This is a genomic window from Microbispora sp. NPDC046933 (assembly GCF_040644635.1).
Taxonomy (GTDB): domain Bacteria; phylum Actinomycetota; class Actinomycetes; order Streptosporangiales; family Streptosporangiaceae; genus Microbispora.
The window spans coordinates 1-55,889 of the sequence record NZ_JBEYWW010000032.1 but is presented as its reverse complement, the minus strand read 5'-3'; the positions used below and the strand labels follow the sequence as shown (position 1 = coordinate 55,889).

General features: G+C 71.2%; 56 protein-coding genes and 1 pseudogene (1 of these 57 running past the window's edge). 31 read left to right on the top strand and 26 right to left on the bottom strand.

Features of this window, described 5'->3' with window-relative positions:
• A protein-coding gene (locus ABZ857_RS33725) for an alpha/beta fold hydrolase (protein ID WP_357051319.1) crosses the window boundary here: on the bottom strand, window positions 1-465 show its 5' portion. 450 nt of this gene lie to the left of the window's left edge; the window shows 465 of its 915 coding nt (coding positions 1-465); it begins with the start codon at window positions 463-465; its stop codon lies beyond the left edge, outside the window.
• A 393-nt stretch (window positions 466-858) separates the two neighbouring features.
• Between ABZ857_RS33725 and ABZ857_RS33720 the strand changes: the two genes are divergently transcribed.
• The 6 genes from ABZ857_RS33720 to ABZ857_RS33695 all read left to right on the top strand — a co-directional run bounded on the left by ABZ857_RS33720 (window position 859) and on the right by ABZ857_RS33695 (window position 6,852).
• Window positions 859-1,464: a hypothetical protein gene (locus ABZ857_RS33720; protein WP_357051316.1), complete on the top strand. Its 606-nt coding sequence runs from the start codon at window positions 859-861 to the stop codon at window positions 1,462-1,464.
• Between the two features lie 320 nt (window positions 1,465-1,784).
• On the top strand, window positions 1,785-2,411 hold the full coding sequence (locus ABZ857_RS33715; protein ID WP_357051313.1) for a hypothetical protein: 627 nt from the start codon (window positions 1,785-1,787) through the stop codon (window positions 2,409-2,411).
• A 608-nt stretch (window positions 2,412-3,019) separates the two neighbouring features.
• Window positions 3,020-3,490, top strand: a complete 471-nt coding sequence (locus ABZ857_RS33710) for a hypothetical protein (RefSeq protein WP_357051310.1) — start codon at window positions 3,020-3,022, stop codon at window positions 3,488-3,490.
• A 699-nt stretch (window positions 3,491-4,189) separates the two neighbouring features.
• Window positions 4,190-4,732 (top strand): hypothetical protein, encoded by a 543-nt coding sequence (locus ABZ857_RS33705; protein ID WP_357051308.1) that lies wholly within the window; start codon window positions 4,190-4,192, stop codon window positions 4,730-4,732.
• Window positions 4,733-5,383: 651 nt separating this feature from the next.
• A complete protein-coding gene (locus tag ABZ857_RS33700; protein WP_357051305.1) occupies window positions 5,384-5,932 on the top strand; it encodes a hypothetical protein in 549 nt (182 codons plus the stop codon).
• A 608-nt stretch (window positions 5,933-6,540) separates the two neighbouring features.
• On the top strand, window positions 6,541-6,852 hold the full coding sequence (locus tag ABZ857_RS33695) for a hypothetical protein (protein ID WP_357051302.1): 312 nt from the start codon (window positions 6,541-6,543) through the stop codon (window positions 6,850-6,852).
• A 209-nt stretch (window positions 6,853-7,061) separates the two neighbouring features.
• Here the strand turns inward: ABZ857_RS33695 and ABZ857_RS33690 are convergent, their stop codons facing one another.
• Entirely contained in the window at window positions 7,062-7,952 is an 891-nt protein-coding gene (locus tag ABZ857_RS33690; RefSeq protein WP_357051299.1) for a Ku protein, read from the bottom strand.
• Window positions 7,953-8,056: 104 nt separating this feature from the next.
• Here ABZ857_RS33690 and ligD (ABZ857_RS33685) point away from each other — a divergent pair, with 104 nt between their 5' ends.
• The 5 genes from ligD (ABZ857_RS33685) to ABZ857_RS33665 all read left to right on the top strand — a co-directional run bounded on the left by ligD (ABZ857_RS33685) (window position 8,057) and on the right by ABZ857_RS33665 (window position 11,150).
• On the top strand, window positions 8,057-8,986 hold the full coding sequence (gene ligD / locus ABZ857_RS33685) for a non-homologous end-joining DNA ligase (RefSeq protein ID WP_357051296.1): 930 nt from the start codon (window positions 8,057-8,059) through the stop codon (window positions 8,984-8,986).
• Entirely contained in the window at window positions 8,983-9,864 is an 882-nt protein-coding gene (gene ligD / locus ABZ857_RS33680; RefSeq protein WP_357051293.1) for a non-homologous end-joining DNA ligase, read from the top strand. Before ligD (ABZ857_RS33685) ends, ligD (ABZ857_RS33680) begins: the two co-directional genes overlap by 4 nt.
• A gap of 22 nt (window positions 9,865-9,886) precedes the next feature.
• Window positions 9,887-10,132 (top strand): hypothetical protein, encoded by a 246-nt coding sequence (locus ABZ857_RS33675; protein WP_239108895.1) that lies wholly within the window; start codon window positions 9,887-9,889, stop codon window positions 10,130-10,132.
• 72 nt (window positions 10,133-10,204) lie between these two features.
• Window positions 10,205-10,825, top strand: coding sequence for a TetR/AcrR family transcriptional regulator (locus ABZ857_RS33670; RefSeq protein ID WP_030507436.1), 621 nt, complete (start codon window positions 10,205-10,207; stop codon window positions 10,823-10,825).
• A gap of 94 nt (window positions 10,826-10,919) precedes the next feature.
• The gene (locus ABZ857_RS33665) at window positions 10,920-11,150 is read left to right on the top strand and encodes a DUF3107 domain-containing protein (protein WP_079315485.1); all 231 of its coding nucleotides are present in this window, start codon (window positions 10,920-10,922) and stop codon (window positions 11,148-11,150) included.
• Between the two features lie 485 nt (window positions 11,151-11,635).
• On the opposite strand, the gene ABZ857_RS33660 is transcribed toward ABZ857_RS33665, so the two are convergent.
• Window positions 11,636-12,295, bottom strand: a complete 660-nt coding sequence (locus ABZ857_RS33660) for a ferritin-like fold-containing protein (protein ID WP_357051289.1) — start codon at window positions 12,293-12,295, stop codon at window positions 11,636-11,638.
• Window positions 12,296-12,710: 415 nt separating this feature from the next.
• Between ABZ857_RS33660 and ABZ857_RS33655 the strand changes: the two are divergent.
• From ABZ857_RS33655 to ABZ857_RS33645, 3 genes and pseudogenes are all read left to right on the top strand, one after another.
• Window positions 12,711-13,955, top strand: a pseudogene (locus ABZ857_RS33655) (DEAD/DEAH box helicase); the annotation flags it as partial.
• A gap of 976 nt (window positions 13,956-14,931) precedes the next feature.
• The gene (locus ABZ857_RS33650; protein ID WP_357051286.1) at window positions 14,932-15,816 is read left to right on the top strand and encodes an alpha/beta hydrolase; all 885 of its coding nucleotides are present in this window, start codon (window positions 14,932-14,934) and stop codon (window positions 15,814-15,816) included.
• Window positions 15,817-15,826: 10 nt separating this feature from the next.
• Window positions 15,827-16,738 carry an oxygenase MpaB family protein gene (locus ABZ857_RS33645; RefSeq protein WP_357051282.1) on the top strand — a complete coding sequence of 304 codons (912 nt, stop codon included), beginning with the start codon at window positions 15,827-15,829 and terminating at the stop codon, window positions 16,736-16,738.
• Here ABZ857_RS33645 and ABZ857_RS33640 read toward each other — a convergent pair.
• From ABZ857_RS33640 to ABZ857_RS33630, 3 genes are read right to left on the bottom strand one after another with little or no spacing between them, the layout of a single operon-like run.
• A complete protein-coding gene (locus ABZ857_RS33640; protein ID WP_357051279.1) occupies window positions 16,689-17,648 on the bottom strand; it encodes a PD-(D/E)XK nuclease family protein in 960 nt (319 codons plus the stop codon). The two genes, ABZ857_RS33645 and ABZ857_RS33640, sit on opposite strands and share 50 nt — an antisense overlap.
• A 7-nt stretch (window positions 17,649-17,655) precedes the next feature.
• On the bottom strand, window positions 17,656-18,366 hold the full coding sequence (locus ABZ857_RS33635) for an MBL fold metallo-hydrolase (protein WP_357051276.1): 711 nt from the start codon (window positions 18,364-18,366) through the stop codon (window positions 17,656-17,658).
• Window positions 18,367-18,408: 42 nt separating this feature from the next.
• Window positions 18,409-19,053 carry a DUF6758 family protein gene (locus tag ABZ857_RS33630; protein WP_357051273.1) on the bottom strand — a complete coding sequence of 215 codons (645 nt, stop codon included), beginning with the start codon at window positions 19,051-19,053 and terminating at the stop codon, window positions 18,409-18,411.
• A gap of 72 nt (window positions 19,054-19,125) precedes the next feature.
• Between ABZ857_RS33630 and ABZ857_RS33625 the strand changes: the two genes are divergently transcribed.
• On the top strand, window positions 19,126-19,533 hold the full coding sequence (locus tag ABZ857_RS33625; protein ID WP_357051270.1) for an NUDIX domain-containing protein: 408 nt from the start codon (window positions 19,126-19,128) through the stop codon (window positions 19,531-19,533).
• Here the strand turns inward: ABZ857_RS33625 and ABZ857_RS33620 are convergent.
• The 3 genes from ABZ857_RS33620 to ABZ857_RS33610 all read right to left on the bottom strand — a co-directional run bounded on the left by ABZ857_RS33620 (window position 19,520) and on the right by ABZ857_RS33610 (window position 25,130).
• Window positions 19,520-22,876, bottom strand: a complete 3,357-nt coding sequence (locus tag ABZ857_RS33620) for a hypothetical protein (protein WP_357051267.1) — start codon at window positions 22,874-22,876, stop codon at window positions 19,520-19,522. The two genes, ABZ857_RS33625 and ABZ857_RS33620, sit on opposite strands and share 14 nt — an antisense overlap.
• 135 nt (window positions 22,877-23,011) lie before the next feature.
• The gene (locus ABZ857_RS33615; protein ID WP_357051264.1) at window positions 23,012-24,163 is read right to left on the bottom strand and encodes a type II CAAX endopeptidase family protein; all 1,152 of its coding nucleotides are present in this window, start codon (window positions 24,161-24,163) and stop codon (window positions 23,012-23,014) included.
• Between the two features lie 28 nt (window positions 24,164-24,191).
• Window positions 24,192-25,130, bottom strand: a complete 939-nt coding sequence (locus ABZ857_RS33610) for a CoA ester lyase (RefSeq protein ID WP_357051261.1) — start codon at window positions 25,128-25,130, stop codon at window positions 24,192-24,194.
• A gap of 35 nt (window positions 25,131-25,165) precedes the next feature.
• Here ABZ857_RS33610 and ABZ857_RS33605 point away from each other — a divergent pair, with 35 nt between their 5' ends.
• The gene (locus ABZ857_RS33605) at window positions 25,166-25,543 is read left to right on the top strand and encodes a hypothetical protein (RefSeq protein ID WP_357051258.1); all 378 of its coding nucleotides are present in this window, start codon (window positions 25,166-25,168) and stop codon (window positions 25,541-25,543) included.
• Between the two features lie 5 nt (window positions 25,544-25,548).
• On the opposite strand, the gene ABZ857_RS33600 is transcribed toward ABZ857_RS33605, so the two are convergent.
• Window positions 25,549-26,493 (bottom strand): DMT family transporter, encoded by a 945-nt coding sequence (locus ABZ857_RS33600; protein WP_357051433.1) that lies wholly within the window; start codon window positions 26,491-26,493, stop codon window positions 25,549-25,551.
• An 85-nt stretch (window positions 26,494-26,578) separates the two neighbouring features.
• Here ABZ857_RS33600 and ABZ857_RS33595 point away from each other — a divergent pair, with 85 nt between their 5' ends.
• Genes ABZ857_RS33595 through ABZ857_RS33585 form a run of 3 tightly spaced genes read left to right on the top strand, consistent with a single transcriptional unit; the run spans window position 26,579 to window position 29,432 of the window.
• Window positions 26,579-27,784, top strand: a complete 1,206-nt coding sequence (locus ABZ857_RS33595; protein ID WP_357051255.1) for a CBS domain-containing protein — start codon at window positions 26,579-26,581, stop codon at window positions 27,782-27,784.
• On the top strand, window positions 27,781-28,275 hold the full coding sequence (locus tag ABZ857_RS33590) for a DUF1003 domain-containing protein (protein ID WP_357051252.1): 495 nt from the start codon (window positions 27,781-27,783) through the stop codon (window positions 28,273-28,275). The genes ABZ857_RS33595 and ABZ857_RS33590 overlap by 4 nt, the downstream gene beginning before the upstream one ends.
• A gap of 17 nt (window positions 28,276-28,292) precedes the next feature.
• Window positions 28,293-29,432, top strand: coding sequence for a P-loop NTPase (locus tag ABZ857_RS33585; RefSeq protein ID WP_357051249.1), 1,140 nt, complete (start codon window positions 28,293-28,295; stop codon window positions 29,430-29,432).
• A gap of 6 nt (window positions 29,433-29,438) precedes the next feature.
• Here the strand turns inward: ABZ857_RS33585 and ABZ857_RS33580 are convergent, their stop codons facing one another.
• The 4 genes from ABZ857_RS33580 to sigE form a co-directional block, all read right to left on the bottom strand.
• A complete protein-coding gene (locus ABZ857_RS33580; RefSeq protein ID WP_357051246.1) occupies window positions 29,439-29,783 on the bottom strand; it encodes a sec-independent translocase in 345 nt (114 codons plus the stop codon).
• Between the two features lie 133 nt (window positions 29,784-29,916).
• Entirely contained in the window at window positions 29,917-31,272 is a 1,356-nt protein-coding gene (locus ABZ857_RS33575) for a trypsin-like peptidase domain-containing protein (RefSeq protein ID WP_357051243.1), read from the bottom strand.
• 106 nt (window positions 31,273-31,378) lie between these two features.
• A complete protein-coding gene (locus ABZ857_RS33570) occupies window positions 31,379-31,942 on the bottom strand; it encodes a zf-HC2 domain-containing protein (protein WP_357051240.1) in 564 nt (187 codons plus the stop codon).
• Window positions 31,939-32,547, bottom strand: a complete 609-nt coding sequence (sigE, locus tag ABZ857_RS33565; protein ID WP_079319394.1) for an RNA polymerase sigma factor SigE — start codon at window positions 32,545-32,547, stop codon at window positions 31,939-31,941. Before sigE ends, ABZ857_RS33570 begins: the two co-directional genes overlap by 4 nt.
• 185 nt (window positions 32,548-32,732) lie before the next feature.
• Between sigE and ABZ857_RS33560 the strand changes: the two genes are divergently transcribed.
• Window positions 32,733-33,362, top strand: coding sequence for an O-methyltransferase (locus tag ABZ857_RS33560; RefSeq protein ID WP_357051237.1), 630 nt, complete (start codon window positions 32,733-32,735; stop codon window positions 33,360-33,362).
• Between the two features lie 33 nt (window positions 33,363-33,395).
• Here the strand turns inward: ABZ857_RS33560 and ABZ857_RS33555 are convergent, their stop codons facing one another.
• From ABZ857_RS33555 to ABZ857_RS33545, 3 genes are all read right to left on the bottom strand, one after another.
• A complete protein-coding gene (locus ABZ857_RS33555) occupies window positions 33,396-33,794 on the bottom strand; it encodes a hypothetical protein (RefSeq protein WP_357051234.1) in 399 nt (132 codons plus the stop codon).
• A gap of 101 nt (window positions 33,795-33,895) precedes the next feature.
• The gene (locus ABZ857_RS33550) at window positions 33,896-35,332 is read right to left on the bottom strand and encodes a leucyl aminopeptidase (RefSeq protein WP_357051232.1); all 1,437 of its coding nucleotides are present in this window, start codon (window positions 35,330-35,332) and stop codon (window positions 33,896-33,898) included.
• A 79-nt stretch (window positions 35,333-35,411) separates the two neighbouring features.
• Window positions 35,412-35,579, bottom strand: coding sequence for a DUF3117 domain-containing protein (locus tag ABZ857_RS33545; RefSeq protein ID WP_076433904.1), 168 nt, complete (start codon window positions 35,577-35,579; stop codon window positions 35,412-35,414).
• Between the two features lie 180 nt (window positions 35,580-35,759).
• Here ABZ857_RS33545 and ABZ857_RS33540 point away from each other — a divergent pair, with 180 nt between their 5' ends.
• Both ABZ857_RS33540 and ABZ857_RS33535 read left to right on the top strand, forming a co-directional pair.
• A complete protein-coding gene (locus tag ABZ857_RS33540) occupies window positions 35,760-36,533 on the top strand; it encodes a PaaX family transcriptional regulator C-terminal domain-containing protein (RefSeq protein WP_357051229.1) in 774 nt (257 codons plus the stop codon).
• Entirely contained in the window at window positions 36,520-37,314 is a 795-nt protein-coding gene (locus tag ABZ857_RS33535) for an enoyl-CoA hydratase-related protein (RefSeq protein WP_357051227.1), read from the top strand. The genes ABZ857_RS33540 and ABZ857_RS33535 overlap by 14 nt, the downstream gene beginning before the upstream one ends.
• On the opposite strand, the gene ABZ857_RS33530 is transcribed toward ABZ857_RS33535, so the two are convergent.
• A complete protein-coding gene (locus ABZ857_RS33530) occupies window positions 37,295-37,900 on the bottom strand; it encodes a DNA-3-methyladenine glycosylase I (protein ID WP_357051225.1) in 606 nt (201 codons plus the stop codon). The genes ABZ857_RS33535 and ABZ857_RS33530 overlap by 20 nt on opposite strands.
• A 4-nt stretch (window positions 37,901-37,904) precedes the next feature.
• The gene (locus ABZ857_RS33525) at window positions 37,905-38,351 is read right to left on the bottom strand and encodes a hypothetical protein (RefSeq protein ID WP_357051222.1); all 447 of its coding nucleotides are present in this window, start codon (window positions 38,349-38,351) and stop codon (window positions 37,905-37,907) included.
• 43 nt (window positions 38,352-38,394) lie between these two features.
• On the opposite strand from ABZ857_RS33525, the gene ABZ857_RS33520 reads away from it, so the two are divergent.
• Entirely contained in the window at window positions 38,395-38,667 is a 273-nt protein-coding gene (locus ABZ857_RS33520; protein WP_357051219.1) for a hypothetical protein, read from the top strand.
• Between the two features lie 8 nt (window positions 38,668-38,675).
• On the opposite strand, the gene ABZ857_RS33515 is transcribed toward ABZ857_RS33520, so the two are convergent.
• The 7 genes from ABZ857_RS33515 to fdxA all read right to left on the bottom strand — a co-directional run bounded on the left by ABZ857_RS33515 (window position 38,676) and on the right by fdxA (window position 44,246).
• Entirely contained in the window at window positions 38,676-39,254 is a 579-nt protein-coding gene (locus ABZ857_RS33515) for a TIGR00730 family Rossman fold protein (RefSeq protein WP_357051216.1), read from the bottom strand.
• Window positions 39,255-39,263: 9 nt separating this feature from the next.
• Window positions 39,264-40,010 carry a TIGR00730 family Rossman fold protein gene (locus tag ABZ857_RS33510; protein ID WP_357051213.1) on the bottom strand — a complete coding sequence of 249 codons (747 nt, stop codon included), beginning with the start codon at window positions 40,008-40,010 and terminating at the stop codon, window positions 39,264-39,266.
• A 239-nt stretch (window positions 40,011-40,249) separates the two neighbouring features.
• On the bottom strand, window positions 40,250-41,305 hold the full coding sequence (dapE, locus tag ABZ857_RS33505; RefSeq protein WP_357051210.1) for a succinyl-diaminopimelate desuccinylase: 1,056 nt from the start codon (window positions 41,303-41,305) through the stop codon (window positions 40,250-40,252).
• Window positions 41,306-41,329: 24 nt separating this feature from the next.
• Complete coding sequence (locus ABZ857_RS33500; RefSeq protein ID WP_357051207.1) at window positions 41,330-42,130, bottom strand: hypothetical protein; 801 nt, start codon at window positions 42,128-42,130, stop codon at window positions 41,330-41,332.
• Between the two features lie 21 nt (window positions 42,131-42,151).
• Window positions 42,152-42,784, bottom strand: coding sequence for a DUF4178 domain-containing protein (locus tag ABZ857_RS33495; RefSeq protein ID WP_357051204.1), 633 nt, complete (start codon window positions 42,782-42,784; stop codon window positions 42,152-42,154).
• 11 nt (window positions 42,785-42,795) lie between these two features.
• The gene (gene dapC / locus ABZ857_RS33490) at window positions 42,796-43,875 is read right to left on the bottom strand and encodes a succinyldiaminopimelate transaminase (protein WP_357051201.1); all 1,080 of its coding nucleotides are present in this window, start codon (window positions 43,873-43,875) and stop codon (window positions 42,796-42,798) included.
• Between the two features lie 44 nt (window positions 43,876-43,919).
• Window positions 43,920-44,246 (bottom strand): ferredoxin, encoded by a 327-nt coding sequence (gene fdxA / locus ABZ857_RS33485; protein ID WP_357051198.1) that lies wholly within the window; start codon window positions 44,244-44,246, stop codon window positions 43,920-43,922.
• Window positions 44,247-44,343: 97 nt separating this feature from the next.
• Here fdxA and ABZ857_RS33480 point away from each other — a divergent pair, with 97 nt between their 5' ends.
• The 8 genes from ABZ857_RS33480 to ABZ857_RS33445 form a co-directional block, all read left to right on the top strand.
• On the top strand, window positions 44,344-44,577 hold the full coding sequence (locus ABZ857_RS33480) for a hypothetical protein (RefSeq protein ID WP_357051195.1): 234 nt from the start codon (window positions 44,344-44,346) through the stop codon (window positions 44,575-44,577).
• A gap of 86 nt (window positions 44,578-44,663) precedes the next feature.
• Window positions 44,664-45,755, top strand: a complete 1,092-nt coding sequence (locus tag ABZ857_RS33475) for an ABC transporter substrate-binding protein (RefSeq protein WP_357051192.1) — start codon at window positions 44,664-44,666, stop codon at window positions 45,753-45,755.
• Between the two features lie 125 nt (window positions 45,756-45,880).
• Window positions 45,881-46,657: a class I SAM-dependent methyltransferase gene (locus ABZ857_RS33470; RefSeq protein ID WP_183542493.1), complete on the top strand. Its 777-nt coding sequence runs from the start codon at window positions 45,881-45,883 to the stop codon at window positions 46,655-46,657.
• Window positions 46,658-46,720: 63 nt separating this feature from the next.
• Window positions 46,721-48,334 carry a hypothetical protein gene (locus tag ABZ857_RS33465; protein WP_357051189.1) on the top strand — a complete coding sequence of 538 codons (1,614 nt, stop codon included), beginning with the start codon at window positions 46,721-46,723 and terminating at the stop codon, window positions 48,332-48,334.
• Window positions 48,335-48,337: 3 nt separating this feature from the next.
• The gene (locus tag ABZ857_RS33460) at window positions 48,338-50,398 is read left to right on the top strand and encodes a UvrD-helicase domain-containing protein (protein WP_357051186.1); all 2,061 of its coding nucleotides are present in this window, start codon (window positions 48,338-48,340) and stop codon (window positions 50,396-50,398) included.
• 55 nt (window positions 50,399-50,453) lie between these two features.
• Window positions 50,454-52,319 carry a sigma factor-like helix-turn-helix DNA-binding protein gene (locus tag ABZ857_RS33455; protein ID WP_357051183.1) on the top strand — a complete coding sequence of 622 codons (1,866 nt, stop codon included), beginning with the start codon at window positions 50,454-50,456 and terminating at the stop codon, window positions 52,317-52,319.
• A 72-nt stretch (window positions 52,320-52,391) separates the two neighbouring features.
• Window positions 52,392-53,495: a cysteine--tRNA ligase gene (locus tag ABZ857_RS33450; protein ID WP_357051180.1), complete on the top strand. Its 1,104-nt coding sequence runs from the start codon at window positions 52,392-52,394 to the stop codon at window positions 53,493-53,495.
• Between the two features lie 354 nt (window positions 53,496-53,849).
• Window positions 53,850-55,889 (top strand): DUF222 domain-containing protein (locus ABZ857_RS33445; protein WP_357051177.1); only part of this gene is annotated, 2,040 nt, incomplete at its 3' end.

Here is a 55,889-nt window from a genome sequence, read left to right as displayed (position 1 = left end):
CTCGCCCAGGCGCGGGGCGGCCGACATGGCGATCCTGGCCGGGCCGTACCTCGGCAGCAGGTCGGGCAGCGCCGGCGAGACCAGCGTCAGCGACCTGACGAGGTCGGGCCGCGTGGCCGCGACCCGCACCGAGACCGCGCCGCCCATGGAATTGCCGAAGAGGTGGACCGGCCCCTCCCCCAGGGCCTCGACGAGCCGGACCACCGCCCTGGCGTGGGCGGGGACCGAATAGTCGCCGTCCGAGGGCTCCGGGGAGTACCCGGCCCCCGGCAGGTCGACGGCGACCCCCCGCACCTCGTCGGCGAGCTCGCCCATCAGGTCGGTCCAGTTGGTCGCCGAGCCCGCCAGGCCGTGCACGTACACAGCGGTCTCCGGCGGCCCCTCAGGGGTCGTCCGCACATGGATCCGCGCGTCCCCCATGTCGATGAGCCGGCCGGGCCACGGTGGAATCGGCTCGACACCCACGCGTCCTCCCCTGTTCGCCTCGCGTTTCTCGACCATAACTCTGCCCGTACGCCACCTCGGCGGGCACTCCCGCTACCCGGGGGACCCGGGTTCGATCATCCGGGTTCGCCCCGATCGGCGAGAGCGACATAGGGCCAATATCACCCTCATTCGGACATTTCGAAATGCGGATACGAATCACAATTCGGACCAATGCGATCCTATCGGTGCCAACGATCCCAATAAAGCGATAAGTGAATGGCAAAAGCCGCTGATCGCCGTTTGTCGCTCGGACGGTGAGGAAAACAAGACAATGCAGGGATGATCCACCAAGGGTCATCAGTAAGGGCATTTTCCGAACGACTTGGAAAACGCCGGAGTGTCGGGGCAACAATCCTTCAAGGAGGACATGAAATGCCCAAGTTCAACAACCTGGTCGGGATTCTCGCGATCAGCGCCGCGCTCACCGGCGGTGCCGTGACCCTGGGTACCGCTGTCGCCGCCACCAGCGCGAACGCCGCCACCGTCATGGGCGGCTACGTGGGCGGCGGCGGCTACCCGTACCCCTACAACGCGAACTACAACACCAACCGCAACTCGCAGCGGCAGAAGCACAAGGCGCTGAACGGCAACAAGAACAAGAACAAGAACAAGACGAAGCAGTGGCAGCACGAGCGGCAGGGCCAAAACCAGCACCAGTTCCTGCTGCGTGACTTCACACTCGTTCTCACGCCGTTCCAGAAGACGGACACCGACGCACGGGCGCTTCCGTACAACTGGCAGTACGGAAACACGCAGTCGTACCCGTACACCCGTACGAACAGCTTCAGCGACCAGTTCAACAACCCGCGTCAGGGCCAGGACTCTCTGGCCCAGCCGAAGACGAACACGGCCACCGAGGTCAACCCGCGCGTGAAGAAGAAGGACATCGACGCGGACATCGACGTGGACGTCGAGAAGGAGAAGAAGATCGAGAAGGAGAAGAAGGACAACGACTACCAGCCGGAGATCGTGCCCTGACGGGTCCGCACGACGGCCCCCGGTGAACGTCCCGGCGACGGCGGGTGACGCGACACCGGACGGCCACCCGTACTCGTGACCGGCGGTCTCACCTGAGCCGGAACCCGCGAGCAGCGGAGCGGCGGACGCGTCCGCCGCTCCGCACCCGAACGAGTGAGCAGTCGAGGAAGCAGAGCGCCGGCGGCGGTTTCGAGGAGAGGGGCCGCCGGCGCGAGCCAGCGCATCGCGCCGCCTCATCCGCGGCGCCGTACTACTACCACCCCGCCCGGTTCCGTACGGAGCCGGGAAAGGGTCGCGATATTCAGAGGAGAACCAACCACATGTCCGTGTTGAAGAACATCGCGGGGGCCCTCGCCCTCGGCACCGCGCTGAGCGGCGCGGCCATCGTGCTCGGTGGCGCCACCGCCGGCACGGCCGGCGCAGCGACCGTCATGGGCGGGTACGTTCCCGCTCCGTCCGGCGGTGTTCGCTACGTCCCGCGGAACTACAACCGCAACTACAACAGCAACCGGCAGGGGCAGAAGCACCAGGCGGCGAACCGCAACAAGAACAAGAACAAGAACAAGAACCACGAGTGGCAGCACGCCCGTCAGTCGGAGTCCCAGGACCAGTTCCTGATGCGTGACTTCACGCTCGTGCTCACGCCGTTCCAGAAGTCGTCGAACGGCTCCGCCGCGGTTCCGTGGAACGCCCAGTGGTCGCAGAACGCCACGATTCCGTACACCAACACCACCGACTGGAACCAGATGCACAACCGGCCCTGGCAGGACCAGTCCTCGCAGGCCGACCCGCGCACGAACACGGCCACCCAGATCAACCCGAAGGCCAACCTCAAGGATGTCGACGTAGACGTCGACGCCGACATCAAGAAGAAGGAAGAGGAGAAGAAGAAGGAAGAGAAGAAGAAGGACGACAACGAGCGGCCGGGGTACGACGCCATCCCCTGATCCGCGGCGTCCGCCGCGTGGCCGGGATGACCGGTCACGCTGAGCCTCGGGCCACCGGCCCGGGTGCCGGATGAATGTGCCCGTGCTCGCCGGGGCGTGGAATTCCGCGCCCGTCGTGAGCACGGGCACTTTTCGTCGCGCCTCCGGGGCTCGTCATCGGAGCCCGGTTCCCTCCGCCGCCGCCTCCGGAGTTCCGCCCATCCCGCCGGGACCGTCTCGCCCGCCGCGGCCCACACCGTGCCCCTCCGTGCCCCTCCGCGCCCCTCGGCGCCCCTCGGCGCCCCTCGGCCGCCGCCACGCGAGACCGTCCGCCCCCGGGTGTCCCCTCTCCCCCGCCGGCCTGCCGCCGCGCCCTCGCTTCCGCACCCGGCATCCCACAATCGAATCGGACATTATGGGACAAGTCGCCCTTTTTGTCTCCAATTCGTTCCATATGCTGCTAATAGCTGATCAAAAGCTATAAGGGGGCGTTTGTCGAGTGATGCCGCCGGACATCAACGTATCGCAGGAACCCGGCCCACGGGGGCCATAGAGATATTTCTCTCGAATCTCCACCGAGAAATATCGAAGGATGCGGGGAATTCCAATCCTTTTCAAGGGGGACAGCAATGCCCAAGTTCAAGAAGGTTCTCGCCGGACTCGCACTCGGCACCGCGATCGCCGGGGGTGCGATCGCCATGAGCGCCACAGCCGCGAGCGCCGGCTGCGGAGACGGCTTCTTCGGTATGGGCGGCATGCCCTGCAACAACAACAACTTCGTTCCCTTCAACTGTAACAACAACAACAACTGCCAGCCCTTCAACAACAACAACTGCAACAACAACAACTTCTGCAACAACAACCAGAACAACAACTTCTGGAACAACCAGAGCTTCTGGAACCAGAGCGCGTTCTGCGACAACCTGGACAGCGACTCCAACTTCGCCATCGTCGGCCCCTGCGCCACGATCGCCTTCAGCGACAAGACCAACCGCGAGAACAACTTCTTCAACAACGGCTGGTTCAACAACAACTGCTGGTGGAACAACAACCAGAACAACTGCTTCAACAACAACAACAACGACAACTTCTGCAACTGAGAAAGGCGGGGCCGGCAGCGGCCCTGCGCGACAGCGCCGCTCGGAATCCTGCCAGGCGAAGGGATGACCGAAACGGCCGGCCACACGGTCCTCCACCGCCTCGACAGGAGAACGGCGCCCTGAGGCGCAGTCACGTTCCCGCGGCACCAAAGGCTCAGTGAGCACTCCACGCTTCGGGAACGACCGTTCAATCAAGCAGAAACAAGGGCTCCGGCGAGACTCTCGCCGGAGCCCTGACCTTTTTCCTCGTAAGGCGGGTCTCCACGGACGCGGGCTCCCCCCAGCAGCCGCACACGATTCGCCACCGGCGGCCGCCCGCCTCGACGGTATCGAGGCCCCGGCCCCGCGCCCCCACCGGCGATCCGGCGCTCGGCAACGGCACGGGCGGGAACACGGGCGGGACACACGGGCCGGACAGGCGCCCCCGCTTCTCTCTCCTTCCGAACTCCGATGCGTGACACCTCTCGCATAAATCGGTCAATCGAGACATTTCTCCCCTAATCCCTCTAAGTCAGTTCATAAGATTCTAACTAGTGATCAAAAGGCTTAGATGCTCGTTTGTTGGGCCACGGTGCTGGAAATCATGACAGCAGCAGGAAGACGGGCCTAACCGAAGGCCTAAAGGACATTTCTTTCGTATCATCCAAGAAATGTCCTCAACTAATTCAGGGAAACTGAATCCTGTCAAGGGGGACACGCATGTCCAAGCTCTACAAGGTCATCGCCGGCCTCGCGCTCAGCACCGCCGCAGTCGGGGGCGCGCTCGCCCTTGGCGCCGGCGCCGCCAGCGCCGGCTGCGGGAACGGTGACGTCGACCGTCCCATCGCCCGGAACGGCCTGGCCAACGGCGTCGACGACAGCACGGGCGGCATCGCCCAGGGCAACAGGGGTATCGGCGAGCGCGGCGAGCGGGAGAACGTCTTCCCCGTCTTCTTCAACCCGAACAACAACAACAACTTCGATCGGAACGACCGCAACCAGAACTTCAACCAGAACGACAACAACAACTGGTGGAACAACCAGCAGTTCTGGAACCAGGGGGCGTTCGCCGACCGGCGTGACGACTTCTCCGGCTTCGGCCTCGTCGCCAAGGACGTCGCGATCGGCTTCCAGGACAAGGAGAACAAGGACAACACCTGGTTCAACAACAACTGGTGGAACAACAACAACTGGTGGAACTGCAACGACAACAACTGGTGGAACCACAACAACAACGACCGCGTGAACAACGACGTGAACTGAGAAGGCAGGTCCAGCGGCTCCTGCGAGACGATCGCGCCGTTCCGGAAAGATGACGGATCCGGAAGGCCTCCCACGAGGTCTCCGACTCCGGCTCACGGACTGGCGCCGTTGAGTGCAGAGACACGTTCCTCGACCGGCCGGCCGCTCGCTCACCGAGCGACGACAGCCTGAACGGGAACGGCCGTCAATCCTCCTACAGTGACAACCAAGGGCTCCGGCGGGAAGGTTCCGCCGGAGCCCTGCTCTTTTCCCTGGCCACGCTCGTCACCGCCGCTCACTTCCCGCCGCGGCCTTTCCTTCCGCCCCCGGTCGCAGCCGCTCCAGACCTCCCCGGCCGGCCCCGCCGATGGCAAACGCAGGGAAGCCTGCACCCCCGCTCACCGAACGTCAGAACGCGGCCGCACCAGGGGGGCAAATCGTACCTATCACTACATAAGGCGCATTATCCATCGAATCAAGCCTATACGCAGCTAATCATTAACTAAAAGCAGCAGACGTCAGTTTGTCGGGCCGCCCGGCAGGAAATCACCCTAACGTCGGAAGCAAGGCTCAATAAGAGCCACGGAGAAATTCCTGCCCGCAGTAGGCGGCCAGGAAATACCGATAGACGCAGGGCAATTCGAAATTGAATCCTGTCAGGGAGGAACCATAATGCCCAACCTCAAGAAGATCTTCGCAGGGCTCGCGCTCAGCACCGCGGTCGTCGGCGGGGCCGTCGCCATGGGCGCCACGGCCGCCAGCGCCGACGACAACCCCTTCTTCTTCAAGAAGAACGAGGACCGCCCCATCGCAAAGGACGGCGCGGCCAACGGCGTCGACGACAGCACGGGCGGCATCGCCCAGGACAACAAGAAGGGGGAGGACTTCCCGCACGCGTTCTTCCCGAACAACAACAACCGGGAGCGCAACGACCGCGACCACAACATCAACGACCAGAACCAGAACAACTGGTGGGACACCAACAACTGGTGGGGCCAGAACCTCTACAAGGATGACAAGGCTGAGCACGACGCCTTCGGCCTCGTCGCCAAGGACGTCGCCTTCGGTTTCCAGGAGAAGGACGACAAGACCTTCAACTGGCTCAACAACAACTGGTGGGCCGACCAGAACTGGTGGGACAACAACAACGACGACTGGTGGAACCGCCACGACCGCGAGCACAACAACAACAACAACAAGAACAACAACAACAACGTCTGATCCGCGAGGTCTGACGCCTCGCGCGACACCGCGCCGTCCGGCGGGGTGACGGAAGCGGCGGGCACGACCGCCCGCGGGTTCCTCTCCGCCGGCCGCCGGGGACGACGGTGCCGGTGAGTGCAGCCAGGTGTTCTCAGCGCATCCACGCGCCGAGCGGCAGGAAGCCTGAAAACACCGTCCACCGGATGGCATGAGACAAGGGCTCCGGCGAGATCCTCGCCGGAGCCCTGACCTTTTGCGCGCCCGATCCCGCCCCTGCCCCCATGGCCCGCGCCGCGTCCTCCAGTGCGGAGCCGTCTCACGAGAGGGGCCGAAGCGGACGAAAACCGGGGATTGCGGAACACCGGAAGGGGGAACGACGGACCGCCCTACCCTGGATCCCGCACAGGCACGTCAGACATGAACGTCGATCAGGTCAGCGGTCGCCTAACGCGGGGCATCGCACCACAACCAGAGCCCAAATCCCCTCCGGCCGAGTTTGGCGGTAGGCCGCATCGGTAATTAAGACGCCACGGGCGATAGCCGGACATACAGGACATCGCTCGGACATTCCCGACAGTCCCTGGGAATGTCGCACTCGGGCACTCCATCCTTCGAGGAGGACCTCAATGCCCAAATTCCGGAACGTCATCACCGGTCTTGCGGTCAGTACGGTAATGGCCGGCGGCGCGCTCGTCCTGAGCACCGTCAGCGCCCACGCAGCCACCCCTGGCACCCCGACCATCAGCAGCAAGTGGGGCCCCGGCTCGGACCGCTGGGACCGCTGCGGGCGTCGCAATCGCGGCTGCCGTAACACGGCCGTCAACCGCAACGACTTCCGCTTCTTCAAGCTCAAGAAGGAGAAGAAGATCGTCCGGCCCGTCGAGGCCAACGCATCCGGTGACGCCGTCCTCGAGATCGACGGCGACGACGACGACTGACGGGTGACACCCACTCGTACGGGGCCGTCGGCGCGAAGCCGCGGTGTCCGGGCTCGCCCTGATCACGCCTCCGCCACCTCCGTGGCGATCGGGCAGCGGTGAACGGACGGCCGAGAGCTAGCGGCCCTGTACGGATCGCCCACTTCCGTACCGTGAGAAAGCCCCGGCGGAACAGCCCGCCGGGGCTCCTCTGAACAGATCTGGCGGATTCAGGCCGAGCGGCGCGTCTTCCGCTTCTTGGGCGCCTTCTCCTCCTCGTCCGCGCCGGAGGCGGCGGCCTTGGCCTTGGGGGCTCTGCCGGGCGACTTGGCCGCGGCGGCGCCCTGGCGCTCCCGCTTGGCCGCCTCGACGCTGGCCCGCAGCGCGGCCATCAGGTCGACGGCCGGCCCGGCCTCGGCGGGGGCCTCGGGGGCGACGACCTCCTTGCCCGCCACCTTGGCCTCGATGACCTCCTGCAGCGCCTCCCGGTAGGCGTCCTTGTACTCCGCCGGATCGAAGTCCGCCACCATGGTCTCGATCAGGGACTCGGCCATCTTCAGTTCCTGCGGCCGTACGTCGACGTCCTCCTCGAGGAACCCGAAGTCGGCCTCGCGGATCTCGTCCGGCCAGAGCATGGTCTCCAGCACGAAGACGCCGTCCCGGACGCGGAGCGCGGCCAGCGACTCGCGCTGCCGCAGGGCGACCTTCACGACCGCCACCTGTCCCGACCGCTCCAGCGCGTCCCGCAGCAGCACGTACGGCTTCGCGCCCTGCCCGTCCGGCTCCAGGTAGTACGACTTGGCGAAGTAGATGGGGTCGATCTGTTCCGCGGGGGTGAACTGCAGCACGTCGATCCTGCGGGAGGAGGTCAGCGGCAGGTCGGCGAAGTCCTCGTCGGTCAGCACGACCATCTCACCGGTCGCGAGCTCGTATCCCTTGGCGATGTCGGAGTAGGGCACCTCTTCGCCGTCGACCGAGCAGACCCTCTTGTATTTGATCCTTCCGCCGTCCTCCCGGTGCACCTGGTGGAACGTGACGTCCTTCTGCTCGGTCGCCGAGTAGAGCTTCACCGGAATGGTGACAAGACCGAACGAGATCGCGCCTTTCCAGATGCTGCGCATAGCCACATTCTCGTCTCTGTGTTCGAACAACGCTATGGTGGGATTCAAGGGAGTTACCTCATGGGCAGGTACCCACTATGGCGGTGCCGTATCCGATCGAGCCGATGCTTGCCATTCCAGGAGAAATCCCCTCCGACCCCGAGGCGTACGCGCTCGAGGTGAAGTGGGACGGCATCCGCGCGCTCGCGTACGTCGACGGCCGCGTGCGGGTGACCGGGCGGCACGGCGCCGACTACACCTCCCGCTATCCCGAGATCTCCGCCGCCGTGGCCCCGCTGGCCGGGCACAGGGCGGTCGTCGACGGCGAGGTGGTGGCCTTCGACCCGGAGGGCCGGCCCAGCTTCGCCCTGCTCCAGAAGCGCATGCACGTCACCGATCCCGCCGGGGCCCACCTGCTCGGCCGGCTGCCGGTCTCCTACGTGCCCTTCGACCTGCTCCACCTCGACGGGCACACGCTGCTCGACCTGCCCTACCGGGACCGGCGGGCGCTGCTCGACTCGCTCGGCCTGGGCGCGCCGCCGTACTTCCCCTGTGAACCGGCGGTGCTGGAGGCCACCAGGCGGCAGGGACTGGAGGGCGTGGTCGCCAAGCGCCTCGACTCGCCCTACCGGCCGGGGCGCAGGGCGGAGTGGTGGATCAAGGTCAAGAACCTGCGCTCCGCCGAGGTGGTCGTCGGCGGCTGGCGGCCGGGCAGGGGCCGCCGCGCGGGCGGCGTCGGCTCGCTCCTGCTCGGCATGTACGCCGGGACCTCCCCGGCCGCGTTCCTCTTCGCCGGCCACGTGGGCACCGGGTTCACCGACGCGATGCTCGGCGACATCCTCCACCTGATTGAGCCGCTGGAGATCGGGCAGAGCCCCTTCTCTGACGGGCTTCCGAGGGAGATCTCCAGGAACGCCCGGTGGGTCAGGCCCGAGGTGGTCGGCGAGGTGGCGTTCACGATGTGGACCCGGGACGGGCGGCTGCGCAACCCCGTGTGGCGGGGCGTGCGCACCGACAAGATCCCCGCGGAGGTGCGGCGGGAGGAGCAGCGATGACGGAGAAGGTGCGGGTGAAGGTCGAGGGCCGCCTGCTGGTCCTGACCAACCTGGACAAGGTTCTCTACCCCGACGCCGCGTTCACCAAGGCCGAGGTGATCGACTACTACACCCGGATCGCGCCGGTCCTGCTGCCGCACCTCAAGGGACGCCCCCTCACGGTCAAGCGTTACCCGAACGGCGTCGACGGCCAGTTCTTCTTCGAGAAGAACGTCCCCGAGCACACCCCCGACTGGGTCCGTACGGTGACCCTGCCCGCGCCGGGCAGCACCAAGAACCGCGAGGAGATCGACTTCGCGGTCGTGGACGACCTGCCGACCCTGGTCTACTACGCCAACCTGGCCGCCCTGGAGATCCACGTGCCGATGTGGCGGGTGGCCAAGGACGGCGAGCCGCAGCCGCCCGACACCCTCGTCTTCGACCTCGACCCGGGCGCCCCGGCCACGATCGTCGACTGCTGCCGGGTCGCCGTCCTGCTGCGGCGGGCCCTGGCGGACGACGGCCTGGAGAGCTACCCCAAGACCAGCGGCCAGAAGGGCATGCAGGTCTACGTCCCCTGGGACCGGGGCCCGGAGACCTCCGACTACGCCAAGGCGCTCGCCCGGCGGATGCAGGCGGAGCATCCGTTCGTGACCAGCGTGATGGCGAAAAAGGAGCGGCCGGGCAAGGTCTTCATCGACTGGAGCCAGAACAACCCGGCCAAGACGACCGTCGCGCCCTACTCGCTGCGCGCGGCCGGGCGGCCGACCGCGTCCACTCCCCTGCTGTGGGAGGAGGTCGAGGCGTGCGAGAGCCCGGACCAGCTGGTGTTCACCACATCTGACGTGCTGGAGCGCGTGGCGGAACACGGCGACCTGTTCGTGGCCCTCACCGCTTAGCCCGGCCGCCACCCTGGCCGTAGTGTTGGACCTGTCGCAGCCGACCTTCGAACGGAAGGACAAGCAGATGCCCGAGATGGACCCCCTCGACGAGGTGGTCGAGGAGATCTCGATCGAGGCGCCGGAGGCCGACGCGGTCGAGCAGCACCAGCTCGTCAAGGTCGCCGACGACAGGCGCTGGCCCGAGCGTGTCCCGTTCGACGCCGACCCGGCCGACGTGGCCGAGCAGGAGCGTACGGTCGACCTCGACGACGACGACTATCGCTGATCCGGATTACCGACACGTAGGATGAGGCCTCGGGGCGGGAGCCCCCGATGCGCATCTTGCAAGGAGACTGCCGTGACCGCTACCCCGGACGCCAAGCCCCGGGGCACCCGGCTACCCCGGATGGCCCGCCGCCGCCAGTTGCTGAGCGCGGCACAGGAAGTGTTCGTGGAGAACGGCTACCACGCGGCGGCGATGGACGAGATCGCCGAGCGGGCCGGTGTGAGCAAGCCGGTGCTCTACCAGCACTTCCCGGGCAAGCTGGAGCTGTATCTCGCGCTGCTCGACCTGCACGTCGACGACATGGTGACCCGGTGCCGGCAGGCGCTCGAGTCCACCACCGACAACAAGCAGCGGGTGCAGGCCGCCATCGGCGCCTTCTTCGACTTCGTCTCCAGTCAGGGCGAGGCGTTCCGGCTCGTCTTCGAATCCGACCTGCGCAACGTCGCGCCCGTACGGCAGCGGATGGAGCGTTCGCTGCACGAGAGCGCCGAGGCGATCAGCCGGGTGATCCAGGAGGACACCGGCTGCTCCAGCGACGAGGCGCACCTGCTCGGCGTGGGCCTGGTCGGCATGGCCGAGGTGAGCGCTCGCTACTGGCTGAGCAGCCACGGCTCGATCCCCAAGGAGGCGGCGACCCAGCTGATGGCGCGCCTGGCCTGGCGCGGCATCAGCGGTTTCCCGCGCACCGGCTGACCGGAATCCTGTTCGCTTCACGCGATCACAGGGCTCGCCGCTCCCTGAGGCGACGACGATGGGTAGGGAACAGCCCTCGCGAAAGGGGAGCCCGATGGAAATAAAGATCGGCGTGCAGTCGGTGCACCGTGAACTCGTCGTGGAGACCGACCTGTCGGCCGAGGAGATCGAGGAGGAGCTCCGCAAGGCGCTCGCCTCCGACAAGGGCGTCTTCTCACTCACCGACACCTCGGGCCGCCGTGTGGTCGTCCCTGTGGACTCGCTCGGCTTCGTCGAGATCGGCGAGGACGAGTCGCGCCCCGTCGGCTTCGGCGGGACGCTCTAGCGCGCCTGCACGGCCGCCGTCGGACCGTCGGCGGCGCGCGCTCACCACGCGCGCCGTCCCGACGGCCGACCGTGTGCTTGACAGGGTGCTCCGCCGTGTGCTCGACCGTGTGCTCCGCCGACCGGCCGCCCGCGATCGGCAGCGGGGTCAGGTGCGTCCGTAACCGCATCCGCGGGGGCGGCGGGTCAGATCCGCGTGATGGGGATCCCGCCTCCCGCTGATCGTCGGACAGCCCGCGCTTCCTCTCCGCAACACCGCACGCGGAGTCCAGTTGTTCGGCCCACATCTCGTCAAGGAAGTGCCGTAGCGGCGCGAGGCCCTCATGCTCGCACCGTACATCCGTTTGGCACGTGCGCGACCCACGAACGCCGGACCGGCGGGTGCGCGGGGCGGGCTCCAGGCCCTCCCGTTCCCCGCCGCTCCATGCGTCGGGCCAGGTCAGCGGGGCGACTGCGGAAGACAACCCCGGAGGGAAACCGCGGACACTACGGGCCGGGCGTGAGGCCGAGAGCCGCCATCCGCTTGCCGTGCTCCTCGGTCAGCCTGGCGAACAGCCGCCCGATCTCCGCCAGGTCCTCGCCCTCCTCGCCCACCAGCAGGGCGGCGAGCTGCGGCCGGGCGGCGGCGAGCCGCTGCCCCTGGCTCAGCGCCTCGCCGACCATGCGGCGCGCCCACAGCGCGAGACGGCCGCACAGCCGCGGGTCGGCGTCCAGCGCGGCGCGCACCCGCTCCACCGCGAACTCCCCACGGCTCTCGTCGGTCAGCACCTCGTCCACCAGGGCGCTGACCGAGGGAGTGGTGTGGCGCGCCGCCTCGCGGTAGAAGTCGCCCGCGATTCCCACGCCGACGTACGCCTTGATCAGCGCCTCGTGCCAGTCCTTCGGCCTGGTCTGGGCGTGCCAGGCGTCGATCGCCTCCACGAAGGGGGCCATGGCCTCCTCGGGATCGACGCCGAGCGAGGCCAGCCGGTCCCGCAGCACCCGGAAATGCCCGTACTCGGTCGCGGCCACGTCCCCGAGGGCGGCCCTGTCGTTCAGCGTCGGAGCCAGCAGGGCGGCGTCCTCGGCCAGCCGCAGGAAGGCGGTGAGCTCGGCGTACGCGAGCACACCGAGCAGGTCCACAATCCCGGGAGAGGAATCACTCATGGGTGCAGCGTACGGCTCCCGCGCTCCCCCGCCTTCTCGGGCGACACAGCAAGAGCTTTTAGCGAGAAGACGCAGAAATCGGTTCCGTGTTGTGGTATCGAGTAGACTGCTTCGTGGAAGTGCGACCGCACTGTGCCGATCACTGTGTCGATCCGGGGTCATCCCCCGGACCCCCAGGAACCACTGGATGCCGCGGTCGCTGATCACGACGAGGGCGCGACTGTCCGCGAGGACCCGGACCGGGGAGGCTCTGCCGGCCGGATGTCCCGGAAGGCCGCCTTCGCATTGATTGAGGCAGGCCACGCTGACAACGACGTTCCGAGAACTGGGAGTCATCCCGGAGATCGCCGATGCGCTCGAGACCGAGGGCATCACTTCACCATTCCCGATTCAGGAGATGGCGCTCCCGCTGGCGCTGGCCGGCCAGGACGTCATCGGACAGGCGCGCACCGGCACCGGCAAGACCTATGCCTTCGGCGTCGCCATGCTCCAGCTCGTCGGCAAGCCGAGGAAGAACCGCAAGAAGCCCCGCGGCCTCGTCCTCGTGCCGACCCGCGAGCTGGCCCTCCAGGTGACCGAGGACCTGGTCCTCGCCGCCGGGAAGCTGGGATCGCGCATCCTCACCGTGTACGGCGGGCGCGCGTACGAGCCGCAGATCGAGGCGCTCAAGAACGGCGTCGACGTGATCGTCGGCACGCCGGGGCGCCTGCTCGACCTGGTCAAGCAGAAGCACCTCGACCTGGGCCAGATCACCATGCTCGTCCTCGACGAGGCCGACCGCATGCTCGACCTCGGCTTCCTTCCGGACATCGAGCGGATCATCAAGCTGGTGCCCGAGAAGCGGCAGACCATGCTGTTCTCGGCGACCATGCCCGGCGAGATCGTGAACCTGTCCCGCCGCTATCTCACCCGGCCGACCCGGGTCCGGGCGGAGAGCGGCACGGCCGAGGCCGAGACGACCACGCTGACGACGCAGCACGTCTACCGCACGCACCGCATGGACAAGATCGAGATCCTGGCCCGCCTGCTGCAGAGCAGGGGCGCCGGGCTCACGATGGTCTTCTGCGAGACCAAGCGGGCCTGTGACATGGTCGCCGAGCAGCTCAAGGACAAGGGCTTCGCGGTGGCGGCCGTCCATGGCGACCTCGGCCAGGGCCAGCGCGAGCAGGCGCTGCGGGCGTTCCGCAACGGCAAGATCAACGTGCTGGTGGCCACCGACGTCGCGGCGCGCGGCATCGACATCGACGACGTCACGCACGTCGTCAACTACGACTGCCCGCAGGACGAGAAGACCTACGTCCACCGGATCGGCCGTACGGGCCGGGCGGGCCGCACGGGCGTCGCGGTGACCTTCGTCGAGTGGACCGAGCTGACCCGCTGGAAGGTCATCAACAACGCCCTCTCGCTGGACTTCACCGAGCCCGTCGAGACCTATTCGAGCTCCCCGCACCTGTACGCCGACCTCGACATCCCCGAGGGGACCAAGGGCGTGCTGCCGCGCGCCCAGCGCTCCCGGGCGGGCCTGGAGGCCGAGGAGATCGAGGACCTCGGGGAGACCGGGCGCACCCGGTCCCGCGGCAAGTCCGGTCGGGGAGAGCGGGAGGAGCGCCGCGAGCGCCCCGCCCGCACGCGCGCGCGGCGGCGGACCCGTGGGGGCCGCGTCCAGGACGCCGGGGAGACCGAGACCCCGGTGGCGGCGGAGAGTCCGGTGGAGACCCCGGTCGAGACCCCCGCCGAGACCACTGTGGAGACCACTCTGGAGACCGCTGCCGAGGCCGCTTCCGGCCGCCGTGGGCGCAGGGGCGCGAACGCCGCGGCCCTGACCGGCGCGCTGGCCGAGGTCGCGGCCGTACGGCCCGGCAAGGACGGCGCGGAGGACCACACCGGGGCTACCGAGGCTCCGGTGAGCGGGGAGGTCGCGCCTGCCGGTGACGGGCCGGAGCCTGAGGCGGCGACCACGCGCAGGACCACCCGCCGCAGGACCCGCGTCGCCGACCATGCCGCCGACCATGCCGCCGACCAGGCGCCCGCGGCCGAGGAGCCGGTGGAGGAGCGCCCGGCCCGGCGCCGCAGGACCCGCGCCGCCGACACCGCCGGCCAGGCACTCCCGATGGAGCCGGCCGGGGAAGCGCCCGTGGGCGAGGTCGCCGGCGAGCCCGCCGAGCGGCCGGAGCCGGAGCCGGAGCGGATCATTCCCAGCAGCCCCTTCATGATCGTCTTCAGGTCTCCCGACCTCGCGACCGATGACGACGATCCCGCGCCGTCCGCCGCGAGCGAGCGCGCCCAGCAGCGGCGCCGCCCGCCCCGGCCGCGGCCCCGCCGTACGGGGTGAGGGGCCGGCACAGGCCCGTTCGTCGATGAGCACGACCGCAGGGGCAGGGAGGGCACCGGACAACCGGCGCTCGCCCTGCCCCTGTTCGTCGAGGGCCGCTTCGCCCCGCAGTGGGTATGACCTGGACAGGAGGCATGCGCAATGACCGTCCGAAACCCGCGTAGTCGCTTCGGCAGTGTCGTCGGGATCTTCCCTGGGTATCGTGATGCCACGTGAGTGAGCGAGCCTTCAGCAGACGGTCCAGGACGTGGGGCCGGTCGGGCCCATCGGTTCCCGGGATCCGGGGTGAGGTGGAGGAGGCCTCGTGAGCACGCCACGGTTCCTGACCCTTCCCCCGGGTGTCAGCAGTGAGCAGATCGAGACGCCGCTGGGCTCGTTCGCGGCCCTCGAAGCGCTTCCGTCCAGCGGTGTCCCCGAGCGCTGGCCCGCCCTTCTCGTCCCCGGATTCACCGGGTCGAAGGAGGACTTCATCGCCGTGCTGCAGACGCTCGCGCAGGCCGGCCGCAGGGTGATCGCGGTCGACATGCGCGGGCAGTACGAGACGCCGGGGCCGGACGATCCGGCGGCGTACACGTGCGCGGCCCTCGGCGCGGACATCGACGCGATCGCCGCGGTGGTCGGCCAGGGTGAGCCCGTCCACCTGCTGGGGCACTCCTTCGGCGGGCTGGTCGCCCGGGACACGGCGCTGAACGGCACCGCCAAGCTCGCGTCGCTCACGCTCATGAGCTCGGGGCCCGCGGGCATCGTCGGGCCGCGGGAGCGGATGGGCCGGGTCATGCTGGCCGAGCTTCCGGAGTACGGCCTCGACTACATGTGGTCGAACCGGATGGAGCCCGAGGCGCTGGCGGCGGGCGTCCCCGACGACATCGTCGCGTTCCTGCGCAAGCGGCTGCTCGCCAACCACCCCACCGGTCTCGTGGCGATGGCGCACGAGGTCCTGGGCGCGTCCGACCGCTGTGCGGAGCTGGCCGGATCCGGGCTCGACCTCCTGGTCCTGTACGGCGAGCACGACGACGGCTGGCCGCCGCTGCTGCAGGCCGAGATGGCCCGCAGGCTCGAGGCGGAGTGCGTCGTGGTGCCGGGGGCGCTCCACTCGCCGGCCGTCGAGGCTCCCGAGACCACCGCGGCGGCCCTGACCCGCTTCTGGAACGCGGCGGAGAGCCGGCTGCTCCAGCACCAGCACGGATGACCCGGTCGCCATGCCCGGGACCAGCGGCCTGACCGCCCAGCCTCCGGAGTCCGCGACGTGGCTGGTCCACGTCGACCGGACCATGTGGGTGGGCGGCGTGCGCGGCCTGATGCTGCAGGCCCTGCATCCGCTGGCGATGCGGGGCGTCTGGCAGAACTCCAACTTCCGGGAGGACCCCTTCGGCCGGCTGCGCCGTACGGCGGACTTCGTGGGCCGCGTGACGTACGGCAGCCCCGAGGAGGCCGAGGAGATCGGCAGGCGGGTGCGGGCTATCCACCGGACCCTGCGCATCCGCGACCCCGACACCGGCAGGACCCACCGGGTGGACGAGCCGGAGCTGCTGCTGTGGGTCCACTGCGCGGAGGTCATGTCCTACCTGGAGGTCGTCCGCCGCGCGGGCGCCCCGATCAGCGACCGGCAGGCCGACCAGTACCTCGCCGAGCAGCGGCACAGCGCCGCGTACGTCGGGCTGCACCCGGACGACGTGCCCGGCTCGGTCGGCGAGATGAACGACTACTTCGCCCGGATGCGGCCGGTCCTGCGGGTCATCCCCGAGTCGGCCGCCGCCGTGCGGTTCCTGCTGTGGCCGCGCCTGCCGGAGAGCATGCGCTTCCTGTCCCCGGCCAAGCCGGTCTACTTCCCGTTCGGCGCGCTGTGCTACTACACGCTGCCCGGCTGGGCCCGCCGCCTGTACGGCGCGCTTCCCGAGGTGCCCCAGATCGCGGTCACGGCGGCGTTGCGGGCCTTCCGGGTGACCATGAACACGATCCCCGACTTCGTGCACCAGCAGGTGCTGGACGAGGGCACCAGGGCCATGCTGCGGGCCTCGCGCGAACGCCTGGGCGCCGCCGGATACGACGTCGGCAAGGGCCTCAGGGCGCTGGTCGATCCTCGCCGCCATCCTGGCCGTACGACGGGCTGACCGGCGTCTCGGCCAGGCCGTCCCAGGGGAGGCGGTCGGGCGAGGCGGCCCGCCCCTCGGGGCAGTGGCGGCGGAAGTCGCACCAGGAGCAGATGGGGCCCGGCTCGGGCGGGAACAGCCGGTCGATCTCGGGCGGCACCGCGAGCGTCTCGGCGGCGTCCTCCCGCCGAGGGGCCGGCACGGCGCCCCGGGGGACCCGTTCGCGGTAGGCCTCGTCGGCGTCGGCCGCCTCCGTCGCGATGTCCTCGGCCCGGCGCAGGTGGCGGGCGAGCGACTCGTCGGTGTGCTCCCACTCCGCGACCGTCCCGGTGGGCAGGTGGTGCAGCTCCACCCGGCGGCAGGCCCGGCGCATCATGCGGGACGAGGCGATCGCGTAGACGGCCAGCGCGATCGAGGAACGGGCGTCGTCGGAGGTCGGCGGGCGGCGGCCGGTCTTGTAGTCGACCACGACCAGTTCGTCCCCGCGCCGGTCGAGCCGGTCCACGCGGCCCGAGACGGCGATGACCGACGTACGCGTGGCGACGGTGCGTTCGACGCCCACCGGCTCGTCTCCCGGGTCGAGCGTGGCGACGTAGGAGGAGACCATCTCACGGGCCCGGTCCAGCCACGCGGCCGACTGCTGCTCGTCCCTGAACCCCTCGCGGATCCAGCCGTTGGTGAGCAGCACGGCCGCCATCACGGGCGTACGCCGGTCGTACGGCTCCCGCCACCACGCGGCCAGCGCGTTGTGGACGGAGGCCCCCACGCTGTTGTGCGCCCACGGGGGCCCCTTCTGGGGAGCGGGCCGGTCGAGATAGGTGAACCGGTAGCGACGCCTGCAGTCGAGCCAGGTGTTCAGCCGCGACGGAGTGCAGGTGTAGAGCCGCCTCGGCATGCCGTCGAGGCCGAGCTGCTCCCCTGGCTGCTCCACCGGGGCCCTACTCGTCCAGGTTCAGCTTGATGCCGGACGCCCCGGTGCCGTCCACGAGCGGCGGCGCCGGCTCGGCCTCCTGGGCGCCGGTGAGCGACCCCGACAGCCAGCGGTCGAACTCGGGCTCCAGGTCGCCGATCCTGCCCTCCTCGCCGTGCGCGGGCAGCACCCTGGTCTCGTGCGGCAGCGTGAACAGCCTCTCGCCGATCGAGGTGAGCTGGTCGGCCAGCGCGGGATACTCCCCGCCGAGCTTGCCGGGGCCGTCCATGAGCAGGGTCTTGCCGCTGAAGACCGCGCCGAGGCCCTCGCAGTAGAGCGAGACGCCGCCCGGCGTGACCCCCGGCGTGGAGAGCACCTCCAGCTCGACGTCGGCCACGGAGAACAGCCCCTCGTCCTCCATGTCGATGTCGGGCCAGGTCTCCTCCCAGGTCTGCCGCCACAGGCGCTTGTCCTTGGGGTGCACGGCGATCACGGCCTCGTCCCTGGCCGCCACCTCGATCGCGGCGCCCACGTGGTCGGGCAGGCCGTGGGTGCAGATGACGGCGAGGACCTCGCGGTCGCCGACCTTCTCCAGGATCTTGTCGGCGTCCCGCGCCGGGTCGATGACGATCACTTCGTCGTCGTCGCCCACGATCCAGGTGTTGTTCTCGACCTTGTGCTCGTCGCCTTCGATGTCCACCAGGCCCGAGGTCACCACTCGTTCGATGCGCGCTGTCACGGCTCAGAACCTTACTATCCCCGGCGGTTCGGACCCGCCGTACTAGACATCCCCGTCGAGGCGCGGCGAGAAGGCGCCGAAGGGCAGGTCGAGCGCCTGGTCCTGGTCCCGCAGGTCACGCAGCGACAGGTTGGCCAGCGCGATGAAGCAGCCGGCCTCGACCGGCCAGGCGACCGTCCACAGCCAGTTGCCGAGGGCCTCGCCCACGTAGACGGCCCGGTCTCCGGGCACCCCCCGCCCCGCGCACCACAGCGCCGTCGGATGGCCCCGTGCGTCGATCTTGGCATGCGGCGGCCCGGCGTCGAATCCCGCCCCGGGGTCCGGGCCGGATAGCCCGGCGTACGCGGCGCCGAGACCGATGCCGGGTTCCTCCGCGATGAGCAGCATGTCGGCGGGACCGTGGGTGACCGACGGGCCGGAGAGGGCGACGACGCTCGCCCTGACGCCGGTGCGCTCGTCACCCACCTCGGCGAAGCCCGTCACCAGCCATCCGGACGGCAGCGGCCACGGGAGCCAGACGGGCACCCTGGCCGCCTCGCACAGGGCCTCCAGAGCGGCCCGTGACGGCCGCCGGGGTGGCTGGAAGGGCAGGACGTCCCCGTGGGCGGCGCAACGCCAGGAACTCGACCAGACGTTCGGTTCGTGTAGCGGCCCGAAGCACCGCGGACAAGTTGGCGCGGTTCTCACAAATATTCACGGTGCTTCCGGGATGTCCGTACGTCAAGAGTCTGCCCGTTATCTAGTCGTAATCTTGGTGATGTGCGGTGCATCAGATGTGTGGGCGCGATCGTCGCCGACGCCGACGGGCGTCTGCTGCTGGTGCGGCGAGGCCGCCCTCCCGGCGAGGGGCTGTGGTCGCTGCCCGGCGGCAGGGTCGAGCCCGGCGAGACCGACGAGCAGGCGCTTCGCCGCGAACTGCGCGAGGAGACCGGCCTCGACGTCACCGTCGTGCGGCTCGCCGGGACCGTGCTGCGGCCCGCCCCCGGCGGCGGGACGTACGAGATCCACGACTACGTGGCGACCGCCACGGGCGTGCCGGTCGCCGGGGACGACGCCGCCGACGCCCGCTGGTGGGCGCCGGCCGACCTCGTACGGCTCCCGCTGACCGACGGCCTCGCCGACGCCCTCGCCGAATGGGGGGTCATCTCCGGGATCATCGCTCCGTGACCGTGCTGCGCCAGATGGTCAGGTGGTCGTCGGCGTAGCCGGCCGACCTGCCGATGGCCACGACACGGTCGCCGGAGACCGCCACCGCACCGAGCCACTGGGCCCCCTCGCCGCCGAGGCCGTCCTGGGTGAGCGTCTGGCGCGACCAGTCCACCCCGTCCTCGGAGACCCAGGCGGCGCTGTCGTTCTCACCGCCCGCGCCGGACGACCGGTGCGATCCGACGGCGACCAGTCCCCGCCCGGTCGCGGTCACGTCGAGGACCGAGGCGGCGGCGTCGGCGGGCAGCGTGCCGTACTCCCAGCTCGCGCCGTCGTCGGTGGACAGCGCGGAGAACGGGCGGGGGCCGTCCTCGGTCATCGCGGTGCCGACCGCCACCACACCGGCCTCGGTCGCGACCACGTGGCGCAGCCCCGCCGAGGTGGTGTCCGGCGGCAGGACCCGGCCGCGGGCGTTCCAGTTGAGCCCGTCGGAGGAGACCCAGACCACTCCCGTCTCGCGGTCGGCCGTGCCCGACCCGCCGACCGCCATGAACCCGTCGGGCGTCGCCGTGACGTCGTAGAGGCGCACGCCCGCCCCTCCGGCCGGCATGCTGCCCGGCGCGGAACGGGAGAACCGCTTGAGGTCCGGGCTGAACCACAGGGCGGGCAGCGTCCCGGTGGCGGACCGGTCCTCCCCCGCGAGGACGTAGCCCTTCGGCCCGGCGGCCACCACGCTCGGCGCGAGCAGGAAGTGGCCCGCGGGCACCTCCATCGCGGGACCGGGCCGCCAGCTCTTCCCGTCGGCCGAGGTGACCAGCAGCGGCCGGGTCACCGCCGGGTCGGTCGTCGTGCTGCCCACGGCGAGCCATCCCCTGGGGCCGTGCGCCACGCCGCTGAGCGCCTGGCGACCCGGTCCGCCCAGCAGGTCGGGGAACGCCGCGTCCTTCCAGTTGGCTCCGTTGTTGCCGCTCGTCCAGATCGCGGCGTCGCCGTTGGCGGCGCCCACGGCCACGAACGTGCCGCCGGCGGCGGCGACGTCCGCGGTGTCCCTGGCGAGCCGGTTGAGCCCGGCGATCTCCTTGAGCGGCACGTTGCGCGCCGCCTCGCCCTTCCCCGCGGTGATCAGCACGGGGAGGTTCTCCACGTCGCCGGGTCCGCGCTTGTCGCCGCCCGCCACGAGAACCCCGGCGTCGGTGATGGCCAGCCCGCGCAGCGTCCCGGGAATCCCGCCGAGGTCGGCGCTCCTGGTCCACTTGCGCCCGTCCTGGCTCGTGTAGACGGCGTACCGCTCCCAGGCCGACTCGGCGACCGCCGCGACGCCCGCCGCCGACGCGGCCAGGCCGCGCACGCCCGTCCCCTCCGCGCCGAGCGGCCCTATCGTGCCGCACTGGGTCCAGCCGGCGCCGTCGGGCGAGCAGTAGACCCGGACCTCGCCGCCGTCCGACTTCTGCCGGGTGGGCACGAGCACGAAGCCCTTCCCGGTCGCGGCCAGCGCGCCGGGCTCGGGCCGTACGTCCGTCAGGGCCGCGGCCGTACGCAGCCAGGTGCGGCCGCCGTCGTCGGAGCGCAGGACGACCGAGACCGAGTCGCCCGACCCTTGATCACCGGAGCCGGGATCGGCGAGCGCCACCACCCGGTCGCCCCGGGCGGCCACCGCCCGCATCGCCCTGACCTTGTCGGGGGTGCCGATCTGGTCGGTGTCCACCCTCGTCCAGCCGACGCCGTCGGGCGACACCCAGGCGACCGCGCCCGCCGTGCCGTCACGCAGGGTCGTGGCGCCCACGGCGAGGAAGCCGGTCTCGGTCCGCGCCACGTCGGTGATCCTGTCCTGGCTCCAGAACGCGGTCAGCCTGGCCGGGTCCACCGCCGTCCAGGACCGGCCGTCGGAGGAGACCCACATGCCGCGCGCGGCCGGGCCCGCGGAGCCGGGCGCGTCGGTCCCGACAGCGAGCCAGCGGCCGCCGCCACCCGCGACCCTGCCGACCGCCCCGGGCGCGGACTCGTACCCCGGAGCGTCGGCGACCCGGCCCATCCGCCAGTGCGCGCCGCCGTCGGCGGACACGAGGAACAGCGGCCGGGCGAGCCGGCTCGTCGTGTCGCTGCCCGCCGCCACCACCGTCGCGCCCGCCGCCGCGAACGCGTTGAGCACCTGGCTGGAGCCGTTGCCCGGCAACCCGGGCGCCGAGAACGCCGCGTCGCCCGACTGTCCGTCGCCGGCGGCGAGGCGCAGCCCGGCCGTGGACGGGCCGCCGGCCCATTTGACGACGGCCACGCCCAGCACGGCGGCCACGACGAGGACCACGGCGATCACCGCCGGAGCGACCAGCCGGGGTAGGCGCGGGGGGAACCGCCGGACCGGCAGCACCCTCCTGTGGCGACGACCGCCGCCCGCCCGGGGCGGGCCGACGGCCACGAGCACGTCGGGGCGGGCCGGGCGGCCCCCCGGCGGACGTCCGATGCGCTCGACCGGCTCGGCCGGCTCGGCCGGCTCGACGGGCTCCATGGGCTCGACGGGCGGGTCGTCGTGCTCGGGCTCGACCGGGATCTCGGGGCTCATGCGGATGCCGCCGGGCTCCCCCAGGCCGTGACGCGAGGCGGGCTCGGGCGGCGTGTGCGCCCACACATGCTCCCCGCGCTGGCCGGGATCGTGCCGGCCTGGGTCGTGCTCGCGCAGCGGCCCCGACGGAGGGGTGTCGATCTCGGGGGCACCGGGCCCGTCCGGATTCTCGCGGGGGATCTGGGCACGCCGCCGCCGGGGCGGGCCGGAGGCGACAAGCTTGTCCGGCCGGTTCACGATGCGGCGACGCCGGCCCTCCTCCTGCCCGGGTGACTCCTGGGCCGTCTCCCCCGCCGACCTGGCACCCTCGCCATGCCAGGTCGCAGGGGCGTGCGCGGGGCCGGGCGGGCCGGTCGCGCCCGCGTCGCCGGGCTGTCCGGGGTCCTCGGGACTCCGTCCGCCGGAGCGGCTGTGGCGCGGTTCGCCTGCCCCGGACGACCCTGCCCCGTACGGCGCCGCGTACGGCCTGCGGCCGGTCCGGGGCCCGCGGTCGCGCCGCGCTTCCGGCTCCGGCCCGTCGCCTGCGTCCGATCCGGGGCGCGGAGCCCAGATGCCGCCGGGTAAGTCCGGGTCGGGTGAGCCCCCGTCGCCGACCGTGCGGTACGGCCGGGTGTCCTCGTCGTCTCCCGGCTCGCCGGCGTCAGGAACCGCGTCAGCCGCGTCAGCCGCGTCCTCGGGAATCGGGGCCGCGAACGGAGGCAGCGCCCACGGGGACGGGCCGGGCGGCCGGTGGTGCAGCTCCGGCGGGGGCACGGAGGAGGGTTCGCCGTCGCGTCGACGGTCGCGCTCGTGGGGGCCCGAGGCCACGCTCAGTACCTCCTCCCCGGAGAGGTCAATCCGGACCGTTCCACCTGTGGTACGGCAAAGCGATCACAGTGATACCCCATCACGAATCCAGAGCAACACGGGAAGAGCGTGGGGGCCATACCTCTCTAGTGAGATTTATCGGGAGAGGGTCTGAATTGCCCACTTTCGGGCGATTATCAACACGCCGATACCGAAAATCGCGAACTGGACGGCCGATCCGATCAGCGCCTGCCAGGGCACCTCGCCCTGTTCCATCGCGCTACCCATGTCTCCGGAGGCCGCCACGACCCCGAACGCCACGATGTTGTTGGTCGCGTGCAGGGCGATCGGCGCCTCCAGCCCGCCGGTGCGGACCGCGAGCCACCCCATGAGCATGCCGAACGCGAAGACGTAGGCGATCCCCCAGCCCGTGTAGCCGTGCGAGGCGGCGAAGGCCGCCGCGCCCACCAGGATCGCCGGCCACGGATTGCGCAGGTACGCCCCGAAGCCCTGGATGATCCACCCGCGGTAGGCGTACTCCTCGGCCGCCGACTGGAACGGCACCAGCAGCAGGATCACGATGATGGCGGGGAGGAACTCCTCCCAGCCCGCCCAGCGCAACCCGGGATCCACCCCGGCAGACATCAGCATCCCCGCCTCGGCCGTCTGACCGAGCACGACCGCCACCAGCGCGACCAGCAGGCAGGCCCCCAGCCAACGCCACCGCAGCCGCAGGGCCACCGACGACAACGACCCCGGCGGTCTCCGCTGGACCAGCCACGCTGCGCCGAGCACCAGCGGCAGCAGCAGCGCGATGACTCCCAGCTGGAACCCGAGGTCGAGGACGGGATCGGCGAACAGCCGGGTCCCCGTCCGCACCATGGGCACGCCGGTGACCAGCGAGACCACGAAGGCCACCAGGCCGACGGCGATCGAGAGCGCCAGGAAGACCGCGATGATCGCCGCCGTGCCGAGGATCGGCCGCCACCAGCGGTGCAACGGCGTACGGGCCAGGCGGTCGTAACGCGTGCCGGGCGGGGGCGGGACGTCCCAGCGGGCACGCGGGGGCGGACCCCACTGATACGGCCCCGGATAGGGCCCGGGATATGACCACTGCGGCTGAGCCGCAGGATGCGGCGGTGGCGGTGGCGGTGGCAGCGGCTGTGGCAGCGGCTGCGGCGGACCGGCCGGCCAGGCGGTCCCGCCCGCGTACGGCCCGGGCGCCAGGTAGGGACCGGGCATCTGGGTCGGCCCGGCGGCCTGATCCGGGCCCGGTGCCTGGGCCGGATCCGGCTGTGGTTCGTTCATATGTCCATTCTTCGCGTACTGGGGACGATCAGCTGGGCGGGGTGAAGGAGCTGGACCGGGGAAGGCCGGCGGCGCGGCCCTTGGCCGCCACCACGAGGGCCATCTTCCGCGACGCCTCGTCGATCATCTCGTCCCCCAGCATGACCGCGCCCCGTTTCTCGACCGTCGTGTAGTACTCGTACGCGTCGAGGATGAGTTCGGCGTGGTCGTAGTCCTCCTGGGAGGGGGAGAACACCTCGTTGGCCGCCTCCACCTGCGACGGATGCAGCACCCACTTGCCGTCGAACCCCAGGGCGGCCGACCGCATCGCCACCCGGCGGAAGCCGTCCAGGTCGCGGATCTGCAGGTACGGCCCGTCGACCGCCTGGAGGCCGTGCGCGCGGGCGGCCATCAGGATGCGCATGAGGATGTAGTGGTAGGCGTCCCCCTCGCCGTACCCGGGGGGCTGCTCGCCCACGACCAGCGTCCGCATGCCGATCGAGGCCATGAAGTCGGCCGGGCCGAAGACCAGCGTCTCCAGCCGGGGCGAGGAGGCGGCGATGTCGTCCACGTTCACGAGGCCCCGGGCGTCCTCGATCTGCGCCTCGATGCCGATGCCGCCCTCGGGCAGGCCGGTGGCCCGCTCGATCTGGCCGAGGAGGGTGTCGAGCCAGGCCACGTGGGAGGCGTCCGCGACCTTCGGCAGCATGAGGCAGTCGAGCCGGTCGCCGGCGCCTTCGACCACCTCGATGACGTCCCGGTAGGTCCAGTGGGTGGTGAGGTCGTTGACCCGGACGACGACCGTCTTCCCCGTCCAGTCGCCCTCCCTGAGCGCGGCGACGACGTTGCGGCGCGCCTCGTCCTTCGCACCGGGGGCGACGGAGTCCTCCAGGTCGAGGAAGACCTCGTCGGCGGCGAGGCCCTGGGCCTTCTCCAGGAAACGCGGATTGCTGCCGGGCACGGCCAGGCACGAACGTCGAGCGCGCATGGGCACACCGTAGCGCGGTGATTAGGCTGGGGCGCATGACCCTGCCGGTGATCGAAGAGGGCGCGAAGAAGTCCAACGTGCTGTGGCTCGGCCTGCCGTCCGGGGTCCGGCTCGCCTGGCACGTGTGGCACGACGGCGCGGTCTACGTGGTGACCGGCGGAGGGGAGCAGTCCCTTCCCGGGCTGGCCGAGGTCGCGGCCGAGCGGGGTGAGATCGAGGTCGTGCTGCGCAGCAAGGACAACGGCGCCGAACTCGTCCGCTTCCCGGCCGTCGCCGAGGTGGTGGACCAGGCGGCCGCCCCCGAGGCCGTGGCCGCGCTGGCCAAGGAGCGCCTGAACGCCCGCGACGCCGCCGGTCTGACCGCCCGCTGGGCCGAGGGGTCCACCGTCGTACGGCTCGTCCCCCGAACGTGACGGCGTCAGACGCGTACGGTCTCGGCCGTCTCGGCGGCGTGGCGCTCGGAGCCGAGCCGTACGGTCGCGGTCTGGGCCAGCAGAGCCCCGGCGAGCACGATCGCGCCTCCGGTGATCTGGGCGGTCCCCAGGCGCTCGCCGAGCAGCACCCAGGCGATCACCGCCCCCGCGATGACCTCCACCGAGGCGACCGTCGCTCCGACCGCGGCCGACAGCCGCCGCACGGCCGTGACCCCGGTCGTGTACGCGACGACCGTGGCCACCACGACCAGCACCACGGCGACCACGGCGACGGGGACCGTGTGACCGGAGACCTCGACGGCGCGGGTGAACGCCGGCCAGTCGATGTTCCAGGGCCGGGATACGGGCAGCAGGACCACCGCCGAGCCGAGCATGCCCCAGCCGATCAGGCCCAGCGTGTCCACGTCGTCGCCGAACGAGTCGCTCATCAGGAAATATCCGGCGCAGCAGGCGGCGGCCACCAGACCGAGCAGCAACCCGAGCGCGTCGAGGCGCAGGCCCTCCCAGACCTGCACGACGATCGCCAGGCCCACGATCGCGATGAGCGCCCCCAGGTAGGCCGAGCGGGGCAGCCGCAGCCGCCGGACGAACCGCACCCACAGGACCACCAGCACCGGCGAGGTGTACTCGAGCAGCAGCGCCACGCCGACCGGCAGCCGGGTGATGGCCAGGAAGAACAGGCCCTGCACGGCCGCCACGGCGATCACCGCGTACGCCGCGAAGAACAGCAGGCGGTCGCGGGGGATGCGCAGCGCGCGCGGCCTGACGACGGCCAGGACCGCCAGCAGGAGCACGCCCGCCCCCGCCATGCGGACCCATACGGCCTCCAGCGGCGTGAGCCCCGCCATGCCGAGGATCTTCGCCATCGGTCCGGAGAACCCGAAGCAGAAGGCCGAGACGCCCGCGATCGCCAGGCTGACAGCCCTCATCGTCACCTGCCCATGTAATTACCAATAAACGGCTTTGATCCTGTCATAACCCTGAGAAGTGCGCACCCTTGCGTAACCTGACAGAGTGGATCGGATCTTCGTGGCCCGCCTGGCGGGGCTGGCGGTCTTCGACCCGGCCGGCGACCAGATCGGCCGGATCCGGGACGTCGTCGTCTCGTTGCGAGGACCGCTGCTCCCCCGGGTCCACGGCTTCGTCGTCGAGGTCCAGCCACGCCGCCGGGTCTTCCTGCCGATCACCAGGATCACCAGCATCGAGGCCCGCGCCATGATCTTCACCGGCAAGCTCAACATGCGCAGGTTCGAGTGCCGGGACGCCGAGACGCTGGCCATCGGGGAGATGCTCGACCGCACCGTCGAGTACAAGGGCGAGCGGGTGACCGTACAGGACCTGGCCATGGAGCAGCCGCGGCCGTCCGACTGGCTCGTCACGAAGGTCGCGGTACGCCGCGGGACGCGGCGCAGGGGCGAGACGCTGATCGTCGACTGGGACGAGGTCACCGGGTTCACCGGAGTCCAGAAGGACCAGGGCGCGGCCAACCTGCTCGCCGTCTTCGAGGCGCTGCGCCCGGCCGACCTGGCGAACATGCTGCACGAGCTGCCCACCAAGCGGATGGCCGAGGTCGCCGCGGCGCTGGACGACGACCGGCTCGCCGACGTCCTGGAGGAGCTCCCCGAGCGCGACCAGGTGCTCGTGCTGAGCCGGCTGCACCGGGAGCGCGCCGCCGACGTGCTGGAGGAGATGAGCCCGGACGACGCCGCCGACCTGCTGCAGGAGCTGCCCGCCGAGCAGGCCGAGGGGCTGCTGCGGCTCATGGTGCCGGAGGAGGCCGCGCCGGTCCGGCGGCTGCTGACCTACGGGGAGTACACGGCCGGCGGCATGATGACGACCGAGCCGGTCATCCTCCCGCCGACCTCGACCGTGGCCGAGGCCCTCGCGCACATCCGGCAGGAGGAGCGGCCCCCCGCCATCGCCGCCCAGGTGTACGTGACCCGCCCGCCGAGCGAGACGCCGACCGGGCGCTTCCTGGGGGTGGCGCACTTCCAGCGCCTGCTGCGGGAGCCGCCGTCGACGCTGCTCGGCAGCGTGATAGACATCACGGTGGACCCGATCAGGCCCGAGCTCACCGTGCATGAGGTGGCGTCGTATCTCGCGACGTACAACCTGGTCGCGGTCCCCGTCGTGGACGAGCTGAGCCGCCTGCTCGGCGCGGTGACCGTCGACGACGTGCTGGACCACATGCTGCCGGAGGACTGGCGGGAACGCCCATGACAGAACGGCTCGACCAGCCGCGCGAGCTGACCTACCGCCTGCGGCTCTACTACGACCCCGAGGCGTTCGGCAGGTTCTCGGAGCGGTTCGCGCGGTTCCTCGGCACGGCGCGGTTCATCGTGTACATGACCGTGTTCGTCACGGTCTGGCTGGTGTGGAACGTGTTCGCGCCGTACAAGTTCGACCCCTACCCGTTCATCTTCCTGACCCTGATGCTCTCGCTCCAGGCGTCGTACGCCGCGCCGCTGATCCTGCTGGCGCAGAACCGGCAGGCCGACCGCGACCGCATCCAGTACGAGCAGGACAGGGTGACGGCCGAGCGCAACCAGGCCGAGATCGAGTACCTCACCCGGGAGATCGCCGGCCTGCGCATGGCGATCGGCGAGGTGGCCACGCGCGACTACATCCGCTCGGAGCTCCAGCGTCTGCAGGACGAGCTGAGCGCGGATGCGCCTAGATCGCCCGGGGCGGGTTCGGAGGATCCCCGCTGAGTCCATAGCATGGATTCATGGCACCATCCCCTGAACTGGTCATGGCCGCGCTGGCGACGGTGAACGACCCGGAGATCCGCCGGCCGATCACCGAGCTCGGCATGGTCAAGAACGTCGACATCTCCCCCGACGGGGTGGTGCGCGTTGGCGTGTACCTGACCGTCGCCGGCTGCCCCCTGAAGGACACCATCACCCGCGACGTCACCGGGGCCGTGTCCCGGATCGACGGCGTGTCCCGCGTCCATGTGGACATGGACGTCATGAGCGCCGAGCAGCGCAAGGAGTTGCAGACGAAGCTGCGCGGCGACCGCGGGCCGGAGAAGGAGATCCCCTTCGCCAAGCCCGGCTCGCTGACCCGCGTGTTCGCGGTCGCGAGCGGCAAGGGCGGCGTCGGCAAGTCGTCGGTCACGGTGAACCTCGCCGCCGCGATGGCCTCCCAGGGCCTGAAGGTCGGCGTCGTCGACGCGGACATCTACGGCCACTCGGTGCCGCGCATGCTCGGCGTGAGCGAGCGGCCCACCAAGGTCGAGGACATGATCATGCCGCCGGTGGCGCATGACATCAAGGTCATCTCGGTCGGCATGTTCAAGCCCGAGGGCAACACTCCGGTGGTCTGGCGCGGCCCGATGCTCGACCGGGCGCTGTACCAGTTCCTCACCGACGTCTACTGGGGCGACCTCGACGTCCTGCTGATGGACCTGCCCCCGGGCACCGGCGACATCGCGATCTCGGTCGCCCAGCGCCTGCCCACGGCCGAGATCCTGGTCGTGACGACCCCGCAGCAGGCCGCCGCCGAGGTGGCCGAGCGGGCCGGGTCGATCGCCGCCCAGACCCACCAGCAGATCGCGGGCGTCATCGAGAACATGGCGTGGCTGCCCTGCCCCCACTGCGACGAGCGCATCTCGGTGTTCGGCGAGGGCGGCGGCCAGACCGTGGCCGACGCGCTGACCCGCACGCTGGGCGCGCGCGTGCCGCTGCTCGGCCAGGTGCCGATCGACATGCGGCTGCGTGAGGGCGGCGACGAGGGCAAGCCCCTCGTGCTGACCGATCCCGACGCCCCGGCGGCGGCTGAGCTGCGCCGGATCGCGGCCGGGCTCGGCAAGAAGTCGACCAGCCTCAAGGGCCTGAAGCTCGACATCTCGCCGGTCAAGCACTGACCCGGGTCAGGTCGCCTCGTTGTCGTACGGCGGGATCTCCCCCACGCCCAGTTCCGGCGTGGGGGCGGCGACCGGCTCGGCCGTCGCCGAGGTGCCGTTCCAGTCGTTCTCGAGGTCGTCGAGCAGGTGCTTGCGCACGAAGTTCTTGGGGTTGAGGTCGGTCGGATCGAAGTTGGCGAACTCGGGCCCCATGTTGGCCTGCAGATCCGCCTTCGCGTTGTTGGCCATCTGCCGGAGCTGCCGCAGCGTACGGCCCGCCTGCGAGGCGGCCTGGGGCAGCTTCTCCGGTCCGAAGACGAGTAGGGCGATCACCACCAGCGCCAGGGCCTCCCCCCAGCCGAGTCCGAACATGGCGATCTCCTCCTGCACGTGCGACTGAAATCAGACTAATGCCCGCGCCCCGAGCTGTGGACAGGGGACGCCCTGCTTCATGAGGCCGGCTTCATGAGGCCGGCTTCATGAGGCCGGCTTCATGAGGCCGGCTTCATGAAGGTCGCGCGCTGGGGGCGGGCGCCGCGCCGACCGTGACCGTCGCCGTCCGCACCTCGCCGTCGTGCCGGAACTTGATCCGCACCTGGTCGCCCGGGGCCTTGCTGCGGATGGTGACGATCAGCTCCCGGCTGTCGCTCACCGGCTGGCCGTCGACCTCCAGGATGACGTCCCCCGGGCGCAGGCCCGCCTTCGCGGCCGGACCTCCCGGCGTGACCGGTGCGGCGCCGCCCTCCGTCTGGGTGGCGATCCGCACCCCCTGGCCCTGGTAGCTCTGGTCGATCGTGATGCCGATCCTGGAGGTGCGGGCCGCTCCGGTGGTGATGAGCTCCTGGGCGATCCGGCGCGCCTGGTTCACCGGGATCGCGAAGCCGAGGCCGATGCTGCCGGACTGCTGGCCCAGCAGGGAGCCGCCGACGGTGGCGATCGCCGAGTTCACCCCGATCACCTCGCCCGCGGCGTTGACCAGGGGACCGCCCGAGTTGCCGGGGTTGATGGCGGCGTCCGTCTGGATCGCGTTGATGAGCGCGTAGTCGGACCCGGTGCTGCCGCCCGCCTCGACGGGCCGGTTGAGCGAGCTGACGATGCCGGTGGTGACCGTGCCGGTCAGGCCGAGGGGCGAGCCGACCGCGATGACGGGGTCACCCACGACCACGCCGTCGGAGTTGCCGAGGGGCAGCTCAGGCGCCCTGACGGGCCCGTCGGGCTTCACGACCGCGATGTCGGAGTTGGGGTCGCGGCCGACGATGCGCGCCCCCGAGGAGGTGCGGTCGTTGTAGCGGATGCGGATCTCTCCGACTTGTCCCGCCACCGCCACGACGTGGTTGTTCGTGACGATGTAGCCGCCCTTGATGACGAAGCCCGACCCGGTGCCGGCCTCGCTGTTGCCCTTGACCTCCAGCGAGACCACGCTGGGCAGGACCTTGGCGGCCACCCCGGCCACCGACTCCGGCGGCCGGGCCGTGGGCTGCTTCGACGGCGTGCTCAGCGCGTACCCGGGGTCGATGCCGGAGGACGGACGCGTCAGCAGGAACGTGCCCCAGCTCGCCACCCCGCCCGCCACGAGCGCGATGACCACGGCCAGGGCGGCGTACAGCGCGATGTTCGGGCCGCGCGGCTCCCGCTGCGGCGCGACGGGATACAGCGGCGGCGGAACCCAGCCGGGCCCCATGCCGTACGCGCCGGTGAGAGGCGGAGGACCGGCCGGAGAGTCCTCCTGCGCCCCCTCCTGCACCCCCTCCGGCCCCAGGGCGCCCCACGGGCCCGCAGCGGGCCCCTGGGGGGGCTCCTCGCCCGCGGGAAGGAACTCGGGCCGGTCCGACGCGCCGAACGAACGCGTGTTGTCCGTCATCGCGGCAGTCACTCCTCGCACACGGCCTCATCCGCTGGGCAGCCGCGGTAACGAGGAAAGCGGCACACGACGGCTGCGGTGTCCGATCGTATGCCGATTCCCCCGATCAGCGCGAAAGCCCCCTGGTGACGCTGGGTGACGGGGTGGGCGACACGCTCACCACGGGCGCCCTGTTCTGGGCGGGATGCTGTACGAACATCTGGCCGGGCGTCGGGTTCGGGGTGGCGGTGGATCCACCGGCCATGAGCATGGTGCCGAGGGCGACGGCGGCGCCGGCCATTCCCACGGCGACGTATCCCGCCCGTCTGACCCTGCCGGGCCGTCCCGGCCCCGATCGTCCGTCGTCCCGGCCCCGGGGCCGGTTGTCCATCGGCCCGGCGGCGTGCATGCCGGGTAGTCGCCCGGCGCCGAAGGCCGGATGGTCGGGAAAGGGCCGCATCCGCGGCGGCAACGGCCCTCCCGGCTCCGCCATGCGCAGCAGCGACATGGTGAGGTCCGCCGGCATGGCGGGCGGATCCATGGACCGCAGGCGGGTCTTCAGCGCCCGCATCGCGTCGACCTCCGCGCGGCAGTCCGCGCAGAACGTCAGGTGCGCGAGCGCGCGCTCCCGCTCGTTGTGACTGAGTTCGCCGTCGATGAGCGCGGAGACGCGCTCGCCAAGATGACTCACAGTCCCTCCCTGCTGATTGAAGGGGGGGTTTGATCGCCGTTCCGGTTCGCGGAGGGCGCCCGGTGGTCGAGCGCCTCCCGCAGCTGGGCGCGGCCGCGGTGGATGCGGCTGCGCACCGTGCCGAGTTTCACGCCGAGCGTCGCGGCGATCTCCTCGTAGGACAGTCCCTCGATGTCGCACAGCACCACGGCCGCCCGGAACTCCGGCGCGAGGGCGTCGAGCGCGGCCTGGATGTCGGGCTCCAGGTGCGCGTCGTCATACGCCTGCGCCGGGGACGGCTCGCGGCCGTGCAGCCGCTCGGCGGCGTCGTCCGCCAGCCCCTCGAAGCGGATGCGCTGCCTGCGCCGCGCCATGTCGAGGAAGAGGTTCGTCGTGATCCGGTGCAGCCACCCCTCGAACGTGCCCGGGGTGTAGCTCGACAGGGACCGGAAGACCCGGACGAAGACTTCCTGAGTGAGGTCCTCGGCGTCGTGGACGTTGCCCGTCAGCCGGTACGCCAGCCGGTATACCCGAGCGGAATGAGTTCGGACGACCTCCTCCCAGGTGGGAGGCGTCCAGTCGGACACCGAAGTCTCCGCCTGGTGGTCGTGCTCGTCCACCGGCATTCCTCTCTGCAGGATCGTCGCTACAGCCATAGTGCCTGGTTTCGCCCCTTCCTGCGCACCGCGGGCTGAGCGGTCTCGAACAAAGACCGTTCAAAGCGTGCAACGTCCCCGTTGTGGCGTGAGTTCCCGTTCCGGTCCGACTCCCCTAGGCTGCGTCCAAGATGAAGCAGGGGAGGGAGAGGCCGATGGCGACACCGGCCAGCCTGGAGTACGCGGAGGAGTTCGTCCCGGAGGACGACATCCTGCGGACCGCGCGCCGGCGGGGCATCGAGGTCGGGGCGCGCCCGATCCTGCCCGGGTGCGGAGCGGCGCTCTGCTTCCTCGCCACCGTGGTGAACGCGCGCTCGGTGGTGGAGGTCGGCACCGGGTGCGGGGTCTCCGGCCTGTGGCTGCTGCGCGGCATGCGCCCGGACGGCACGCTCACGAGCGTTGACGTGGAGCCGGAGCACCAGCGCATGGCCCGCCAGACGTTCGCGGAGGCCGGTTTCTCCGGCAGCCGCATCCGCCTGATCGGCGGCCGCGCGCTCGACGTCCTCCCCCGACTCGCCGACGGCGGCTACGACATGGTCTTCTGCGACGCGGCCAAGCAGGAGTACATCGACTACCTCACCGAGTCGGTGCGGCTCCTGCGCGGCGGCGGGGTCGTGGTCTTCGGCGACGCCTTCTGCGGCGACCAGGTGGCCGACCCCACCCAGCGGGACCCCGACACGGTCGCCATCCGCGAACTGGGCAAGCTCGTCAGGAACGACGAGCGGCTGCGCCCGCTGATGCTGCCGCTCGGCTCCGGCCTGCTGGCCGCCGTCAAGCTCGGCTGACCGCAGCCCGCCAAGCGCTCCGCCGGAGCGCTCTCATGTCATCTTGTACGCCCTCATCAGGGTCTGCTTCGTCCCGCAGCGGGCGAACCGCAGCTTGTACGGCTCGCTCACACAGGCCCAGAACTCGATCGTTCCGCTGTTCATCTTCCTCGTCTTCTGCTCGACGCAGTCGACGTTCTTGTAGAAGTTCATGTAGCGGTAGGTGTGACCCTTGTAGCGGATCTTGACCATCGCGTAGCGGTGGTCGGTGCTGCGATCGCAGATGATGACCGTGTCGCGGTCGGTCAGCGTGGCCTCCGCCAGGGCGTTGCCGTGGCCGTCGCTGATCCGCGCCGTGGCGAGCGGCGAGGCCGAGGCGGAGGCGGCGGTGCCGACGGTGGCGGTGGCGAAGGCCAGACCGGCGACGGCCGTGGCGAGCAGCTGCTTCTTCATCGCTGTTCCTTTCCGTTTTGTGCGACTTCCAGTGTTTTTCTCCAGGGAGTTGGAGAGCGGAAGTCGCCGGAAAGTTCGCAGCGGCGGCGGTCAGACGCCGTTCACAGAACGGTGGTGAGGTAGCGGAGGAGCAGGCGGACGCCGAAGCCGGTGCCGCCCTTGGTGATCTCGCCGTCGTCGGAAGCGGCCCGTGCGGGCCCCGCGATGTCCAGGTGCGCCCAGGGCCGCCCGCCGGTGAACTCGCGCAGGAACAGCGCCGCCGCGATCGACCCGGCGGCACCCGACATCGTCCTGTCGACGTTGGCCAGGTCGGCCACGTCGGAGTCGAGCACCGAACGGTAGTCCTCGACGAGCGGCATCCGCCACAGCCGCTCCCCGCTCGCCTCCCCCGCGGCGGCCAGCGCGGCGGCCAGCGGCTCGTCGGTGGCGTAGAGCGCGCCCAGGTTCACGCCGAGGGCGACCTTGGCCGCGCCGGTCAGCGTGGCGACGTCGATCACGACGTCCGGGTCCAGTTCGGCGTCCGCGTACGCCAGCGCGTCGGCCAGCACCAGGCGGCCCTCGGCGTCGGTGTTCAGCACCTCGACCGTGCGCCCGCCGTACTGGGTGATGACGTCTCCGGGCCGCTGCGCCGAGCCGGAGATGGAGTTCTCCGCGCACGCCACGAGGCCGGTGACCCGCACCGGCGCCTCGAAGGCCGCCAGCGCGCTCATCGCGGCGATGACGGCGGCCCCGCCCGCCATGTCGGTCTTCATCGCCTTCATGCCCTCGGTGGGCTTCAGGGACAGGCCGCCGGTGTCGAACGTGATGCCCTTGCCGGCGAGCACCACGTGGGCGCGCGGGTTCTCCGGCGTGTAGGAGAGCTGGACCAGGCACGGCGGGCTGATCGACCCCTGCCCGACGGCCCGGATGCCGCCGAACTCACCGAGCTCGGGCTCCTCCCACACGCGTACGCCGAGCCCGGACTCGGCGGCGACCGCCTTGGCCTGCTCGGCGAGCCAGGCGGGCGTCTTCACCGAGGACGGGGTGTTGACGAGGTCGCGGGCGAGCGCGGTGGCCCGCGCGACCGCCTCGCCGCGCTTCAGGTCCCGCTCGTCCCCGCCGACGAAGACGATCTCCCCCACCGGCTTCGTGCGGCCGTTGCCGATGGTGAACGTGTACGCCGCGAGCAGCGCGCCCTCGACCAGGGCGGCCGTCTCCCCCTCGGCCGGGACGACGACCGACAGCGACGCCCGGCCCTTCGCCCGCCTCACGACGGCCGCCCCGGCCTTGCGCAGCGCGGCGGCCGAGCCGTCGCCGGTGCCGTACAGCAGGACGCGCCGCACACCGCCGTCCCGGAGGGTGGGCACCTCCACGACCTCGCCGGGCTCTCCCTTGGCCTCGTAGTGCGCCAGCAATGCGTCCACCGGCACGGGAGACTCCAGCCAGGGCGCCGCGGCGGGGGCCGGTCCGGGTCCGAAAGGCACGGCCACCAGGTCGGCGTCCGGCGCGGGCCCGGCACCGTGAGCACCGGTGAGGACCGGCGTGGTCTCGATGGGCACGTCCACCTCCAACAGGGCGGCCCCGGGACGGGATCACCCGCCGCCAGGGCCGTGAGTCGAACAGGTCGGCTGACAGAGGTCAGCCGACCACCTTCTTCAGCGCATCACCGAGGGCACTGGCCTCGTCCGCGGACAGCTCCACGACGAGTCGGCCGCCACCTTCGAGAGGGACCCGCATGACGATGCCCCGTCCTTCCTTGGTGACCTCCAGCGGACCGTCACCGGTCCGCGGCTTCATCGCCGCCATGCGTGTATCCCTTCCCGCGTTGTCGGCCGCCCCGGAGGGTAACCGGCGTATTCACGTTTCTGTGATGTTCTATTATCCCGCCTCCGAGCTCAAAAAGGTAACGGCCGGGATCCGGTCAATGGATCAATGCGAAGGGGCACGCGTTGTGGGCGGACCGGACGTGACCCCACACTGGGTGGGGTGAACGCCCGAGCCGCGCTTTTCGATCTCTATGGGGACCACCTTCGCACCCGCGGCGGCCGTGCCTCCGTGGCCGCGCTCGTGCGGCTGCTCGCGCCGCTCGACATCGCGGCGCCGGCCGTCAGGACCGCGATATCCCGCATGGTCAGACAGGGCTGGCTCGATCCCGTACGGCTGCCGCAGGGACCGGGGTACGCGGTCACGCCGAAGTGCGAACGCAGGCTCGACGAGACGGCGGCCCGCGTCTACCGCGGGGGCGACGCACCCTGGGGCGGCCGCTGGCACGTCCTGGTGCTCGAACCGGTCAGGGACCGGGCGCGGCGCGAGCGGCTGCGTGCCGACCTCGCCTTCCTCGGGTACGCCCCGCTGTCGGAGACGGCCTGGATCGGGCCGCGGCCCTCGCGGGAGCTCGACGCGCTGCGGGTTCCCGGCCATCGGTTCGACGCCGCGTACGAGGGCGACCCGCGGGACCTGCTCGCGCGCGCGTGGGACCTGGACGCCATCGGCAGCGCGTACGAGGATTGGCTGGCCAGCGCCGCGGACCTGGTCGGCTCGCTGCCGGACGACGCCCCGGACGACCGGGTCTTCGCCGTCCGCAGCCGGCTGGTGCACGGCTGGCGCAACTTCCTGTTCCGGGACCCCGGGCTGCCCGCCGACCTGCTGCCGCCGGGCTGGCCGGGTGAGAAGGCCCGCGCCTTCTTCGAGCAGGAGGCCACCCGGCTGCTGCCCGCCGCCGCCGCGTTCGTGGACCGCACACTGAATGGAGCCGCCTGAGATGACCGTGAGTTATGACGTCGACGAAGCCGTCGCCACGATCACGCTGAACCGCCCCGACGCGATGAACTCGCTGACCGTCGCGATGAAGACCGGCCTGCTCGCGGCCGTGCGGCGCGCCGCCGACGACGCGTCGGTGCGGGCCGTGCTCCTGACCGGCGCGGGCCGGGCCTTCTGCGCGGGGCAGGACCTGCGCGAGCACGCCGACAACCTCGACCGGGGCCTCGGCCTGGCGAACACCGTGCGCGAGCACTACAACCCGATCGTGCTGGCCGTCGCCACGATGGGCAAGCCCGTCGTGGCCGCCGTCAACGGGGTGGCCGCCGGAGCGGGGGCCTCGCTGGCGTTCGCCTGCGACTTCCGCGTGGCGGCGGAGAACGCCAAATTCTCGATGGCGTTCACCGGGATCGGGCTCGCGCCCGACTCCGGCGCGTCCTGGACCCTCCAGCGGCTCGTCGGCCCCGCGCGCGCCAGGGAGATGCTGCTGCTCGGCGACGTCGTGGACGCCGCCAGGGCCCTGGAGCTCGGCCTGGTGGGCGAGGTGGTCCCGGCCGACCGGCTGGCGTCCGCCGCCCGCGACCTCGCCGTACGGCTCGCGCAGGGACCCACCCGGGCGTACGCCGCGACCAAGGCGGCGCTGGACCACGCGGCGTCGTCCTCCCTCGCCGAGGCGCTGGAGCGGGAGGCGGAGCTTCAGGACGAGTGCGCGGCCAACGCCGACCACGCGGCGGCGACGAAGGCGTTCCTCAACAAGGAAAGGCCTACCTTCGAAGGGCGCTGACCTGCGTGCTGACCTGGGCGCTCACGGCCTCGCGGACGTGGCAGTCGGCCACGTGGTCGTTCACCAGTCCGATGGCCTGCATCAGGGCGTACGCCGTGGTGGGGCCGACGAAGCGGAAGCCGTGCTTCTTGAGCTCCTTGGCCAGCGCCGTGGAGCCGGCGGTGCGGGCCGGGACGTCGGCGAGGGTGGCAGGGACCCTGCCGGGCTCCTCGGCGTACTTCCACACCAGCGCCGACAGCCCGCCCGCCACCTCCAGGGCGGCGCGGGCGTTGGCGACGGCCGCCTCGATCTTGGCGCGGTTGCGCACGATGCCCGCGTCGCCGAGCAGGCGCTCCACGTCGCCCTCGTCGAAGGCCGCCACCGCCGGGATCGAGAACCCGGCGAACGCCTTGCGGAAGTTGTCCCGCTTGCGCAGGATCGTCAGCCACGACAGGCCGGACTGGAACGCCTCCAGGGTGATCCGCTCGAAGACGAGGTCGTCCCCGCGGACCGGACGGCCCCACTCCTCGTCGTGATAGGCGATGTAGTCCGGGGTCGTGCCCGCCCATCCGCAGCGGACCACCCCGTCGTCGTGCACCGTCACCACGCTGTCACCAGGTCTCCTCCGCGTCGGCGCGGTCGCCGTCCCAGCCCTCGCGGACCGCCGCGGAGGGCGCCTCCGGCTGACGCTCGGAGTCTTCGGCCTGCTTCGTTTCGGCCTGTTGCGTTTCGGCCGGTTTCGTCTCCTCGCGCGCCTGCGGCCGGGCATACGATAACTCGGCCACGCGCTGCTCCAGCACCGCGATGCGGGTGTCGCGCTCCCCGAGCGCGACCGAGACCCGGTGCAGGGTCTCGTCCACCGCCTGGGTGCTGTAGCCCACGAGACCGATCGGAAGCCTGAGCGCGATCAGGTCGGCGGGAGTCATCTGGCCGGCCGCCGGCAGGTCGAGCGGCGACACGTCGGGGGGGAACTCCGCCATCTCGCCGCCGTGTCCCAGCGAGACCATGACCACGCAGGCGATCACGGCGAGTCCGGCGATGACGAGTACGACCAGCACATACGAATCGTGCCACAACTCTTCAGCGTGCGAGCATGGAAGCATGACGCGCGTGATCGGGCCCGACGACGAGACCGAGCCCGGCTGGATCGAGGCCGCCTCGCTGCCGGAGGCGTCCGCGCTGGCCCGGGCGGGACACACCGTCGTCGTGACGCTCCCCGAAGACGAGACCGAGGCGATCGCGGCCGCGGCCGCCTACGCCTGGGCGGGCGCGAGCGTCTTCCGGACGTCCCACGACGTGCGGCAGGCCCTCGACATGACCGAGGCCCTGCTGGGCCGCCGGCCTCCCGCCCTGACCCGCCGCGGCCTGGCCTAGCGGCTCTCCTAGCTCTCGCCGAGCTCCTCGCCCGTGGGGCTGAGGTGGAGGGTGGGCCGCTCCACCATGTCGAGCGCCTCCTCCACCGTGGTCGCCCACGAGATCGCGTCGAACACGTTCGGCCGCGTGAAGCCCTGCTCGTACATGCCGTCGACCAGGTCGCGCAGCGGCCCGTACAGGCCCCACGGGTCGAGGACGACCAGCGGCCGCTCGTGCAGGCCGAGCACCCGGGAGGTCCAGATCTCGAACAGCTCCTCCAGCGTGCCGATACCGCCCGGGAGCACGAGGAACGCGTCGGACCTGGCGTCCATGACGCCCTTGCGCCCACGCATGTCGGCGGTGACGATCAGCTCGTCGGAGTCGGTGTCGGCGATCTCGATGTCGACCAGGGCCTGGGGGATCACCCCGACCGTGTGGCCGCCGCCGTCGCGGACGGCCCGGGCCACCTCGCCCATGCAGGAGACGATCGCGCCCCCGCTCACGAGGCCGTGGCCGCGGCGGGCCAGCTCGGCGCCGACCTCCCGGGCGAGGTCGAGGTACTTGCGGTCGATCTTCTGGCTGGACGAGCAGTACACGCAGACGAACACACCGCAACCCTACTGAGTGGCGGCGCGCCGATCCGCGTCGACGATGAGCCGTACGGCCTCGTCGGGGTCGTCGGTGACCGAGACCAGCTCGATGTCCTGCGGCGAGATCTTTCCGGTGGTCAGCAGCGTGTCGCGGATCCAGTCGATCAGCGGCGACCAGAAGGCGACGCCCATCATGATCACCGGGAACGAGGTGACCTTCCGCGTCTGCACCAGGGTCAGCGCCTCGAACAGCTCGTCGAGCGTCCCGAACCCGCCGGGCAGGGCCACGAAGCCGCTGGCGTACTTGACGAACATCGTCTTGCGCACGAAGAAGTAGCGGAACTCGATGCCGAGGTCCACGTAGTCGTTGAGGCGCTGCTCGTGCGGCAGTTCGATGCCGAGGCCGACCGAGACGCCGCCGGCTTCGAGTGCGCCCTTGTTGGCCGCCTCCATCACACCGGGGCCGCCGCCGGTGATCACCGCGTAGCCCGCCTTGGCGAGCGCCGCGCCGACCTTCACCCCGAGTTCGTACTCGGGGCTGTCGGGACCGGTGCGGGCCGAGCCGAAGACGGTCACCGCCGGGGGAAGGTCTGCCAGGGCGCCGAAGCCCTCGACGAACTCCGACTGGATGCGCAGGACCCGCCAGGGATCCTCGTGCAGCCAGCCGGTGGGGCCGCGGCGGTCGAGCAGGCGCTGATCGTGGGTGGATTCCGGGACGAGGCCGCCGCGGACCAGCGACGGGCCCTGCCGGCGTTCGGGTCGGGTGTGATTCATGACGGTCACGCTAACGGTCCGGGTCGGGAACGGTGCAAGACGCACGCACTGCCCTGTCACTCCACGTCCCAAACGCACCGGAAGAATCTTGAAAAAGATCCGCGGAAGGATGGAACCGGTCGCCGAGGAGGCTCCGTCTAAGGAACGAGGGTGCTGCTCGGGACGAAAGTGGCTTTCCCCGCCAAATGGCCGGCGAGGAGAGCCACTTTCTTCTATCTACGGGCGGTTCTGCGGCTGGTTCACTCGGTCAGCCAGGCCGTCATCCGGCGCTCGCTCTCGGTGATCCTGGCCAGGCTGACGTTCTCCCCCGCCTGGTGCGCGATGTCGGGGTTGCCCGGTCCGCAGTTGACCGCGGGCATTCCGAGGGCCGAGAACCGCGCGACGTCGGTCCAGCCGAGCTTGGCCCGGGGCGTGCCGCCGATCGCGGCGGCGAACGCCGCGGCGACGGGGTGGGTCAGCCCCGGCCGCGCGCCCGGCGCTCCATCGGTGAGCCGCACGTCGAAGCCGTCGAAGACCTCCTGGACGTGGGCGAACGCCTCCTCCAGCGTGCGGTCGGGGGCGAAGCGGTAGTTGACGGTCACCACGCACTCGTCCGGGATCACGTTCCCGGCCACTCCGCCGCGTACGCCCACCGCGTTGAGCCCCTCGCGGAACCGGAGGCCGTCCACCACCGGGCGCCGCGCCTCGTACCGGGAGAGGGTCTCCAGAACCGGCGCGATGCCGTGGACGGCGTTGACGCCCTCCCACGACCGGGCGCTGTGCGCGCGCACGCCCTTCACCGTGATCTCGGCGCGCAGCGTGCCCTGGCAGCCGCCCTCGATCAGCCCGTCGGTCGGCTCCATCACGACCGCGAAGTCACCCGTGATCCATTCGGGATGGGTGCGGGTGAGCCGCAGCAGGCCGCTCCGCTCGGCCTCGATCTCCTCGCAGTCGTAGAAGACGAAGGTCAGGTCGCGGTTCGGCTCCGCCAGCAGGCAGAGCTTGAGCTGCACGGCCACGCCGCTCTTCATGTCGGACGTCCCGCAGCCGTACAGCACGCCGTCCTCGACCCTGCTGGGCAGGTTGCCCGCCACCGGCACCGTGTCGATGTGCCCGGCGATCACCACCCGCTCGGCCCGGCCGAGGTCGGTCCGCGCCACCACCGCGTCGCCGTCCCGCAGCACCGTGAGGTGGGGCAGCGGCCGGAGCGCCTCCTCGATGGCGTCGGCCAGCGCCTTCTCCGCGCCGCTCACCGATTCGATGTCCACCAGTTGCGCCGTCAGCGCGCCCACGTCCTGGGCAAGGTCAAGCCGCATGCCATCCGACCCTAATCCACAGGCTCACGCGATCTGCACGGTGGCGACGGGCTTGGTGTCCTTGCGCCAGCCGTCGTGGCCGCTCGCGGCCGTCCAGGTGACGCCCTCGAAGCGCACCTGGCGCAGGCCGTACTTCTGCGCGTGGGTGACGTACCACGCGGCGACCAGCCAGCCGCGCTTGGGCGCGGAGTCCGTGCCGAGCGCGCGCACGAGCTGCTTGCGCGCGGCCGCGGGCCGCGACGTGACCGGCTTGTCGGACGGGGGGTACCAGCAGTGGACGGCCTGGGGCACGCGTCCGATGAACGCCGCCGAGAGGATCTTGGCGTTGTACTCGTGGTCGGCGTAGGCCGAGCCGTCGGCGGAGCGCTGCACCGCCTGGGCCGCCTCGTGCAGCGGCAGGGTCCGGTAGTGCTTCACCTTCTCCAGCGCGGCGAAGAACTTCCGCGCCGCGTAGACCGGGTCCTGCAGCTGCTCGGCCGTCCCCCAGCCCTGCGAGGGGCGCTGCTGGAAGACGCCCACCGAGTCGCGGTCGCCGTACGGCAGGTTGGCCAGCTTGGACTCCTGGATCGCGGTGACGTAGGCGATCTGGAGGGCGCGCTCGGGGAGCTTGCGCCGCACCGCGACGGCGGCGATGGTCGCGGCCACCTGGGCCTGCTCGATGTCGAGGTCGAGCGTGCCGTCGGGGGTCTTGACCATGCAGTGTTCGCCAAGAGCGAACGGCTCGGTCCGCTTCAACAGGTGATAGGCGCCGTAGAAGATGGCCGCACCCAGCAGGATGACGATGACCATGACGGTCACGACGGGTTTGGTAAGGCGCCTTTCCACGTAGAGAACCTACCCGGGTGATCAGGGCAGCCGATCCACTCTGATGGAGCCGGGCGTGAGCGGACGGGCGTAGGACGACTCCCACTGACCGCCCTGCACTCGCTGGAACGACAGCAGGCGGCCGTCGCCCGCCCGGTAGTCGGCGAAGTCGAGCAGGCCGCGCTCGGGCAGCCCGGTGGTCCCCTCGGAGCGGAAGGCGGCCGTGCCGCGCTCGATGGGAGAGAACTCCACGCCGTCCACGATCAGCATGTGCTTGGCCGGCACCATGCCCTGGGTCGGCATGTCGGTCCACAGCAGGACCTCCAGGTGGAGGGGCTCGCCCTCCTTGCCCGGCCGTTCCTCCACCGACAGCCAGTTGTAGCGCCGGGCGCCCTCGTCCAGCAGATACTCCGTCCACTTCTCGCCCTGCATCGTGCAGTGCAGGGCGCCGACGGCCCGGTAGCGGGCGGCCTCCACGTAGACAGTGTCGCCCACCCTGATCGTGCGGGGGTCGAAGAAGCCGGCATCGGCCGCGGGATCACGTGGCGCGGACTCTCCCGGAGCGGCGGGCGGGGTGCGCACCGTCTCGCGCGTGCGGTTGCGCCGGGCCCCGGCGAAGGCGCCCAGCACGACGACGACCGCGGCGAGGCTCAGCACGATCACGATCGCAGTCATGGCGCGCGATCCTACTGGAGGCGGCTCACCGCCGCATCGACACGCTCGTCCGTGGCGGTGATGGCGATGCGGACGTGGCCGCGCCCGGAGTCCCCGTAGAACTCGCCCGGCGCGACGAGGATGCCCTTATCGGCCAGGGCGCGCACCTGGTCCCAGCAGCCGGTGCCGTTCGTGGCCCACAGGTAGAGCCCGGCGGCCGAGTGCTCGACCCGCCAGCCGGCCCGCTCCAGCGCGGGCCGCAGCACCGCCCTGCGCCGGGCGTACCGCTCCCGCTGCTCGTCGGCGTGCGCGTCGTCGTCCAGCACCGCCGCCGTCGCGGCCTGGACCGGGGCGGGCATCATCATGCCGGCGTGCTTGCGCACCTCCAGCAGCCGCCGTACGAGCCGGGGGTCGCCGGCGACGAAGCCGGCGCGGTATCCGGCGAAGTTCGACCGTTTCGACAGCGAGTGGACCGCGAGCAGGTTCTCGTGGGAGCCCTCGCACACGTCCGGGTGGAGGACGGAGACCGGCTGCTCCTCCCAGCCCAGCTCGATGTAGCACTCGTCGGAGGCGACGACGGCGCCGCGCTCGCGCGCCCACGCGACGACCTTGCGCAGGTGCTCGGCGGGCAGGACGCGCCCGGTGGGGTTGGACGGCGAGTTCACCCACACGAGGGGCACCCGCTCGGGGCCCAGCGCGAGGAGCCCGTCCGTCGCGAAGGGCTCGGCCCCGGCCAGCCGCGCGCCCACGTCGTACGTGGGATAGGCGAGCTCGGGGAAGACCACGCGCTCGCCCGGGCGCACGCCGAGCAGCGTCGGCAGCCAGGCCACCAGTTCCTTCGAGCCGATGGTCGGCAGCACGTCCGCGGGGTCGACCGTGACGCCGTGCCGCCGCCGCAGCCAGCCCGCGGCCGCCTCACGCAGCCGCGGCGTGCCGTACGTCAGGGGATAGCCGGGGCTGTCGGCGGCGGCGGTGAGCGCCTCGCGGGCGACCGGGGGCACCGGGTCGACCGGCGTGCCGACCGACAGGTCGACGATTCCGCCGGGATGCGCCCGCGCCAGGTCCTGATAGGGCACGAGCCGATCCCATGGGAAGTCCGGCAACGCAAGCAAAGAAAATCCCCCAGTCGTCACGGACCGCGCCGGTCAGGCGTCGGTCAGTGGTCCTCGCTCTGCGGCGGGAGCGCCGCGATCAGCGGGTGGTCCTTGTTGACCTTGCCGACCTTCGAGGCGCCGCCGGGCGAGCCCAGGTCCTCGAAGAAATCGACGTTGGCCTTGTAGTAGTCCTTCCACTGCTCGGGAAGGTCGTCCTCGTAGAAGATCGCCTCTACGGGGCACACCGGCTCGCACGCACCGCAGTCCACGCACTCGTCGGGGTGGATGTAGAGCATGCGTTCGCCCTCGTAGATGCAATCGACGGGGCACTCCTCGATGCACGCCTTGTCCAGGACGTCCACGCAAGGCTGCGCGATGACGTACGTCACCTCGGGCTCCTTCTGGGTTGCACGGCTCGACCGCGGGTTGCTAGCCCTAGTATTGCGGTGCCTGCCGACTAGCCGTAACAGGAGGGGGGCAATCGTCGTGGCCCCTCGGCTCGTAGCCCGTCTCGTGGTCGCCATCACCCCTGCCGACGTGGGCAAACGGGTGACGACGCGGCGAAGAGTGCCCGGAGGGCACCGGGACGCGGTCGGCGTGTTGGAATCCTGGCGCGACGGGGTGCTCACCGTGCGGAAACGGGACGGAAGCCTCGTCGAGATCGCCGAGGACACCCTGGCCGCGGCCAAGGTCGTGCCGCCCGCGCCGCCCGCCCGGTAATCCCCGCGCCTGCTGCGGACGCCGACTCGGTAATCCCCCAGCGCGCCGCCGCGCACGCTCGCCCTGGCACGGGGAGCATACGCGGCGTGACCATACGTGCCTGCGTCGTGACGATCTCCTCGGCGGCCGTCCTCCTCTTCGCGGCCTCCGCGTGCTCGAAGCCGTCGTCGTCGGACAAGCCGCTGCCGCCCCTGAACCCCCGGGCCGACAGTCTGGAGTCCGGGTTCGGCACTATGGACAGGCTCGTCGAGGCGGCCAAGAAGGAGGGCGCGCTCACCGTCGTAGGCCTGCCGGGCGGCTGGGTCGGTTACAAGGAGATCATCGCCCGCTTCTCCGACAAGTACGGCATCAAGGTGACCTCGATCGTGCCGGAGGCGAGCAGCAAGCAGGAGATCGACACCGCGGCCCGCCTGAAGGGGACGAATCAGGCACCGGACGTGTTCGACCTCACCCTGGAGGTCGCGGTCGCCAACGCCAAGCTCTTCGCGCCGTACCGGGTGACCGGCTGGGCGGACATCCCCGACGAGGCCAAGGAGCAGCGGGGACGCTGGTTCGCCGCCTACGGCGGATACATGTCGATCGGCTACGACCCGAGGAAGGTCCCCGCCCCCGCGTCGTACGGCGCGCTGGTCAGGCCGGGGACGGTGGTGGCGCTGCCGGGCGACCCGCGGCGGGTGGCCTCGGCGTTCAGCGCCGTGATGGCCGCCTCGCTCGGCAACGGGCTGCCGGACGCCGCGCGGGGCGTGGACCTGTTCGCGCGGCTGAAGAAGGGCGGCATGCTCGGCCGGCCCGACCAGGCGACCGCGGTGGTGGACTGGGACTTCATGAACGCGGCGCGGGCCGCCTCCGGGCGCGGCGCGGCGGCCTGGCGGGTGACGATCCCGAAGAACGAGGTGCTCGCCTCCTACTACATGCAGGCGATCAGCGCCGACGCGCCGCACCCGGCCGCCGCCCGGCTGTGGGAGGAGTTCCTGCTGTCCGACGAGGGCCAGAACCTCTTCCTCAAGGCGTACGCGCGGCCCGCCCGGATGGAGGCGATGGAGATGCGCGACACGCTGAACGGGGACGCCGCCGCCAGGCTGCCGGAGGCGTCCGGCGACCCGGTGATCCTGAGCATCCCCGAGCAGGACCAGGCCAAGTCGTACGTGACCGCGCACTGGGCCCAGACGGTCGGCTGAGTCACCTGATCTCGCGGAGGCGACGGAAGCCGTAAAGTGTGTCGTTATCCCAGCAGTCTCACAAGTCGGCATGAGATTGCGGCAATCCCGACACCGGGCACCACGTGTCAGAATGCGAGCCGATCTTGAGGTACGAAACTCCCAGTCTCACCCGATGGAACGCTCGCGCCTACGACAGCTCCTTCGGCTACGTCTCGGCTCAGGGCGCGCCGCTGGTGGAACTGCTCGACCCGCGCCCCGGTGAGCGCGTGCTCGACCTCGGGTGCGGCACCGGCGTACTGACCGCCGACATCGCCAGGCGCGGCGCCCACGTGCTGGGCATCGACGGCTCCCACTCCATGATCGAGCAGGCCATCGCGCACCACCCCGGACTCGACTTCACCGTGGGCGACGGCTACGACTTCACCGTCGCCCAGCCGTACGACGCGGTCTTCTCGAACGCGGCGCTGCACTGGATGAGCCGCGACCCCGACGCGGTGATCGACTGCGTGCGGGAGGCGCTGCGGCCGGGCGGCAGGTTCGTCGCCGAGATGGGCGGCGCGGGCAACTGCGCGGCGCTGACCTCCGCCGTGCTCACCGCCTGGCGGGAGTACGGTCTGCCCGAACCCGAGCTGCCGTGGTACTTCCCCAGCCCGGCCGAGTACGCCCACCGCCTGGAGAAGGGCGGGTTCACGGTCCGGCTGCTGGAGTATTTCGACCGCCCCACCCCGCTCGACGAGTGCCCGAACGGCGCCGCCGACTGGGTCAGGATGTTCGCCGGCTCGCTGCTCGACCGGGTCCCCCCGGCGGCCGTGGAGCCGCTGCTGCGCCGGGTCAACGAACTGGCCGCCCCCGCCCTGCGCCGGGAAACCGGCTGGATGGCCGACTACGTCCGCCTCCGCTTCGCCGCGGAACGTCACTGACCTCTCCCACGACGAGGCGGTTTGCCAGACTATGGACTGGTCTTTGTGAGTGATGGGGAAAGCATGAACTTCTGCCTGAGTGACCTCGTGCCACCGCTGCGCTGGAGTGACGCTGCCCGCATCACGACCCTGGCCGACCGGCCCGGCCTGCCGGACGCCTGGTGGCGGACGCTGCCCCTGCACCGGGTGCTCGCCGTCCTGGACGCCGAGGCGCTGGGCGATCTGCTCACCGAGCTCGCGCTCGGCCACTGGCCGGCGGCGGCCGTCGGCGACGTGCTGCCCGCGCTGCACGTGCTGGACCCCGACGAGGCCGACGACCCCCAGGTCGCGATCGCGCTCGACCGGGCGGGGTCGTGGCACGGCCTGCTCGCGCTGTCCGGCCGGGAGCTGGCCGACCAGCCGTTCGTCAAGGCCCGCCCCGTGCTGGCCGCTCTGTTCACCGCCGTGTTCTTACGGATGTCCCCGGAGGAGGCCGAGCCGGTCTCCGAGCCGGTCGCCGAGTCGGCCGGGCCGGTCGCCGAGCCGGACGATCCCCCGGAAGAACAGATCCGGGACATCCCCGCGCTGATCGACGCGGCGTTCAGCGACCTGGACGACCAGACCTGGATGGTGGCGCAGAACCGGGTCTTCGCCGACGAGCCGTCCGACCCCGAGCAGCTGGCGAAGCTGCTGGCGGTCCCTCCCGTCGTCATCCACGATCTCGAAGCGGCCCTGCGCGACCGGCTGTCCCGCTGGCTCGCGCTGCCGGAGGCGACGCCGTACAACGAGCACCTGGCCCGGCTCACCGGCACGATCGGAGCCGCGTTCCCGAAGGAGCGGTTCGTCACGGCCGCCGAGTGGCACGGGCGCGACCTGCCCTCACTGGAGGTGCCCGCCTGGCGGTTCGTGCTCGCCACGCTCCCCGGCCACCGCCTCTTCGGCGACTGGCTGGTGGCCGGCGACATCGAGGAGCTGCGGGAGAGGACGCGGAACCTGATCGCCTCGGCCGAGCGACCGCCGACCGTCCCGCAGGCGCTGGAGATGATCGGCTCTCTCGGCGTCCGTCCCGACGTGGCGAGGCAGTGGCTGGAGAGCGTGCCGCAACTGCGCGCCCAGAAGGCGTCCCAGATCGACCCCGACCGGCAGCAGGACCGGCAGCAGGACCGGCAGCCGGGCGGGCAGCAGGGCGGGCTCAAGGATGTGGCGCTGACCCGGCGGTGCTTCCGGCAGCCGGACGGCAGGTGGTGGCTCAGGGTGGACGTCTCCGGCCACCACCTCCACGGCGGCGAGGTGCCGCTGCCGAGCGGGTTCGCCGCGTACGTCGGCCTCGCGCCGGGCGAGGACCGCACGGTGCGCAGCGCGGCCGGTGAGGTCGGCCTCTCCTGGCACGCGCGGCCGGCCCTGGCCTCCCTGCAGCGGATTCTCAGCGAGGTCTCGGCCGAGGAGGGCAGCCACATCTTCCTGACCCTGTCCGAGGAGGGCACGCTGCGCATACGGCACCTGCCCGCGGCGAACGGCGGCGACGAGACGAGCCGGGCACTGCGCCTGGTGGGCTACACCGCGGCGAGCGGCACGCCCGAGCAGGCGGCGCGGGTGATCGCGACACGCGTCGGCCTCACCGCACCCGTCGAGCGGCCCGAGCTCCTCGCGCGGCTGCGAGAACGCGGGGACCGCGACCTGCTGACCCTGCTGGGATAGCCCGTGCCCCGGCTCGCGATCTCCCCGGAGTTCCTGCGCGGGCTCGGCGCGCTCACCCGGCCGGTCCGCCGGGACGTCGCCGTCGCGGTACGCCGGTTCCTGCTGAACGCGTCCGCCGCGCCGCACCCCGAGAGGGTGCGCAACTCCCGCGATCCCCGCGTCGCCACGCTGCGGCTCGCCGACCGCCACCGGGGGGTGGTGGTGCGGCAGGAGGACGTCTACTGGCTGCTCACCGTGCTGCCGGACGCCGAGGCGTGGTCGTACGCGCAGCGGCACAGGTTCGGCGTCAACACGGCCATCGGGATCGTCGAGACCTGGGACGCCGAGGCCCTGGAGCGGATCGAGCCGGCCCTGCGCCGCGCCTCGGAGACCGGCGGCCGGCCGCTGTTCGAGAACTGGTGCGACGCCGATCTGCTGAACATCGGCGTCGACGCCCACCTGCTGCCGCTGCTGCGGCTGATGACGTCGGAGTCGCATCTCGCGGCCGTGGAACCGCTGCTCCCGTACAGCCAGTACGCGCCGCTCGCGGCGCTCGCCCGCGGCGGCTCGCTCGCGGCCGCCTGGCGCGAGCTGGACACCTGCCGCTCCCGCGTCGCCGACGAGATCGACCCCGAGGACCTCCTGGCGGCGCTGCGGCGCAGCCCCGCCCGGGCCGCGTTCGCCGCCGACGCCGCCGAACTCGATCGCATCCTCACGCTGCCCGCCTGGTGCACGTTCCTGTACCCGCCGCAGCACACGTACGCCAACTGGCCGGCGTACGAGCAGCCGGTGCTGATCACCGGGGGCGCGGGCACCGGCAAGACGGTCATCGCGCTGCACCGGGCGGCCCTGCTGGCCCGCGCGGCCACCGGCCCGGTGCTGCTGGTCACGTTCTCCCAGAGCCTCGCGACCGAGCTGTCCGCACGGCTCGACATGATCATCAACGACGAGGTGGTCCGCAAGCGCGTCGAGGTGGGCAACGTCGACAGGCTCGCGCACCGCATCGTCGCGGAGGCGGAGGGCCGCGCCCCCGCCCTCGTCTCCTCCGACGACCTGGCCGAGCTGTGGCAGGAGGCGGCCGTCGGGCGCTTCGGCAGCGCGTTCCTGCTGCGCGAGTGGGAGCAGGTGATCCTCGCGCAGGACCTTCGGACGCTGGAGGAGTACCAGGCCGCCGCCCGGCCCGGCCGCGGCGTCTCCCTGGACGCCGAGGCCAGGACGATGGTGTGGGAGGCCGTCCAGCAGGTCGTACGGCGGCTGCGCGAGTCCGGCCGGCGCACCCTGCTCCAGCTCGCCTCCGAGGCGGCGGGCCTGCTCGGGCGGGCCGTGGGCGACCTGCTGGGCGACGAGGCGCCGGGGCGGGAGCCGTACCGGCACATCGTGGTGGACGAGGCGCAGGACCTGCACCCGGCCCAGTGGCGGCTGCTGCGGGCGGCGGTTCCCGCCGCCCCGAACGACCTGTTCATCGTGGGAGACCCGCACCAGCGCATGTTCGACACGCGGGTCGCGCTGGCGGACGTCGGCATCCCCGCCCGCAGGTTCCACCTGAAGATCTCCCACCGGCTGCCCGACGAGATCCTGTCGTGGGGAGTGCGCCTGCGCGGCGGCGGTCCGGCCGACGGCCTGGTCGCGGGCAACGCCGCGATGTACGGCTACCGCGCGCTGGACTTCGGCACGCGTCCGATGGTGCGCGAGTACGTGAACGCGGAGGCGGAGATCGCCGGACTCGTCTCCACCGTGGCCGAATGGCTGGAGGAGGGCGTGCCGACCGCCCAGATCGCGGTGGCCGCGCGCACCTCTGACCTCGTGCGTACCGCCCGCACCGCACTACGCGAAGCGGGCATCACGGTCAAAGTCACCTCGCTTCATGGCATGAAAGGGCTGGAATTCCGCCGGGTGGCCGTGATAGGCGTGGCTGACGGAATCGTGCCGGCGCCGGACGCGCTGACCCCGGCCGACGAGGACCCGACGGCCCGGGCGCACGATCTGCAACGCGAACGGGGGCTGCTCTACGTGGCGTGCACGCGGGCGGGGGAGTTGCTCTACGTGTCCTATTCGGGGCGCGCCAGTCCCTTCATCCCGGCCTGACGACCGATCCCCTAGTCTGAACTGCGGATATATTCCCCTTGCCGGTTGGACCTGCATGAATCTCAGCCTTAGCGACATCGTGCCTCCGCTGCGCTGGACCGCGCCCAGTCAGGTAGAGCCGATCGCGAGCGACCCCGGTCTTCCCGACGCGTGGTGGCAGGCGCTCCCCCTCGACCGGGCCTGTGCGGCGGTGGGGACCGGCCAGGTCGCCTCCCGGCTCGCCGACCTCACCATCGCCTGCTGGGCGCACCTGGTCCTCGGCGACATCCTCCCGCTGCTGAGGTTCACCCACCCCGAGGAGAGCCTCCAGACGCCCGGCCCACGGGAGAGCGTCCACGAGCTGTACGTCGACGTGATCGACAAGCTGCTGGCCACCGAGCCGGCGCGGGAGCCCGCCGGGGCGCCGGTCCCGCCGGCCCTCCCCGAGCGGCCGATGCCGGAGATCATCGACGAGATCTTCGCCCGGCTGGACGACCGCCAGCGGGCCATCGCGCGCGACCGGCTCTACTTCGACACCTCGCAACACCCCGGCCAGGCCCAGCGGGCCACACTGGACGAGCTGGCCCAGCGCTTCTCGGTCACCCGCGAGCGCATCCGGCAGATCGAGCGCGACCTGCGCGACCACGTGATGGACTGGCTGAACGGCCCGTCCGCCACGCCGCTGAACGCCCACCTGTCCTGGCTGCGCACCCGGTTGGGCTCTGCCGTGCCCGCCGACGACCTCGCCGCGGCCGTCCCGTGGCACCGCACCGAGCTGATCACGCTCGCGATCCCCGCCTGGCGGTTCGTCCGTACGCTCCTGACCGGGTACGACCAGGTGGACGGCTGGCTGGTCGCGGGCGGCGCGGACGAGCTCAGGGAGAAGACGCGGCAGCTGTTCACCGACGGCCCCCGGCCGCTGGAGGAGGCGGTCTCCCTCGTCGCCCAGCTCGGCATCCGGGAGGACGTCGCCGAGCGCTGGCTGGCGTCGGTGCCGCACCTGCGGGTCATGGAGGGCCACGTCGTCCCCTGGCCGCGCAGCATGGGCGACAAGGCGGAGGCCGTGCTGGCGGTCGCCCGCGTCCCGCTCACCCCCGAGGAGATCCAGGCCCGCATCGGCGAGGAATACAGCATCGTCGGCATCCGCAACCAGCTCGCCTCCGACGAGCGGTTCATCCGGCTCGACCGCAGCAAGTACGGCCTGCGGCGCTGGGGCGGCGACGAGTACCTCGGCATCCGGGAAATGATCATCCGGGAGATCGAGCGCGCGGGCGGTGAGGCGTCCGTGAGCACGGTCGTGGACAACCTGACCTCCCGCTACGACGTGAGCGAGAGCTCCATCAGGGCGTACGCCGGAGGGCCCGGGTTCGAGCGGACCCAGCGCGGCTACATCAGAGTGGCCGCCCAGGACCAGGCCGAGCCGTACCAGCCGCGCCGCGACGTCTCGATGACCCGCCGCTGCTTCCGCAGCAGGGACGGCCGCTGGTGGCATCGGGTGGACGTGAACGCCGAGCACCTGCGCGGCTCGGGCTCCCCACTGCCGACCGGCTTCGCCGCGCACCTGGGCATGGCGCCCGGCGGCCAGCTCACCGCCTCCACCGCGTCGGGCGAGGTGGTGATCAGCTGGCACAACCAGCCGACCATCGGCTCGATCAGGAACGTTCTCGCCGAATACAACGCGTCCGAGGGCGACCACGTCTTCCTCACGGTCTCCGACGGCGGCGAACTGCTGACCCGTTTCCTGCCCGTGGCGGCGGCCGGGCTGCCCGCGATCAACCAGGCGCTGCACCTGATCGGCTACACCGCCCCGGTGGCGTCGGAGGCCGAGGGCCTGCGGCTCATCGGTGCCCGCATCGGCCTGCCGGAGGGGGTCACCCGCGAGGAGATCCTCGACCGCCTCCGCGAACGCGGCGACCGCGACATCATGCGCTTCCTGACCTGAGAGTTCTCCGATGTGAGGACGTTGATCAGGGGCCGGGGACGGGATGTCGGGGGTGCCGCGTAGGCTCGGAGCATGTTGCGGCTCCACGACACCCTGACCCGCCAGGTCGTGCCCGTCGCCCCGGCCGGTTCGCGGATCCTGCGGATGTACACCTGCGCCGCGCACGGGCCCGCCGGCCTCGCCGACCTGCGCCCCGCCCTGCTCGCCGACCTGGTCCGCCGCGTCGCCGAACGCGCCGGGCTGCGGGTGCTCGCCTGCCGTAACGTCTCCGACCTCGTTCACCGAGACGGCGGTGACGGCGACGGCGCGTCTCTCGACGCCGACACGCTCGCGCTCAACATGCGCGCCCCCGAGCACTCCCCCAGGACCAGCGAGACGATGGGCCTGGTGATCGAGCTCATCGGACGGCTCATCGAGCGCGGCCACGCGTACGCCACCCCGGAGGGGGCGGTGTTCTTCGACGCGGCGTCCTTCCCCACGTACGGCGAGATCTCCGGCAAGCCGGGCTCCGCGTCCGACTGGCCCCTGTGGGAGCCTCCGGGAGAACCGGCCGGCGACGCCGGAGCGGTGTGGGACGCGCCCTGGGGCCGCGGGCTGCCCGGCCGCGACCTGGAGTGCTCGGCCACACCCCTGCGGTTCCTCGGCCCGCGCTTCGACCTGTACGTGGGCGGGGCCGACCTGTGCTTCCCCCACCACGAGAGGGCGCGGGCCCAGTCGAACGCCGCGACAGGTCAGGAGGCCGCCGCCCACTGGGCGCACTCCGGACACCTGCTGTTCGAGGGCCGCCCGGCCGGCACCGGGGACATCGTGCCGTTGTCCGGCGTCGTCGCCGCCGGTCTCGATCCCCTCGCCGTACGGCTGGCCCTGCTGGAGCACCACTACCGGCGGCCGGTCGACCTCACCTGGGACGGCCTTCGCGCCGCCGACGAGGAACTGCGGCGGCTGCGGCGGCGGGTGGCCGAGTGGGCGGAGTCACCGAGCCGCCCGATCGACGACGCCCACGCCGAGCGCGTCCAGCGGGCGCTGGACGACGACCTCGACACGCCGGGGGCGCTACGCCTGCTGCGCGACATGGAGGCCGATGAGTCGGTCGCGCCGGGGTCCAAGTTCGAGACCTTCCTCCACTTCGACCACGTGCTCGCCCTCGACCTGCCCGCGGACATCGGCCGGATCTGACGGGCACTTCCCACGCGCCGACGGCATTTCTCCCCCTGAAAGGCACTTCTCCCCCGTGGACGGGCCCGCCAGCCGATCACGTCCGCGCGTGAGCAGGCCGACAGCTGCTTGCGTGCCGTGTGCATGGGCGGCGGCATCAGCGGCTGCATGAACGGCTGCATGAACGGCTGCATGGACGGCTGCATGGACGGCGCGGCAGCCGCGTCAATTCCTTTCCCGCATGCTCGTTCGCCGCGCCCATCTGCAGCGGCATGGCTCAACCTGTCGCTCCAACAATTCGCCGCTCAGAGCGTGTCTGCGGCGCTACACCGTGAAAGAATTCATACAGGTTTTCGAATCACTTGAGGGGGTGTGATGGGTCTGTTCGGGTCAGATGCCGAGCACCCTCGTCGTTCGAATAATGCCGACGGCGACTGGTGGGATCGGTTGATCGCCGATTCCCCTCTGTGGGCCTCCGAAGGTTCGCTCGCTCGCGACGAATGCACCATTGGGTCTTTCCCGGTTGGCAATGACCGCTCAGGCGATGACGGCTCAGGCGATGACGGCTCAGGCGATGACGGTCCAGCCGATGCGCAGAATGACGGGGCCAGTGACAGCTGTGCCGCGAGTGGCTGTGCCGCGAGTGGCAGTGCCGGCAGCGCTGCCGGCGAGGGTGCTGCCGGCGACAGCGCTGCGAGGGCCGGTGCCGATGGGGTGCGTTCCGGCGGGGCTGGTCGGGGCCGGTCGTCGTGGGTGCTGGTGGGTTCTCTTCGGGAAACGGCGCAGGCGCTGGCGCTGACGCCGCTTCCGGAGGATGTGGACGTCTGTCTGGGTGAGGCTGAGGAGTTGATGTTCGCGCGGGATCGGATCACGTGTGCTCTTGCGGAGCGGGTGGGGCGGGTGCATCGGGCGGGGCAGGCCAGGCAGCATGGGCATGCCTCGACCCGTAGTTGGCTGCGTACGGCCGGGGGGATGAGTGGGGCGGGGGCGGGGCGCCTGCTGACTCTGGGGGTGGAGCTGGCCCGTCTGCCGGGGGTGCGGGAGGCGTTCGCCGCCGGGAGACTGTCCGCGGGGGTGGTGGAGGCGATCTGCGCCGCCACCGCGCAGTTGACTGATGAGCAGGCCGGGTTGGTTGAGCCGTTTTTGCTGGAGCTGGCGGGGAGGGCGGGTCCGGCGGAGGTGGCCAAGGCCGGGCGTTATCTGCGTGCGGTGCTGGACCCGGATGGGGAGGAACGCGATGAGCAGGCCGATTACGGGCGGCGGTTTTTGAGGGTCCGCCCCGGCAAGGGGGGTGGGCTGGAGGGGGAGTTCTACCTGCCCCGTGAGGCGGCCGCCCGGCTGCGTGCCCTGTTGGACGCCTACGCCAAACCCAAGGCCGAGGGGGATGACCGTTCGTTGCAGGTCCGCCAGGCCGACGCGCTGATCGCGCTGCTGGAGCAGAAGATCGCCACCGAGCTTCTGGTCCTGGTCAACGCCGAATCCCTCCCCGCCGACCCCGAGGACGCCACTCCCGCCGACAGCACCCACGCCGACGACACGAGCGACACCGACACCAGCGCCCCCGGCGACACCGGTGCCAGCGAGGACAGCGGTGCCAGCGACCCCCGCGACACGGGAAGCGCCGCCGACCCCTGCGACATCGAGGCCCCCGGCGACGCCGAGGACACCGGTGCCAGCGAGGACAGCGGTGCCAGCGCTCCTCACGACCCCCGCGACACTGGCGCCAGCGACCCCCGCGACACGGGAAGCGCCGACGATCCCGGCGACATCAAGGACAGCGGCGATATCGAGGACACCGGCGCCAGCGCCCCCGAAGACACCAGTGCCAGCGACTCCCGCGACACCGGTGACTGCACCCCCGAAGACACCGGTGACTGCGCCCTCCGCGACACCGGAAGCGCCGACGACCCGGGCGGTGCCGGTGCAGAGGCCGGGGCCGGTGCGGCTGTGGACGCCGCTGCCGAGAGTGCCGACCTTGCTGCCACCGGCCTGTGCGGTGAGGAGGCCGGCGGCTCCGGGGCCGGTCAGCAGCGGGCCGGTGGGCGCGGGCCGAACGACACCGTGAGCACCGCCTCTGCCGAGTGCGGCGACACCGCACCCGTCAAGGGCGAGGACTGCGCCCGTGCCGAGGGGCAGAACCGGGCCCCCGCGACGGGGGACGACCGCGCCCTCGCGACAGGGGACGATGGCGCCCTCGCCGAGGTGGAGGACAGCGTCGCCGGTGAGGCGGAAGCCACCGGCCCTGGGTGTCCTGACCAGATGGCCGACGCCGAGTTTCCCGGCGGCGGTGGCGCGCGTCCGCAGGCAGCGCCTCCGCACACAGCGCCTCCGCAGGCAGCGCCTCCGCATGCAGTGCAGCCGGATCCTCCTCCCGAGGACGCCGCTGTGCGTCACACCCACGCCGGGCACCGGCCT

What these genes read in the sequence shown, in the direction of transcription:
- ligD (WP_357051296.1), top strand. Translation starts at nt 8,057, where the DNA reads ATGCTTGCCATTCCAGGAGAAATCCCCTCCGACCCCGAGGCGTACGCG.
- ABZ857_RS33495 (WP_357051204.1), bottom strand. Translation starts at nt 42,784, where the DNA reads ATGACTGCGATCGTGATCGTGCTGAGCCTCGCCGCGGTCGTCGTCGTG.
- ABZ857_RS33660 (WP_357051289.1), bottom strand. Translation starts at nt 12,295, where the DNA reads ATGAGTGATTCCTCTCCCGGGATTGTGGACCTGCTCGGTGTGCTCGCG.
- ABZ857_RS33590 (WP_357051252.1), top strand. Translation starts at nt 27,781, where the DNA reads ATGACAGAACGGCTCGACCAGCCGCGCGAGCTGACCTACCGCCTGCGG.
- ABZ857_RS33450 (WP_357051180.1), top strand. Translation starts at nt 52,392, where the DNA reads ATGTTGCGGCTCCACGACACCCTGACCCGCCAGGTCGTGCCCGTCGCC.
- ABZ857_RS33520 (WP_357051219.1), top strand. Translation starts at nt 38,395, where the DNA reads ATGACGCGCGTGATCGGGCCCGACGACGAGACCGAGCCCGGCTGGATC.
- ABZ857_RS33715 (WP_357051313.1), top strand. Translation starts at nt 1,785, where the DNA reads ATGTCCGTGTTGAAGAACATCGCGGGGGCCCTCGCCCTCGGCACCGCG.
- dapE (WP_357051210.1), bottom strand. Translation starts at nt 41,305, where the DNA reads ATGCGGCTTGACCTTGCCCAGGACGTGGGCGCGCTGACGGCGCAACTG.
- ABZ857_RS33575 (WP_357051243.1), bottom strand. Translation starts at nt 31,272, where the DNA reads ATGACGGACAACACGCGTTCGTTCGGCGCGTCGGACCGGCCCGAGTTC.
- ABZ857_RS33720 (WP_357051316.1), top strand. Translation starts at nt 859, where the DNA reads ATGCCCAAGTTCAACAACCTGGTCGGGATTCTCGCGATCAGCGCCGCG.
- ABZ857_RS33455 (WP_357051183.1), top strand. Translation starts at nt 50,454, where the DNA reads ATGAATCTCAGCCTTAGCGACATCGTGCCTCCGCTGCGCTGGACCGCG.
- ABZ857_RS33695 (WP_357051302.1), top strand. Translation starts at nt 6,541, where the DNA reads ATGCCCAAATTCCGGAACGTCATCACCGGTCTTGCGGTCAGTACGGTA.
- ABZ857_RS33700 (WP_357051305.1), top strand. Translation starts at nt 5,384, where the DNA reads ATGCCCAACCTCAAGAAGATCTTCGCAGGGCTCGCGCTCAGCACCGCG.
- sigE (WP_079319394.1), bottom strand. Translation starts at nt 32,547, where the DNA reads ATGCCGGTGGACGAGCACGACCACCAGGCGGAGACTTCGGTGTCCGAC.
- ABZ857_RS33535 (WP_357051227.1), top strand. Translation starts at nt 36,520, where the DNA reads ATGGAGCCGCCTGAGATGACCGTGAGTTATGACGTCGACGAAGCCGTC.
- ABZ857_RS33690 (WP_357051299.1), bottom strand. Translation starts at nt 7,952, where the DNA reads ATGCGCAGCATCTGGAAAGGCGCGATCTCGTTCGGTCTTGTCACCATT.
- ABZ857_RS33510 (WP_357051213.1), bottom strand. Translation starts at nt 40,010, where the DNA reads ATGAATCACACCCGACCCGAACGCCGGCAGGGCCCGTCGCTGGTCCGC.
- ABZ857_RS33585 (WP_357051249.1), top strand. Translation starts at nt 28,293, where the DNA reads ATGGCACCATCCCCTGAACTGGTCATGGCCGCGCTGGCGACGGTGAAC.
- ABZ857_RS33600 (WP_357051433.1), bottom strand. Translation starts at nt 26,493, where the DNA reads ATGAGGGCTGTCAGCCTGGCGATCGCGGGCGTCTCGGCCTTCTGCTTC.
- ABZ857_RS33645 (WP_357051282.1), top strand. Translation starts at nt 15,827, where the DNA reads ATGCCCGGGACCAGCGGCCTGACCGCCCAGCCTCCGGAGTCCGCGACG.
- ABZ857_RS33560 (WP_357051237.1), top strand. Translation starts at nt 32,733, where the DNA reads ATGGCGACACCGGCCAGCCTGGAGTACGCGGAGGAGTTCGTCCCGGAG.
- ABZ857_RS33705 (WP_357051308.1), top strand. Translation starts at nt 4,190, where the DNA reads ATGTCCAAGCTCTACAAGGTCATCGCCGGCCTCGCGCTCAGCACCGCC.
- ligD (WP_357051293.1), top strand. Translation starts at nt 8,983, where the DNA reads ATGACGGAGAAGGTGCGGGTGAAGGTCGAGGGCCGCCTGCTGGTCCTG.
- ABZ857_RS33615 (WP_357051264.1), bottom strand. Translation starts at nt 24,163, where the DNA reads ATGAACGAACCACAGCCGGATCCGGCCCAGGCACCGGGCCCGGATCAG.
- ABZ857_RS33555 (WP_357051234.1), bottom strand. Translation starts at nt 33,794, where the DNA reads ATGAAGAAGCAGCTGCTCGCCACGGCCGTCGCCGGTCTGGCCTTCGCC.
- ABZ857_RS33610 (WP_357051261.1), bottom strand. Translation starts at nt 25,130, where the DNA reads ATGCGCGCTCGACGTTCGTGCCTGGCCGTGCCCGGCAGCAATCCGCGT.
- ABZ857_RS33665 (WP_079315485.1), top strand. Translation starts at nt 10,920, where the DNA reads ATGGAAATAAAGATCGGCGTGCAGTCGGTGCACCGTGAACTCGTCGTG.
- ABZ857_RS33605 (WP_357051258.1), top strand. Translation starts at nt 25,166, where the DNA reads ATGACCCTGCCGGTGATCGAAGAGGGCGCGAAGAAGTCCAACGTGCTG.
- ABZ857_RS33580 (WP_357051246.1), bottom strand. Translation starts at nt 29,783, where the DNA reads ATGTTCGGACTCGGCTGGGGGGAGGCCCTGGCGCTGGTGGTGATCGCC.
- ABZ857_RS33545 (WP_076433904.1), bottom strand. Translation starts at nt 35,579, where the DNA reads ATGGCGGCGATGAAGCCGCGGACCGGTGACGGTCCGCTGGAGGTCACC.
- ABZ857_RS33465 (WP_357051189.1), top strand. Translation starts at nt 46,721, where the DNA reads ATGAACTTCTGCCTGAGTGACCTCGTGCCACCGCTGCGCTGGAGTGAC.
- ABZ857_RS33710 (WP_357051310.1), top strand. Translation starts at nt 3,020, where the DNA reads ATGCCCAAGTTCAAGAAGGTTCTCGCCGGACTCGCACTCGGCACCGCG.